Origin of the sequence: Cellulomonas gilvus ATCC 13127 (assembly GCF_000218545.1) — a bacterium.
In the GTDB taxonomy this organism is placed as follows: domain Bacteria; phylum Actinomycetota; class Actinomycetes; order Actinomycetales; family Cellulomonadaceae; genus Cellulomonas; species Cellulomonas gilvus.
Genome location: NC_015671.1, coordinates 2,108,333 through 2,166,003 on the forward strand (window position 1 = coordinate 2,108,333; position 57,671 = coordinate 2,166,003).

General features: G+C 72.7%; 49 protein-coding genes and 2 rRNA genes (2 of these 51 running past the window's edge). 11 read left to right on the forward strand and 40 right to left on the reverse strand.

Going from position 1 to position 57,671, the window contains the following annotated elements:
* From CELGI_RS09795 to argC, 13 genes are all read right to left on the reverse strand, one after another.
* Positions 1 to 1,643 (reverse strand): 23S ribosomal RNA (locus CELGI_RS09795); it reaches 1,466 nt to the left of the window's first position.
* Between the two features lie 423 nt (positions 1,644 to 2,066).
* Positions 2,067 to 3,584 (reverse strand): 16S ribosomal RNA (locus CELGI_RS09800).
* The 16S and 23S rRNA genes sit together here, the layout of an rRNA operon.
* 662 nt (positions 3,585 to 4,246) lie before the next feature.
* Positions 4,247 to 5,509 carry a tyrosine--tRNA ligase gene (tyrS, locus tag CELGI_RS09805; RefSeq protein ID WP_013883964.1) on the reverse strand — a complete coding sequence of 421 codons (1,263 nt, stop codon included), beginning with the start codon at positions 5,507 to 5,509 and terminating at the stop codon, positions 4,247 to 4,249.
* An 83-nt stretch (positions 5,510 to 5,592) separates the two neighbouring features.
* Positions 5,593 to 6,366, reverse strand: a complete 774-nt coding sequence (locus CELGI_RS09810; protein WP_013883965.1) for a DNA-3-methyladenine glycosylase — start codon at positions 6,364 to 6,366, stop codon at positions 5,593 to 5,595.
* Entirely contained in the window at positions 6,363 to 6,956 is a 594-nt protein-coding gene (locus CELGI_RS09815; protein ID WP_041574621.1) for a nucleoside/nucleotide kinase family protein, read from the reverse strand. The genes CELGI_RS09810 and CELGI_RS09815 overlap by 4 nt, the downstream gene beginning before the upstream one ends.
* A 10-nt stretch (positions 6,957 to 6,966) precedes the next feature.
* The gene (gene argH / locus CELGI_RS09820) at positions 6,967 to 8,412 is read right to left on the reverse strand and encodes an argininosuccinate lyase (RefSeq protein ID WP_013883967.1); all 1,446 of its coding nucleotides are present in this window, start codon (positions 8,410 to 8,412) and stop codon (positions 6,967 to 6,969) included.
* Entirely contained in the window at positions 8,405 to 9,643 is a 1,239-nt protein-coding gene (locus CELGI_RS09825) for an argininosuccinate synthase (RefSeq protein WP_013883968.1), read from the reverse strand. Before CELGI_RS09825 ends, argH begins: the two co-directional genes overlap by 8 nt.
* The gene (locus tag CELGI_RS09830; protein ID WP_013883969.1) at positions 9,636 to 10,238 is read right to left on the reverse strand and encodes an arginine repressor; all 603 of its coding nucleotides are present in this window, start codon (positions 10,236 to 10,238) and stop codon (positions 9,636 to 9,638) included. Before CELGI_RS09830 ends, CELGI_RS09825 begins: the two co-directional genes overlap by 8 nt.
* Before the next feature lies 1 nt (position 10,239).
* Entirely contained in the window at positions 10,240 to 11,178 is a 939-nt protein-coding gene (argF, locus tag CELGI_RS09835) for an ornithine carbamoyltransferase (RefSeq protein WP_013883970.1), read from the reverse strand.
* The gene (locus CELGI_RS09840) at positions 11,175 to 12,482 is read right to left on the reverse strand and encodes an acetylornithine transaminase (protein ID WP_013883971.1); all 1,308 of its coding nucleotides are present in this window, start codon (positions 12,480 to 12,482) and stop codon (positions 11,175 to 11,177) included. The genes argF and CELGI_RS09840 overlap by 4 nt, the downstream gene beginning before the upstream one ends.
* Entirely contained in the window at positions 12,479 to 13,462 is a 984-nt protein-coding gene (argB, locus tag CELGI_RS09845) for an acetylglutamate kinase (protein WP_013883972.1), read from the reverse strand. The genes CELGI_RS09840 and argB overlap by 4 nt, the downstream gene beginning before the upstream one ends.
* On the reverse strand, positions 13,459 to 14,676 hold the full coding sequence (gene argJ, locus CELGI_RS09850) for a bifunctional glutamate N-acetyltransferase/amino-acid acetyltransferase ArgJ (RefSeq protein WP_013883973.1): 1,218 nt from the start codon (positions 14,674 to 14,676) through the stop codon (positions 13,459 to 13,461). The genes argB and argJ overlap by 4 nt, the downstream gene beginning before the upstream one ends.
* A complete protein-coding gene (gene argC, locus CELGI_RS09855) occupies positions 14,673 to 15,737 on the reverse strand; it encodes an N-acetyl-gamma-glutamyl-phosphate reductase (protein WP_211206539.1) in 1,065 nt (354 codons plus the stop codon). The genes argJ and argC overlap by 4 nt, the downstream gene beginning before the upstream one ends.
* A gap of 107 nt (positions 15,738 to 15,844) precedes the next feature.
* On the opposite strand from argC, the gene CELGI_RS09860 reads away from it, so the two are divergent.
* The 4 genes from CELGI_RS09860 (at position 15,845) to CELGI_RS09875 (ending at position 19,915) form a co-directional block, all read left to right on the forward strand.
* Positions 15,845 to 16,828: a quinone oxidoreductase family protein gene (locus CELGI_RS09860; RefSeq protein WP_013883975.1), complete on the forward strand. Its 984-nt coding sequence runs from the start codon at positions 15,845 to 15,847 to the stop codon at positions 16,826 to 16,828.
* Positions 16,825 to 17,583: a DsbA family oxidoreductase gene (locus CELGI_RS09865; protein WP_013883976.1), complete on the forward strand. Its 759-nt coding sequence runs from the start codon at positions 16,825 to 16,827 to the stop codon at positions 17,581 to 17,583. The genes CELGI_RS09860 and CELGI_RS09865 overlap by 4 nt, the downstream gene beginning before the upstream one ends.
* Before the next feature lie 40 nt (positions 17,584 to 17,623).
* Positions 17,624 to 18,508 carry a glycosyltransferase family 2 protein gene (locus CELGI_RS09870; protein ID WP_013883977.1) on the forward strand — a complete coding sequence of 295 codons (885 nt, stop codon included), beginning with the start codon at positions 17,624 to 17,626 and terminating at the stop codon, positions 18,506 to 18,508.
* Positions 18,509 to 18,598: 90 nt separating this feature from the next.
* Positions 18,599 to 19,915, forward strand: coding sequence for a TrpB-like pyridoxal phosphate-dependent enzyme (locus CELGI_RS09875; protein ID WP_013883978.1), 1,317 nt, complete (start codon positions 18,599 to 18,601; stop codon positions 19,913 to 19,915).
* A 68-nt stretch (positions 19,916 to 19,983) separates the two neighbouring features.
* On the opposite strand, the gene CELGI_RS16755 is transcribed toward CELGI_RS09875, so the two are convergent.
* The 8 genes from CELGI_RS16755 to infC form a co-directional block, all read right to left on the reverse strand.
* Positions 19,984 to 27,081 (reverse strand): ExeM/NucH family extracellular endonuclease, encoded by a 7,098-nt coding sequence (locus CELGI_RS16755; RefSeq protein ID WP_245528084.1) that lies wholly within the window; start codon positions 27,079 to 27,081, stop codon positions 19,984 to 19,986.
* 289 nt (positions 27,082 to 27,370) lie between these two features.
* Positions 27,371 to 29,941 carry a phenylalanine--tRNA ligase subunit beta gene (gene pheT, locus CELGI_RS09885; protein ID WP_013883980.1) on the reverse strand — a complete coding sequence of 857 codons (2,571 nt, stop codon included), beginning with the start codon at positions 29,939 to 29,941 and terminating at the stop codon, positions 27,371 to 27,373.
* Positions 29,941 to 31,032 (reverse strand): phenylalanine--tRNA ligase subunit alpha, encoded by a 1,092-nt coding sequence (gene pheS / locus CELGI_RS09890; protein ID WP_013883981.1) that lies wholly within the window; start codon positions 31,030 to 31,032, stop codon positions 29,941 to 29,943. Before pheS ends, pheT begins: the two co-directional genes overlap by 1 nt.
* 295 nt (positions 31,033 to 31,327) lie before the next feature.
* Complete coding sequence (locus tag CELGI_RS09895) at positions 31,328 to 32,011, reverse strand: 2'-5' RNA ligase family protein (RefSeq protein ID WP_013883982.1); 684 nt, start codon at positions 32,009 to 32,011, stop codon at positions 31,328 to 31,330.
* Positions 32,012 to 32,048: 37 nt separating this feature from the next.
* Positions 32,049 to 32,888, reverse strand: coding sequence for a TrmH family RNA methyltransferase (locus CELGI_RS09900; RefSeq protein WP_013883983.1), 840 nt, complete (start codon positions 32,886 to 32,888; stop codon positions 32,049 to 32,051).
* 127 nt (positions 32,889 to 33,015) lie between these two features.
* A complete protein-coding gene (gene rplT / locus CELGI_RS09905; protein WP_013883984.1) occupies positions 33,016 to 33,399 on the reverse strand; it encodes a 50S ribosomal protein L20 in 384 nt (127 codons plus the stop codon).
* Between the two features lie 61 nt (positions 33,400 to 33,460).
* The gene (gene rpmI, locus CELGI_RS09910; RefSeq protein WP_013883985.1) at positions 33,461 to 33,655 is read right to left on the reverse strand and encodes a 50S ribosomal protein L35; all 195 of its coding nucleotides are present in this window, start codon (positions 33,653 to 33,655) and stop codon (positions 33,461 to 33,463) included.
* 90 nt (positions 33,656 to 33,745) lie between these two features.
* Positions 33,746 to 34,786, reverse strand: coding sequence for a translation initiation factor IF-3 (gene infC, locus CELGI_RS09915; RefSeq protein WP_081465427.1), 1,041 nt, complete (start codon positions 34,784 to 34,786; stop codon positions 33,746 to 33,748).
* 374 nt (positions 34,787 to 35,160) lie between these two features.
* Between infC and CELGI_RS09920 the strand changes: the two genes are divergently transcribed.
* The 3 genes from CELGI_RS09920 to CELGI_RS09930 all read left to right on the forward strand — a co-directional run bounded on the left by CELGI_RS09920 (position 35,161) and on the right by CELGI_RS09930 (position 37,643).
* Positions 35,161 to 35,583, forward strand: coding sequence for a Fur family transcriptional regulator (locus CELGI_RS09920; protein WP_013883986.1), 423 nt, complete (start codon positions 35,161 to 35,163; stop codon positions 35,581 to 35,583).
* An 80-nt stretch (positions 35,584 to 35,663) separates the two neighbouring features.
* Positions 35,664 to 37,172 (forward strand): catalase, encoded by a 1,509-nt coding sequence (locus tag CELGI_RS09925; RefSeq protein ID WP_013883987.1) that lies wholly within the window; start codon positions 35,664 to 35,666, stop codon positions 37,170 to 37,172.
* A gap of 99 nt (positions 37,173 to 37,271) precedes the next feature.
* Positions 37,272 to 37,643 carry a DUF1844 domain-containing protein gene (locus CELGI_RS09930; protein WP_013883988.1) on the forward strand — a complete coding sequence of 124 codons (372 nt, stop codon included), beginning with the start codon at positions 37,272 to 37,274 and terminating at the stop codon, positions 37,641 to 37,643.
* Between the two features lie 3 nt (positions 37,644 to 37,646).
* On the opposite strand, the gene CELGI_RS09935 is transcribed toward CELGI_RS09930, so the two are convergent.
* Positions 37,647 to 38,939, reverse strand: coding sequence for an MFS transporter (locus CELGI_RS09935; protein ID WP_150104713.1), 1,293 nt, complete (start codon positions 38,937 to 38,939; stop codon positions 37,647 to 37,649).
* Positions 38,940 to 38,996: 57 nt separating this feature from the next.
* Here CELGI_RS09935 and CELGI_RS09940 point away from each other — a divergent pair, with 57 nt between their 5' ends.
* From CELGI_RS09940 to CELGI_RS17365, 3 genes are all read left to right on the forward strand, one after another.
* Positions 38,997 to 39,764: a hypothetical protein gene (locus CELGI_RS09940; RefSeq protein ID WP_245528085.1), complete on the forward strand. Its 768-nt coding sequence runs from the start codon at positions 38,997 to 38,999 to the stop codon at positions 39,762 to 39,764.
* Entirely contained in the window at positions 39,761 to 40,525 is a 765-nt protein-coding gene (locus CELGI_RS09945; RefSeq protein ID WP_013883991.1) for a S1C family serine protease, read from the forward strand. The genes CELGI_RS09940 and CELGI_RS09945 overlap by 4 nt, the downstream gene beginning before the upstream one ends.
* 148 nt (positions 40,526 to 40,673) lie before the next feature.
* Positions 40,674 to 40,844, forward strand: coding sequence for a hypothetical protein (locus CELGI_RS17365; protein ID WP_169315147.1), 171 nt, complete (start codon positions 40,674 to 40,676; stop codon positions 40,842 to 40,844).
* Positions 40,845 to 40,850: 6 nt separating this feature from the next.
* Here CELGI_RS17365 and CELGI_RS09955 read toward each other — a convergent pair whose 3' ends face one another.
* From CELGI_RS09955 to hisD, 9 genes are all read right to left on the reverse strand, one after another.
* A complete protein-coding gene (locus tag CELGI_RS09955; RefSeq protein ID WP_013883993.1) occupies positions 40,851 to 41,582 on the reverse strand; it encodes an SseB family protein in 732 nt (243 codons plus the stop codon).
* Between the two features lie 2 nt (positions 41,583 to 41,584).
* Complete coding sequence (gene priA / locus CELGI_RS09960) at positions 41,585 to 42,343, reverse strand: bifunctional 1-(5-phosphoribosyl)-5-((5-phosphoribosylamino)methylideneamino)imidazole-4-carboxamide isomerase/phosphoribosylanthranilate isomerase PriA (protein ID WP_013883994.1); 759 nt, start codon at positions 42,341 to 42,343, stop codon at positions 41,585 to 41,587.
* A gap of 41 nt (positions 42,344 to 42,384) precedes the next feature.
* On the reverse strand, positions 42,385 to 43,026 hold the full coding sequence (hisH, locus tag CELGI_RS09965) for an imidazole glycerol phosphate synthase subunit HisH (RefSeq protein ID WP_013883995.1): 642 nt from the start codon (positions 43,024 to 43,026) through the stop codon (positions 42,385 to 42,387).
* 84 nt (positions 43,027 to 43,110) lie between these two features.
* A complete protein-coding gene (locus CELGI_RS17100; protein ID WP_013883996.1) occupies positions 43,111 to 43,620 on the reverse strand; it encodes an RNA polymerase sigma factor in 510 nt (169 codons plus the stop codon).
* Entirely contained in the window at positions 43,617 to 44,438 is an 822-nt protein-coding gene (locus CELGI_RS17105) for a hypothetical protein (protein ID WP_013883997.1), read from the reverse strand. The genes CELGI_RS17100 and CELGI_RS17105 overlap by 4 nt, the downstream gene beginning before the upstream one ends.
* 67 nt (positions 44,439 to 44,505) lie before the next feature.
* On the reverse strand, positions 44,506 to 45,006 hold the full coding sequence (locus tag CELGI_RS09980) for a hypothetical protein (protein ID WP_013883998.1): 501 nt from the start codon (positions 45,004 to 45,006) through the stop codon (positions 44,506 to 44,508).
* On the reverse strand, positions 45,003 to 45,623 hold the full coding sequence (gene hisB, locus CELGI_RS09985) for an imidazoleglycerol-phosphate dehydratase HisB (protein ID WP_013883999.1): 621 nt from the start codon (positions 45,621 to 45,623) through the stop codon (positions 45,003 to 45,005). Before hisB ends, CELGI_RS09980 begins: the two co-directional genes overlap by 4 nt.
* A complete protein-coding gene (locus CELGI_RS09990) occupies positions 45,620 to 46,747 on the reverse strand; it encodes a histidinol-phosphate transaminase (protein WP_049785552.1) in 1,128 nt (375 codons plus the stop codon). The genes hisB and CELGI_RS09990 overlap by 4 nt, the downstream gene beginning before the upstream one ends.
* Before the next feature lie 57 nt (positions 46,748 to 46,804).
* The gene (hisD, locus tag CELGI_RS09995; RefSeq protein WP_013884001.1) at positions 46,805 to 48,127 is read right to left on the reverse strand and encodes a histidinol dehydrogenase; all 1,323 of its coding nucleotides are present in this window, start codon (positions 48,125 to 48,127) and stop codon (positions 46,805 to 46,807) included.
* Positions 48,128 to 48,195: 68 nt separating this feature from the next.
* Here hisD and CELGI_RS10000 point away from each other — a divergent pair, with 68 nt between their 5' ends.
* Positions 48,196 to 48,429: an RNA-binding S4 domain-containing protein gene (locus CELGI_RS10000; protein WP_013884002.1), complete on the forward strand. Its 234-nt coding sequence runs from the start codon at positions 48,196 to 48,198 to the stop codon at positions 48,427 to 48,429.
* A 36-nt stretch (positions 48,430 to 48,465) separates the two neighbouring features.
* Here the strand turns inward: CELGI_RS10000 and dnaE are convergent, their stop codons facing one another.
* The 9 genes from dnaE to ftsZ form a co-directional block, all read right to left on the reverse strand.
* Positions 48,466 to 52,026, reverse strand: coding sequence for a DNA polymerase III subunit alpha (gene dnaE / locus CELGI_RS10005; protein ID WP_013884003.1), 3,561 nt, complete (start codon positions 52,024 to 52,026; stop codon positions 48,466 to 48,468).
* A 51-nt stretch (positions 52,027 to 52,077) separates the two neighbouring features.
* The gene (locus CELGI_RS10010; protein ID WP_013884004.1) at positions 52,078 to 53,013 is read right to left on the reverse strand and encodes an RluA family pseudouridine synthase; all 936 of its coding nucleotides are present in this window, start codon (positions 53,011 to 53,013) and stop codon (positions 52,078 to 52,080) included.
* A complete protein-coding gene (locus CELGI_RS10015) occupies positions 53,006 to 53,665 on the reverse strand; it encodes a signal peptidase II (RefSeq protein WP_013884005.1) in 660 nt (219 codons plus the stop codon). Before CELGI_RS10015 ends, CELGI_RS10010 begins: the two co-directional genes overlap by 8 nt.
* A 20-nt stretch (positions 53,666 to 53,685) precedes the next feature.
* A complete protein-coding gene (locus CELGI_RS10020; protein WP_013884006.1) occupies positions 53,686 to 54,150 on the reverse strand; it encodes a TraR/DksA family transcriptional regulator in 465 nt (154 codons plus the stop codon).
* Positions 54,151 to 54,298: 148 nt separating this feature from the next.
* Positions 54,299 to 54,976, reverse strand: a complete 678-nt coding sequence (locus CELGI_RS10025) for a DivIVA domain-containing protein (RefSeq protein WP_013884007.1) — start codon at positions 54,974 to 54,976, stop codon at positions 54,299 to 54,301.
* A 238-nt stretch (positions 54,977 to 55,214) separates the two neighbouring features.
* Positions 55,215 to 55,502 (reverse strand): YggT family protein, encoded by a 288-nt coding sequence (locus tag CELGI_RS10030; RefSeq protein WP_013884008.1) that lies wholly within the window; start codon positions 55,500 to 55,502, stop codon positions 55,215 to 55,217.
* Between the two features lie 3 nt (positions 55,503 to 55,505).
* A complete protein-coding gene (locus CELGI_RS10035; protein WP_013884009.1) occupies positions 55,506 to 55,979 on the reverse strand; it encodes a cell division protein SepF in 474 nt (157 codons plus the stop codon).
* Between the two features lie 98 nt (positions 55,980 to 56,077).
* Positions 56,078 to 56,884 (reverse strand): peptidoglycan editing factor PgeF, encoded by an 807-nt coding sequence (gene pgeF, locus CELGI_RS10040; protein WP_013884010.1) that lies wholly within the window; start codon positions 56,882 to 56,884, stop codon positions 56,078 to 56,080.
* Positions 56,885 to 56,912: 28 nt separating this feature from the next.
* On the reverse strand, positions 56,913 to 57,671 hold the 3' portion of the coding sequence (gene ftsZ / locus CELGI_RS10045) for a cell division protein FtsZ (protein ID WP_013884011.1). Its footprint extends 474 nt past the window's final position; only the last 759 of its 1,233 coding nucleotides appear in the window; the start codon falls outside the window, past its right edge; it ends in the stop codon at positions 56,913 to 56,915.

Sequence of the window (57,671 nt, forward strand, 5' to 3'; positions counted from 1 at the left end):
TCCTGCGTCACCCCTGTTAATACGCTTACCTACTACCGGTTCGGGTCCCGTGCTCCCCGGTGCGGTGTGACCCGAAGGTCACGGTGCACCGGCTCGGACGGTCAGCATCACCGGGCTCGGTATGGGCGGTTCTTCGCCGGTACGGGAATATCAACCCGTTGTCCATCGACTACGCCTGTCGGCCTCGCCTTAGGTCCCGACTTACCCAGGGCGGATTAGCCTGGCCCTGGAACCCTTGGTCATTCGGCGGACGGGTTTCTCACCCGTCATTCGCTACTCATGCCTGCATTCTCACTCGTGTAGCGTCCACAACTGGGTTACCCCGCTGCTTCACCCGCCACACGACGCTCCCCTACCCATCCACACGACTGAACCACGAAGGCTTGTCTCATGTGTGAATGCCACAGCTTCGGCGGTGTGCTTGAGCCCCGCTACATTGTCGGCGCGGAATCACTTGACCAGTGAGCTGTTACGCACTCTTTCAAGGGTGGCTGCTTCTAAGCCAACCTCCTGGTTGTCTGTGCAACTCCACATCCTTTCCCACTTAGCACACGCTTAGGGGCCTTAGCTGGTGGTCTGGGCTGTTTCCCTCTCGACTACGGAGCTTATCCCCCGCAGTCTCACTGCCACGCTCTGGCTTACCGGCATTCGGAGTTTGGCTAACGTCAGTAACCTGGTGGGGCCCATCGGCTATCCAGTAGCTCTACCTCCGGCAAGAAACGCGTGACGCTGCACCTAAATGCATTTCGGGGAGAACCAGCTATCACGAAGTTTGATTGGCCTTTCACCCCTAACCACAGGTCATCCCCCCGGTTTTCAACCCAGGTGGGTTCGGTCCTCCACGCGGTCTTACCCGCGCTTCAACCTGCCCATGGCTAGATCACTTCGCTTCGGGTCTAGAGCACGCGACTGAAACGCCCTGTTCGGACTCGCTTTCGCTACGGCTTCCCCACACGGGTTAACCTCGCCACGTACCACTAACTCGCAGGCTCATTCTTCAAAAGGCACGCCGTCACCCCTGCTAGGGAGGCTCCGACGGATTGTAGGCACACGGTTTCAGGTACTATTTCACTCCCCTCCCGGGGTACTTTTCACCTTTCCCTCACGGTACTTGTCCGCTATCGGTCACTAGGTAGTATTTAGGCTTACACAGTGGTCTGTGCAGATTCACTCCAGGTTTCTCGGGCCCGGAGCTACTTGGGATCCCTCTCGGGAGGCCACGCCATTTCGTCTACGGGGGTACCACCCTCTGTGCCGGGCCTTTCAATGCCCTTCGACTATGACGCGACTTTCTGACTCCCTGCTGGATCGGCAGACCCAGCTGAAAGGTCCCACAACCCCGAGTGCGCAACGCCTGCCGGCTATCACACGCACACGGTTTGGCCTGATCCGCTTTCGCTCGCCACTACTCACGGAATATCTCTTCCTGCCGGTACTGAGATGTTTCACTTCCCGGCGTTCCCTCCACACACCCTATATATTCAGGTGCGGGTCACCACACATGACTGTGGCGGGGTTTCCCCATTCGGAAATCCTCGGATCACGGTTCGTTTGCCAACTCCCCGAGGCTTATCGCAGGCTACAACGTCCTTCTTCGGCTCCTAGTGCCAAGGCATCCACCCTGTGCCCTTATAAACTTGACCACAAAGACTTTGATTCAAAGATGCTCGCGTCCACTGTGCAGTTCTCAAGCAACGACCGACCCGCCGCACCCAGCCACGCCAACCCGGAACACACCGAGCGGTACGAGGCCCACGACGACCCGAAGGCCACCACCAGCAGACCACCCCACACAAGGGCAACCCACCAGATCCGACCCCGAGACAACAACCAACCGGCTGTTCCCTCAGGACCCAACAGCGTGCCAGGCCCACCGCAACCAGCAGACCGACCCCGTTCCCACCCGACAGCAAGCTGCCGGCGTACTAGAAGCCAACCCACCACACGGTGAGCCGTAGTCGATGTTCCACCCGTGAGCACCACCCCACACACGTTCGGTGCAGGCATGGGCCTGGACCAGCCATCCGCCCCATGACAGGACGAACCACCAGCCAGATGCTCCTTAGAAAGGAGGTGATCCAGCCGCACCTTCCGGTACGGCTACCTTGTTACGACTTAGTCCCAATCGCCAGTCCCACCTTCGACGGCTCCCCCCAAAAGGTTGGGCCACCGGCTTCGGGTGTTACCGACTTTCGTGACTTGACGGGCGGTGTGTACAAGGCCCGGGAACGTATTCACCGCAGCGTTGCTGATCTGCGATTACTAGCGACTCCGACTTCATGGGGTCGAGTTGCAGACCCCAATCCGAACTGAGACCGGCTTTTTGGGATTCGCTCCACCTTACGGTATCGCAGCCCTTTGTACCGGCCATTGTAGCATGCGTGAAGCCCAAGACATAAGGGGCATGATGATTTGACGTCATCCCCACCTTCCTCCGAGTTGACCCCGGCAGTCTCCCATGAGTCCCCGGCATAACCCGCTGGCAACATGGGACGAGGGTTGCGCTCGTTGCGGGACTTAACCCAACATCTCACGACACGAGCTGACGACAACCATGCACCACCTGTACACCGACCTTACGGGGAGCACATCTCTGCACTTTTCCGGTGTATGTCAAGCCTTGGTAAGGTTCTTCGCGTTGCATCGAATTAATCCGCATGCTCCGCCGCTTGTGCGGGCCCCCGTCAATTTCTTTGAGTTTTAGCCTTGCGGCCGTACTCCCCAGGCGGGGCACTTAATGCGTTAGCTGCGGCACGGAATCCGTGGAATGGACCCCACACCTAGTGCCCAACGTTTACGGCATGGACTACCAGGGTATCTAATCCTGTTCGCTCCCCATGCTTTCGCTCCTCAGCGTCAGTTGCGGCCCAGTGACCTGCCTTCGCCATCGGTGTTCCTCCTGATATCTGCGCATTCCACCGCTACACCAGGAATTCCGGTCACCCCTACCGCACTCTAGTCAGCCCGTACCCACTGCAAGCCCGAGGTTGAGCCTCGAGTTTTCACAGCAGACGCGACTGACCGCCTACGAGCTCTTTACGCCCAATAATTCCGGACAACGCTTGCGCCCTACGTATCACCGCGGCTGCTGGCACGTAGTTAGCCGGCGCTTCTTCTGCAGGTACCGTCACTTTCGCTTCTTCCCTGCTGAAAGAGGTTTACAACCCGAAGGCCGTCATCCCTCACGCGGCGTCGCTGCATCAGGCTTGCGCCCATTGTGCAATATTCCCCACTGCTGCCTCCCGTAGGAGTCTGGGCCGTGTCTCAGTCCCAGTGTGGCCGGTCGCCCTCTCAGGCCGGCTACCCGTCGTCGCCTTGGTAGGCCATCACCCCACCAACAAGCTGATAGGCCGCGAGCCCATCCCCAACCGAAATTCTTTCCACACCACCACATGCGTGACAGTGTCATATCCGGTATTAGACCTCGTTTCCAAGGCTTATCCCAGAGTCAGGGGCAGGTTGCTCACGTGTTACTCACCCGTTCGCCACTGATCCAACCAGCAAGCTGGTCTTCACCGTTCGACTTGCATGTGTTAAGCACGCCGCCAGCGTTCGTCCTGAGCCAGAATCAAACTCTCCGTCAATGTTTCACGCCACCAACCCACCGAAGCAGGCCAGCAGACAACACAACGAACAGACCCGAAGGTCCAATCAGATTCGGCTTCAATTGAAGGACCCCACCACCCACGGGGTGGACGGCAAGGCCCCAATCTCAACCAAACAACCCGTCTTCGACAACATCGAGACGAGCCATATGGCATCGACTACTTGGCACACTGTTGAGTTCTCAAGGAACAGACGCGCATCTCCCCGGCACCGTGAGGCACCGAGCCAGAGGCTTGTGTGTTCGTCCCCCGCGCTTCCGCGCCTGGGGCTTCACTACCTTACCCGATCTTCCGGCCCTGCGGAACCACCCTTGCGAGCTGTTCTGCGACCCGGCTTCCCGGTCCCGATCTGCCTGTGGGCGCACGAGCGCCCTGCGGTCTGATCGGGGGTGGCCGCCTGCGGGACCGACCACCGTTCCAATCCTTGCGGATCTGGACTCGGTGTCCGTTCCTCCCTGCCGGGCGACCTGTGGAACATTACGCGGCTCCCGGCGCGATCGGCAAATCGCGGTCGAGTGACGCCGCTCACCCGTGGCCTGCACCGCGCTGACCTGCATCGGCGCCCGACCGACCGCCGCTTCCGCCGACGGGCGGGCGCCGGCGCGCACCGGGACCAGCCCGGCCGCGCGCCGGCGACCCGGTCAGGCGTGCGCGTCGACGACCGCGAGCGTGCGCTTGCCGCGACGCAGGACCGCCCACCGCCCGTGCAGGAGGTCGGCCTCGCCGAGGGTCGCGGCCTCGTCGGGCACGCGCGTGTTGTTCACCGACGCTCCCCCCTCGGCCACCGCACGGCGGGCCTCCGACCGGGACTTGACCACGCCGGTGGCCGCCAGGAGGTCCACGACGAGGTCACCCGGCCGCCCCGGGGCGGTCGGCAGCTCCGCGACGGCCGCGGCCAGGGTCTGCTCGTCCAGGTCCGCGAGCGAGCCGCGGCCGAACAGCGCCTGCGAGGCCGCCACGACCGCATCGGCCGCGGCCGCGCCGTGCACCAGTGCGGTCACGTCGTAAGCGAGCGCACGCTGCGCCTCCCGGGCCGACGGCCGCTCCGCGACCGCGCGCTCGAGCTCCTCGATCTGCTCGCGGGTCCGGAACGTGAAGACCTTGAGGTAGCCGACCACGTCCGCGTCGTCGGCGTTGAGCCAGAACTGGAAGAACGCGTACGGCGTGGTCATCTCCGGGTCCAGCCACACCGTGCCGGACTCGGTCTTGCCGAACTTGGTCCCGTCGGCCTTCGTGATGAGCGGCGTGGTCAGCGCGTGCACGCCGACGCCCTCGACCTTGCGGATCAGCTCGACGCCCGACAGCAGGTTGCCCCACTGGTCGGATCCACCGGTCTGCAGCGTCACGCCGTGCCGGCGGTGCAGCTCGAGGAAGTCCATGCCCTGGAGCACCTGGTAGCTGAACTCCGTGAACGAGATCCCCTGGTCGCTGTTCAGGCGACGCGCGACGGTGTCCTTGGCGAGCATCGTGCCCAGGCGGAAGTGCTTGCCCACGTCCCGCAGCAGGTCGATCGCCGACAGCGAGGACGTCCAGTCGAGGTTGTTCACCATGGTCGCGGGCTGGTCCCCGTCGAACCGCAGGAGCGGCGCGATCTGCGCCCGGATGCGCTCGACCCAGCCCGCGACGACGTCGCGGGAGTTCAGCGTGCGCTCCCCCGTCATCTTGGGGTCGCCGATCAGGCCGGTGGCGCCGCCGACGAGCGCGTACGGGCGGTGCCCCGCGTCCTGCAGGCGGCGCACCGTGAGGATCTGCACGAGGTTGCCGATGTGCAGGCTCGGCGCGGTCGGGTCGAAGCCGCAGTACAGGCTGACCGGCCCCGCGGACAGCGCCTCGCGCAGCGCGTCCAGGTCGGTGGTGTGGGCGATGAGCCCGCGCCAGGCGAGCTCGTCGAGGATGTGGTTCACGTCAGGGTCTCTCCGGTCCGGGGCGCGGCGCTCGGTGCGCCGCGAAGGTCAGGGGCGGCGTGCAGGCCGGCGTCGTCGTCCCGTCACGGGACGTCTTCCGACGCCGGCGAGCGATACGCGGCCGTGGTGGCGGCCGGCGACCGGTACGCCGGTCGGTAGGCGGAGACCGAGCTCTCACCGGTGATCCAGTAGCGCCACGGGTGGCGGGTCGCGTCACCGCCCACGCCCGAGACGCCCACGCGTGGGCCGCTCGCGTGCGTCGCGAGAGCGGGCCCGTCGTGCCGGTGCACCACCACGGCGCCGCCGGCCTCGGTCACGTCCGCGCCGTTGCTCGCCAGGTCGAGGCCTAGGCACACCGCGAGCCGCGCGGGTCCGCGGGCCAGCTGGCGGTGCGAGTCGACGACCCCGACGCGCTCGCGCCGGTGCCACGCGAGGTCCGCACCGTCGACCACCTCGGCCGCGCGCAGCAGGACCGCGGCGGGTGAGCCCGTGGGCTCGCACACCACGTTGACGCAGTGGTGCAGCCCGAGATGCCGGTAGACGTAGAGACGGCCCGGCTCGGCGAACATCACCGCGTTGCGGGCGGTGCGTCCGCGGTACGCGTGCGACCCCGGGTCGTCGGACCCGCCGTAGGCCTCGACCTCGGTCACCCGGACCGTCACGTCGCCGTCCGACGAGCGTGCCGTGACGTAGGACCCGAGCAGGTCGCGGGCGACCGCGTGCACGTCACGGGCGTACCAGACGCGCGCCGGCACCGAGACGAACCTCAGCGGGTCGGCCGCATCCGGCATGCGGGGTGCCGCGTGCGCGGACGACGCGCGCGCGTCGTCCTGCGGGGCCCGGTCCGGTGCGGTCACGGGTTCATCCTGCCAAACGCGTCCAGCCGGACGTCGGCACGTCCGCGCGTGCCCTCACGCGCGTAGTGCGCGGCCTCGTCGCGCATCCACGCGTCCCAGTGGGCGCGTGCTGCGGCGCCGTCGCGCGCCAGCCCGCGCGCCAGGCGCAGGTCGTCGGGCGCCTCGACCCAGACCCGCAGCGTCGCGACCGCGTCCGCGGCGCGGCGCGCGGCACCGCAGCCCTCGAGCACGAGCACGTCCGGCACCGGGACGTCGACCCAGTCGGCGAACGCGGCACGCCCCCAGTCGTAGCGCTGCAGGCGGCCGGCGCGACCGCGCCGCAACGGCTCGAGCACCTGGGCGGACAGCCGCGGCCAGCACGAGCCCTCGAGCCCCGTCCAGCCGTCGTACACGTCGTCCATGTGCACCGCACCGGCGGACACGCCGCGGTCGCCGAGCGCACCGACGAGCCGCGCCGCGAGCGTCGTCTTGCCCGATCCCGCGGGGCCGTCGACGCAGATCAGCCGCACCGGGCCCAGCAGCGGACGTGCCGCGAGGGTGCGCTCGACGATCGTCGCGAGCGCACCCTCGTCGGACGGGGCGGTGACCACGGTCGGGCCGTCAGGCCGTCCAGCCGCGCAGCTCGCCCGCGCGAGCCCGGGCACGGCCGAGCTGCTCCGCCACGCGGACCGGGGCCGTGCCGCCGTACGCCGACCGTGACGCGAGCGAGCCCTCGACCGAGAGCACCGCACGGACGTCGGGTGTCAGGTGCGGCGAGACCGCCGCGAGCTCGTCGTCCGTGAGCTCCCACAGCTCGATCGCCGGCTCGCGCTCCTCGCACGCGCGCACGCACTGGCCCGCGACCTCGTGCGCGACGCGGAACGGCACGCCCTGGCGCACCAACCACTCGGCGATGTCGGTGGCGAGCGAGAAGCCCTGCGGGGCGAGCGCCGCGAGGCGCGCGGTGTCGAACGTGAGCGTGGCGACCATGCCCGCGAACGCCGGCAGGAGCACGCGCAGCTGGTCCACCTGGTCGAACACCGGCTCCTTGTCCTCCTGCAGGTCGCGGTTGTACGCGAGCGGGAGCCCCTTGAGCGTCGTCAGCAGGCCGGTCAGGTCGCCGACCAGACGCCCGGCCTTGCCGCGCGCGAGCTCGGCCACGTCCGGGTTCTTCTTCTGCGGCATGATGCTCGACCCGGTCGAGTACGCGTCGTGCAGGCGCACGAAGCCGAACTCCTTCGTCGCCCAGAGGATGACCTCCTCGGCCAGGCGGGACAGGTCGACCGCGAGCATCGCGGACACGAACGCGAACTCGGCCACCACGTCGCGCGACGCGGTCCCGTCGATCGAGTTCTCCACCGGCGCGTCGAAGCCGAGCTCGGCGGCGACCGCGGCCGGGTCCAGCCCCAGCGACGAGCCCGCGAGCGCTCCCGAGCCGTACGGCGACACCGCCGCGCGGCGGTCCCAGTCGACGTAACGCTCGACGTCGCGCAGCAGCGGCCACGCGTGCGCCAGCAGGCTGTGCGCGAGCAGCACGGGCTGCGCGTGCTGCAGGTGCGTGCGCCCCGGCATGGGCGCGTCGCCCGCGGCGGCCGCCTGCGCGACGAGCGCGTCGACCACGTCGAGCGCGAGCCCCGCGATGGTGCGTGCCTCGCGACGCAGGTACATGCGCACGAGCGTCGCGATCTGGTCGTTGCGGGACCGCCCCGCGCGCAGCTTGCCCCCGAGCTCGGTGCCCGCGCGCTCGATCAGGCCGCGCTCGAGCGCGGTGTGCACGTCCTCGTCGTCGGGCGTCGGGCCGAAGTCGCCCGACGCGACGTCGGTGCGCAGCCGCTCGAGCGCGTCGACCATCCCGCGCACCTCGTCGTCCGAGAGCAGCCCCGCGGCGTGCAGCACGTGCGCGTGCGCGACCGATCCCGAGATGTCGACGTCCGCCAGGCGCCAGTCGAAGTGGGTCGAACGCGACAGGTCCGCGAGCGCCGCGGCGGGCCCGGACGCGAACCGGCCGCCCCACAGGGCGAGCGGTGCGTCCGGGCCGCCGGCCTGCGCAGAGGGCTCGTCAGGCATCGATGCCGCCCTGCGACCCGAGGTCCACGCCGTTGCCGAACCGCACGTCGCGCGCGGCGGCGAGCTTGCTCGACAGGCCGTAGATCTCGATGAACCCCCGGGCCGCGGCCTGGTCGAACGTGTCGCCCGTGTCGTACGTCGCGAGGTTGAAGTCGTACAGCGAGGTGTCCGAGCGGCGCCCCGTGACCGTCGCGCGGCCGCCGTGCAGCACCAGGCGGACGTCGCCCGAGACGTACCGCTGCGTGTCGGCGATGAACGTGTCGAGCGACCGCTTGAGCGGGCTGAACCACTGGCCGTCGTAGACGAGCTCGGTCCACCGCTGCTCGACACCGCGCTTGAAGCGCGCCTGCTCACGCTCGACCGTGACGTTCTCGAGCTCCTGGTGCGCGGTGATGAGCGCGATCGCGCCCGGCGCCTCGTACACCTCGCGCGACTTGATGCCGACCAGGCGGTCCTCGACGATGTCGATCCGGCCGACGCCCTGCGCACCCGCGCGGCGGTTCATCTCCTGGATCGCCTGCAGCGGGGTCACCGGGACGCCGTCGAGCGCGACCGGGACACCCTGCTCGAAGCTGATGACCACCTCGTCGGCCACGGGCGGGAACGTCGGGTCGTCGGTGTAGGTGTAGACGTCCTTGGTCGGACCGTTCCAGATGTCCTCGAGGAAGCCGGTCTCGACCGCGCGGCCCCACACGTTCTGGTCGATCGAGAACGGGTTGTGCTTGGTGGTCGCGATGGGCAGCTGGTGCTTCTCCGCGAACTCGATGGCCTTGTCGCGGGTCAGCGCGAGGTCCCGGACCGGGGCCAGGCACGTGAGGTCGGGCGCGATCGACGTGATGCCGACCTCGAACCGCACCTGGTCGTTGCCCTTGCCCGTGCAGCCGTGCGCGACCGTCGTCGCGCCGAACTGGCGCGCGGCGCGCACCAGGTGCTTGACGATCACGGGCCGGGACAGCGCCGAGACCAGCGGGTACCGGTCCAGGTACAGGCCGTTGGCCGCGAGCGCCGGCATGCAGTACTCCTGCGCGAACTCGTCGCGCGCGTCGGCCACGTACGCCTCGACCGCACCGCAGTCGAGCGCGCGCCGACGGATCACCTCGAGGTCCTCACCGCCCTGGCCGACGTCGACGGCCACGGCGATCACCTCGGCCCCGGTGGCCTCGGCGATCCAGCCGATGCCGACGGAGGTGTCCAGGCCGCCGGAGTACGCGAGGACGACGCGCTCAGTCATGGTGCTCTTCCTTCGAGGGTTCGTGGTGCTTGGTGGGGTCGGGGGTGCGCACGTCCGTGGCCAGGGCCAGGAAGCGAGCGGCGAGCGCGGCCCCGTCGGGGTCACGCGAGACGACGAGGATGGTGTCGTCACCGGCGATCGTGCCGAGCACGGCCGGCAGGACGGAGTGGTCGATCGCGGAGGCGAGGAACTGCGCGGCACCGGGCGGGGTCCGCAGCACGACGAGGTTGCCCGACGACTCTGCGGTGAGCAGCAGCTCGCCGCACAACCGGGCCAGGCGTGCGGCCAGGTGCTCGGCGACGTCGTCGACCGCGGTGGGCAGGCCGCGGACGGCGCCCTCCGGGGGCAGCGCGTACGCGAGCGCGCCCGACGACGTGCGGACCTTGACCGCGCGCAGCTCGACGAGGTCGCGCGAGAGCGTGGCCTGCGTGACCGTGACGCCCGCGTCCGCGAGCAGCTCGGCGAGCTGCTGCTGCGAGTGCACCGAGCCGCGCGCGAGCAGCGTCACGACCAGGGCCTGCCGGGCGGCCTTGGTCTGCGGGACCGTGCCCGGCGGTGCGCCCACGGCTGCCGCGCCCACGCTCGTCGCGCCCACGTCAGGGCCGCCGCGCGTCGAGGAGGAACGCGAGCAGGGCCTTCTGCGCGTGCAGGCGGAACTCCGCCTCGTCCCATGCGACCGACTGGGGGCCGTCGAGCACGCCCGCGGTGATCTCCTTGCCGCGGTAGGCGGGCAGGCAGTGCAGCACGAGCGCGTCCGGCGCGGCGAGCGCGAGCGCGGCCTCGTCGAGCCGGAACGGGACGAACGGCGTCTCACGTGCCGTCGCCTCGGCCTCCTGGCCCATCGAGACCCACGTGTCGGTCGCGACGACGTCGGCACCGGTCACGGCCTCCGCGAGCGTGGGCACGACCGTGACCGAGCCGCCCGTGCTCGCGGCGATGCGCCGGGCGTCGGCGACGACGCGCTCGTCGGGACGGAAGCCCTCGGGACAGCCGATCCGCACGTGCAGGCCCGCGGTCGCGCCGCCCAGCACGTAGGAGTGCGCCATGTTGTTGGCGCCGTCCCCCACGTACGCGAGCGTGAGGCCCGCGAGCGCGCCGACCCCGCCGCGGTGCAGCGCGACGGTCGCGAGGTCGGCCAGGATCTGGCACGGGTGGAACTCGTCGGTGAGCGCGTTGACCACCGGGACGCCCGCACCCGCGGCCATCTCCTCGATGCGCACCTGCGCACCCGTGCGCCACACGACCGCGGCGACCTGCCGGCCGAGCACACGCGCCGTGTCGGTGATCGACTCGCGCGTCCCGATCTGGGCGAGGTTGCCGTCGACGACGAGCGGGAAGCCGCCCATCTCGGCGATGCCCGCGCAGAACGAGACCTGCGTGCGCAGCGTCGGCTTGTCGAAGATGACCGCGACCGCACGCGGGCCGGCCAGCGGCGTCCGGATGTAGCGGTCGTCGCGGAACGCGAGAGCCAGCTCGAGGACCTCGCGCTGCTCGGCGGGCGACAGGTCGTCGTCCCGCAGGAAGTGGCGCGTCACGCCGCCACCTCCGCCGGGTCGAGCTCCGCGAGGAAGTCGACGAACGTGCCCGCCTGCTCGTCGGTCAGCACGAACGGCGGGGCCAGGCGGATCGTCGTCGGGTTGACCGGGTTGACGATGAACCCGGCGGCGAGCGCACGCGACGCGAGCGCGGGCGCGACCGGCGCGCTCAGCGCGACGCCGATGAGCAGCCCCTCGCCCCGCGCGCCCTCGATCAGCGGCGTGTCCAGCGCGGCGATCCGCTCCCGCAGACGCGCGCCCAGCGCGGCGACGTGCGCGAGCAGCCCGTCCCGCTCGATCACGCCGATGGTCGCGAGCGCCGCCGCCGACGCGACGGGGTTGCCGCCGAACGTGGTGCCGTGCTGGCCCCGGCCCAGGAGCGTGGCCGCCGTGTCGCCGTACGCGAGCAGCGCACCGACGGGGAACCCGCCGCCCAGGCCCTTCGCCACCGTGACCGCGTCCGGGACGATCCCGCCGCCCAGGTGCGGCAGCTGGTGCGCGAACCACGCACCCGTGCGGCCCATGCCGGTCTGGACCTCGTCGAGGATCAGCAGCGTGCCGTGGCGCGCCGTCAGGCGCCGCGCCTCGGCCAGGTAGCCCTCGGGCAGCGCCAGGACGCCCGCCTCACCCTGGACGGGCTCGACGAACAGCGCGGCGACGTCACCCGGCGCGAGCGCGGCCTCGAGCGCGGCCGAGTCGCCGAACGGCACCCACTCGACGCCTCCCGGCAGCGGCTCGAACGGCTCGCGGTACGCGGCCTTGTGGGTCAGCGCGAGCGCGCCCATGCTGCGGCCGTGGAACGCGCCCTCGAGCGCGAGGATCCGGGGGCGGCCCGTGCGCCGCGCGAGCTTGAACGCGGCCTCGTTGGCCTCGGTGCCGGAGTTCGTGAGGAACACGCGCGACCCGGCGGGTGCGCCGGCGAGCTCGATCAGCCGTTCCGCGAACGCGATCTGGGTGGGTGACCCGAAGAAGTTCGAGACGTGCCCGAGCGTGCCGAGCTGCGCGCTGATCGCCGCGGTCAGGGTCGGGTGGGCGTGGCCCAGGCTGTTCACCGCGATGCCACCGAGCAGGTCCAGGTAGCGCGTGCCGTCCGCGTCCCACACGTAGGGGCCCTCGCCCCGCACCAGCACGCGCTGCGGCGGGCCGAAGGTGTCCATGACGGCGTGCGTGTAGCGCTGGGTCCACTGCGCGACCGAGCCGTCGGCCACCTGCACCGGCAGGCCGTCCACGGTGCTGGCGGCGCGGCGCAGCGCGCGGCGCGTCGGCTGCTCGCCCGTCGAGAGGGCGGTCGTCGGCTCGCTCATGCGGGCACCTCCGGGTGGACCAGCGGGATGGGGGCGGTGAACGGCGCGTCGGCGGGCTCCTCGTCGGGCAGCACCATGGTCCCGATGCCGTCGGACGTGAAGACCTCGACCAGGATCGAGTGGGGCGCGCGGCCGTCGATGACGTGCGCGCGGCCGACCCCGCCCTCGACGGCTCGCCAGCAGGCCTCCATCTTGGGCCGCATGCCGGCGTCGAGCGTGGGCAGGACGCCGGCGAGCTCGGTGGCGCGCAGACGGCGCACGAGCGAGGACCGGTCCGGCCAGCGCAGGTACAGGCCCTCGACGTCCGTCAGGACGATGAGCTTGCGCGCACCGAGCGCGACCGCGAGCGCCGCCGCCGCTGTGTCGGCGTTGACGTTGAGCACCTGGGTGGGGTCGTCGATGTCGGGTGCCACCGTGCTCACCACGGGGATCCGCCCCGCGTCGAGCAGGTCCTGCACCGCGCCGGGGTTGACCTGGACGACGTCACCGACCAGGCCCACGTCCACGGGCTCGCCGTCGACGATCGCCGAGCGCCGCCGGGCCTGGAACAGCCCGCCGTCCTCGCCCGAGAGCCCGACCGCGTGCGGTCCGTGCGCGTTCAGCAGCCCGACCAGCTCGCGCGAGACCTGGCCCGTGAGCACCATGCGGACGACGTCCATCGCCTCGGGCGTGGTCACGCGCAGCCCGCCCCGGAACTCCGAGGCGATGCCGAGCCGGTCGAGCATCGCGTTGATCTGCGGACCACCGCCGTGCACGACGACCGGGCGCAGGCCCACCTGGTGCAGGAACACCATGTCCTGCGCGAACGCGCGCTTGAGGTCCTCGTCGATCATGGCGTTGCCGCCGTACTTCACCACGACGAGCGCGCCGTTGAACCGCTGCAGCCACGGCAGCGCCTGGATCAGCACCTCGGCCTTCTGGTCGGGGCGCAGGTCGGTCCGGGTGTCGAAGTGGAAGTCGTCCGGCGGGGTGGTGGTCACGTCGAGTACTCGCTGTTCTCGGAGACGTAGGCGTGCGTGAGGTCGTTGGTCCACAGCGTGACCACCTCGGTGCCGGCGTGCAGGTCGATCAGCACGTGGACCTCCCGCTGGCCGGCGAGGTCCACGTCGGTGCGCGGCGCGTGCGCGCCACCCGCGCGGCAGATCATCACGCCGTTGATCGACACGTCGAGCTCGTCGGGCTCGAACGCCGCGACCTCCTGCGGCACGGTGCCGACCGAGGCCAGGATGCGGCCCCAGTTCGGGTCGTTGCCGTAGATCGCGGCCTTGAAGAGGTTGGAGCGCGCGACCGCGCGGGCCACCGCGAGCGCGGCGTCCTGGGTCTGCGCGCCGGTCACCGTGATCGCGATGTCGTGCGTGGCGCCCTCGGCGTCCGCGACGAGCTGACGCGCGAGCTGTGCGGCCACGGCGGTGATCCCCGCGACGAAGCCGGCCGGGTCGGGTGCGACGCCCGAGGCACCCGACGCGAGCAGGACGACGGTGTCCGACGTCGACATGCAGCCGTCGGAGTCGACGCGGTCGAACGTCTGGCGTGTCGCGGTGCGCAGCGCCTCGTCCGCGAGCGCCGCGTCGACCACCGCGTCGGTCGTGATCACGCACAGCATCGTGGCCAGGCCGGGTGCCAGCATCCCGGCGCCCTTGGCCATGCCACCGACCCGCCACGTGCCCTGGTCGGCCTGGACCACCAGGTCCGCTGTCTTGGGCACCGTGTCGGTGGTCATGATCGCGCCCGCGGCGGCCGGCCCACCGGTCTCCGAGAGCGCGGCGCACGCCGGGCCGACGCCCGCGAGCAGCGTGTCGATGGGCAGCCGCTCGCCGATGAGCCCGGTCGAGGCCACGACGACGTCGCCCGGTGAGATGCCGAGCGCCGCCCCGACCGTCTCCGCGGTGCGGTGCACGTCCAGGAAGCCGTCCGGGCCCGTGCACACGTTGGCGCCGCCCGAGTTGAGCACGACCGCGTGCACGACGCCGTCGGCCACGGCCTGGCGCGACCACGTCACGGGGTGACCGACCACGCGGTTGGACGTGAACACGGCCGCACCCACGTGCGACGGTCCGTCGTTCACGACGAGCGCGAGGTCCGGGCGCCCGGACGCCTTGAGACCCGCGGTGACACCGCTCGCGCGGAACCCGAGCGGTGCGGTCACGCCCGGCGAGCTCTGGGCGGTGTCCTCGGCGGTGGTCGTCGTGGTCACGGTGCGACTCCGTTCAGCGGGAGGCCGAGCGTCTCGGGCAGCCCGAGCGCGAGGTTGAGGGACTGCACGCCGCCGCCCGCGGTCCCCTTGACGAGGTTGTCGATCGCGGTGACGGTGACGACCCGGCCCGCGCGTTCGTCGACGGCGACCTGGACCAGTGCGGTGTTCGCGCCGAGCGTCGCGGCCGTGGTGGGCCACTGCCCCTGCGGGAGCAGGTGGACGAACGGCTCGTCGGCGTAGGCCCGCTCCCACGCGTCCCGCACGGCCTGGGGCGTGGTGCCGGGGACCAGGCGTGCGGTCGCGGTCGCCAGGATGCCGCGCGACATGGGCACGAGCGTCGGTGTGAACGAGAGCGTCACGTCAGGGGCGCCCGCCGCGCGCAGGTTCTGCGCGATCTCCGGGATGTGGCGGTGGGTGCCGCCGACCGCGTACGGCTGCGCCATGCCGAGCCCCTCGGACGCGAGCAGGTGCGGCTTGAGGCTCTTGCCCGCACCCGAGTAGCCGTTGGCGAGCACGGCGACGAGGTCGATCGGCTCGACGACGCCGGCGGCGACGCCCGGCTGCAGGCCCAACGTCACCGCGGTGACGTTGCAGCCCGGGACCGCGATGCGCGTGGCCCCCGCGAGCGCCGCGCGCTGCGCGACCGCGGTGCGCTCGCCCGCGTGCAGCAGCTCGGGCAGGCCGTAGGGCCACGTGCCCGCATGCTCGCTGCCGTAGTACGTGCGCCAGTCGGACGCGTCGACGAGCCGGTGGTCGGCACCCAGGTCGACGACGACCGTGCGCGGGTCGCGTGCGGCGAGCTCGGCCGCCACCGCGCCGCTCGCGCCGTGCGGGAGCGCCAGGACCACCACGTCGTGCCCGGCGAGCGTGTCGACCGTGGTGGGCGCGAGGACGCGGTCCGCGAGACCACGCAGGTGTGGCTGGTGCTCACCGAGCGTGCTGCCGGCGTTGGAGTGCGCGCTGACGGTCTCGATGCGGGCCTCGGGGTGCTGCAGGAGGACGCGGAGCATCTCGCCGCCCGCGTACCCGCTCGCACCGGCGACCGCCACGGAGAAGGACATACGCATGAACATACACTCCTGCGCGAACTGATGCACGCACATCCGGTCGCGCCGGATCACATCCTGCGCCGGGATGACGCGCGGCGTCCGCGGCGTTGCAGCACGTCATGCGCGCCGTCATCGCCTCGTCACCCGGGGGGCCCGAGGCCCTCGCCGTCGTCGACCGCCCGGACCCCGTCCCCGCGCCGGACGAGGTGCTCGTGCGCGTCGCCGCGGCGGGCGTCAACTTCATCGACACCTACCGGCGGTCGGGTGCGTACGCGATGCCGTTCCCGCACGTCGTCGGGTCCGAGGGTGCGGGCGTGGTGCAGGCGGTGGGCTCCGACGTCGCGCGGTTCGCGCCGGGCGACCGCGTCGCGTGGGCGCAGGCACCGGGCTCGTACGCCGAGCTCGTCGTGGTGCGCGAGCGCGAGCTGCTCGCGGTGCCCGACGGCGTCGACGACCGCGCCGCGGCCGCGCTGCCGCTGCAGGGCCTGACCGCGCACTACCTCGCGACGTCCTCCTACCGCGTGGCCCCCGGATCCACCGTCCTCGTGCACGCCGCGGCCGGCGGGGTCGGGCTGCTGCTGACCCAGCTCGCCGTCGCGCGCGGCGGACGCGTGCTCGCGACCGTCGGCGCGGCGCACAAGGCGGACCTGGCCCGCGCCGCCGGTGCGAGCGACGTGATCCGGTACGACGAGCTGACCGACCTGCCCACCGAGCTGCCCGCCGCCGTGCGCGCGCTGACCGACGGCCGCGGCGTCGACGCGGTCTACGACGGCGTCGGTCGGACGACGTTCGACGCCTCGCTCGCCTCGCTCGCGCGCCGCGGCACGCTCGTCCTGTTCGGCGCCGCCTCGGGACCCGTCCCACCCGTCGACCCGCAGCGGCTCAACGCCGCGGGCTCGGTGTTCCTCACCCGCCCCACGCTCGGCGACCACGTCGCCACGCGCGACGAGCTCGAGTGGCGCGCGGACGAGCTGTTCACCGCCGTCGCCGACGGCTCGCTCGACGTGCGCGTCGGCGCCACCTATCCGTTGGCCGACGCGGCCGACGCCCACCGCGCGCTCGAGGCGCGTGCCACCACCGGAAAGGTCCTCCTGCTGCCGTGACCACGCTCCCCACCGCCCCGACCCGCACGCTGACCGTCGAGGTCTGGTCCGACATCGCCTGCCCGTGGTGCTACATCGGCAAGCGCCGGTTCGCCCAGGCGCTCGAGCAGTTCGACCACCGCGACCACGTGGACGTCGTCTGGCGCTCCTACCAGCTCTCGCCCGACACGCCGCGCGGGCCCGGACGTCCCGAGGCCGAGGCCCTGGCCGAGCTCAAGGGGATCGGTCGTGACCAGGTCGACCGCATGTTCGCGCACGTCACAGCGGTCGCGGCGGAGGTCGGGCTCGCGTACGACTTCGGAACCGTGCTCGCGTTCAACTCCTACGACGCGCACCGCCTGACGCACCTCGCACGCGAGGTCGGGGGCGCGGCGCTGGCCGAGCGCACGCTCGAGGCGCTGTTCTCCGCGCACTTCGAGCGGGGTGCGGACCTGGGTACCGACGCCGGGCTCGTCACGGTCGCGCGCGAGGCGGGCTTCGGCGCCGCGGGGCTCGACGACGCGGCCGTCGCCGCGTTCCTCGCCGGGTCCGCGCAGTCCGACGCGGTCGACGAGGACCTCGCGCAGGCGCGGGCTCTCGGCGTGACCGGCGTGCCGTTCTTCGTCGTCGACCGCAGGTACGCGGTCTCCGGTGCGCAGCCGTCCGACGTGTTCACGCAGCTGCTCGAGACCGGCTGGCGCGAGGCGAACCCGCTGCAGACGATCGCGGGCGACCCCGACGCGCACGCGTGCGCCGACGACTCGTGCGCGATCTGAGTCCGACCGCGAGCACCGGAGTCGGGACTAGCCTCCTGGCGTGAGCACCGGGATCGGCGTCGTCGTCACCAGCTTCCGCCAGGCGCCGTGGCTGCGGCAGGCCGTCGCGTCGGTGCGCGCCCAGACGCTCGTCCCCGACGAGCTGGTGGTGGTCGACGACGGCTCGGACGACGACGAGTCGCTCGCCGTGCTGGACGAGCTCGACCGTGCCGGCGTGCGCGTCCTGCGGCAGGAGAACCGGGGCGTGAGCGCGGCCCGCAACGCGGGCATCCGTGCGCTGCGCGCACCGCTCGTCGCGGTGCTCGACGGCGACGACCGGTGGGCGCCCACGTTCCTGGCCCGCGCGCACGCCGCGCTGGCCGAGCGGCCCGAGATCGTCGCCGCGTCGTCGTGGCTGCTGCTGCACGGGGTGACGGACGGCCTGGTGCGCCCACCGGGTGGCACGGCCGTGGACTTCCTGCACCGCAACGCCTGCCCGGCGAGTGCTCTCCTGCGCCGCGAGCGATGGGCCGCCGCGGGCGGCTACGACGAGCAGATGCGCTCGGGTTTCGAGGACTGGGACCTGTTCCTGGCGATGCTGAGCCAGGGTGGGCGCATCGAGGTCGTGGCCGACGCGCTGGTCGAGTACCGCACCGCGCCTGCGTCCGCCAACGTCCGCAGCATGGAGCAGCGGCTCGAGCTCGTCGGGCACCTCGTCGACAAGCACCGGGCGCTGTACGAACGGCACGTCCGCGAGGCGGTGCTCGGCCTGGAGGCGACGTCGATCGCGCGTCTGGACGCCTGGGAGCGCCTGCTCGTCGCCGACCCGCACCTGCCCGTGGGTGAGCCCAGCTACGGCGACGGCGGCATGGCGGCCGCCGTCCGCATCGCGAGCCGCCGCACACCTGCTGGTCACGCGCCCGACGGCGGACCGCACCTCCCCTAGGCTCTGCGCAGCGGTCCCACGACGTCGTGGACCTGGTGACGCGCGTCGGCGGCCGCACCGCACCGCGACGCGCCCAGGGAGGCACACCCGATGACATCCCCCGACGTCCAGCCAGCGCCCGCGAGGGGCGTGCGCACCGACCCCGTCGGCACGTTCGTGCCCTCGGCCGTCCCGACGCACTGGTACAACCTGGCGGCCGACCTGCCCGAGCCGGCACCGCCCGCGCTGCACCCCGGCACGCGGGAGCCGATCGGGCCGCAGGACCTCGCACCGCTGTTCCCGATGGCGCTCATCGCGCAGGAGGTCAGCACCGAGCGGTACGTCGAGATCCCGCAGACCGTGCGGGAGATGTACGCGCTGTGGCGGCCCTCACCGCTGGTCCGGGCGCTGCGTCTCGAGCGCGCGCTCGGCACGCCCGCCAAGATCTTCTACAAGTACGAGGGCGTCTCCCCCGCCGGCTCGCACAAGCCCAACACCGCGGTGGCGCAGGCGTACTACAACGCGATCGAGGGCATCACCAAGCTCACCACGGAGACCGGCGCAGGCCAGTGGGGCGCGTCGCTGTCCATGGCGTGCGCGCTCGTCGGGATCCAGTGCGAGGTGTGGCAGGTGCGCGCGTCGTTCGACGCCAAGCCGTACCGCCGCATGCAGATGGAGACGTACGGCGGCGTGTGCCACCCGTCGCCGTCGGACCTCACGGAGGCGGGCCGCGCCATGCTGGCCGCCGACCCGGACACCACCGGCTCGCTCGGCATGGCGATCTCGGAGGCCGTCGAGGTCGCGGCGCAGGACCCGCACGCGCACTACGCGCTGGGCTCGGTGCTCAACCACGTGCTGCTCCACCAGAGCGTCATCGGGGTGGAGGCGCTGGCCCAGCTCGACGAGATCGGCGAGCAGGCCGACGTCGTGTTCGGCTGCGCGGGCGGCGGCTCCAACCTCGCCGGGCTGAGCTTCCCGTTCATCGGGCGCAACCTGCGTGACGGGACGACGACGCAGGTCGTCGCGTGCGAGCCCGCGGCGTGCCCCTCGCTCACGCAGGGCGAGTACCGGTACGACCACGGCGACGTCGCCGGCCTGACCCCGCTGCTCAAGATGCACACGCTCGGCAAGGACTTCGTCCCGCCGCCCATCCACGCCGGTGGGCTGCGCTACCACGGGATGGCGCCGATGGTCTCGCACGCGCTCGAGCTGGGGCTGCTCTCGGCGATCGCGGTGGAGCAGCAGGAGGCCTTCGCGGCCGGCATCGAGTTCGCGCGCGCCGAGGGGATCATCCCCGCGCCCGAGTCGACGCACGCCGTGGCCGGCGCGCTCGCCCGGGCCCGCGCCGCGACCACGGACGAGACGATCGTCATCGGCCTGTCCGGCAACGGCGTGCTGGACCTGCCCGCCTACCACGACTACCTCTAGCAGCACCGGACGCACGAGAGGCTCCGCACCCACCCGGGTGCGGAGCCTCTCGTCATGCGGTCAGCCGGTCACCGCACGGTCAGGCGCTTGCTCGCCGACACCGACGTGTAGCCGCCGTTGCCGGCGTACGTCGCCTTGACCGTGACGCTCGTCGTCACCTTCGGCAGCGTGAACGTCACCTGGCCACCCGACAGCGTGCCCGTGAGCGTCTTGCTCCCGACCACGAGCGTGACCTTCCCGGTCGGCACCGGTGCGTTGGCCGCGCCCGTGACCGTGACCGTGACCTTGGGCTGGCTGCCCTTCTTGACGGTCCAGCTCGCGGCGCCCAGCGTGACGGACGGCTTGGCCGCCGTCACCTTGAGCGTCGCCGTGTCAGACGAGCCCGCGACCGACGACGACCCGGCATAGACCGCCGTCAGCGTGTGCGTGCCGGTGCCCAGCGTCCGCGGCAGCACCACGGTCGCCTTGCCGACCTTGCCGGTCGCGGCCAGCGTCGCGGTCGCGAGCACCGTGCCGCCCTTGCGGATCTGCACCGTCCCCGCGGGCGCGACCGTCGCGCCCGTGACCGTGACCCGCGCCGTCACCGCTCCGCCGAACTTGACGGTGCTCGGGCTGAGCACGAGCGCCGTCGTCGTGGCCGCCTTGGCGATCGACACCGTGAGCGAACCCGTGGAGGTGCCCCACCGGCCGTCGCTCGGGCGGAACACGGCCCGCAGGTCGTGCGTGCCCGCGCTGAGCTCGACGTCGAGCGTCGCCTTGCCGTAGCGCACCGCCACGGTGTCGAGCCAGGTGGCTCCGTCGAGGAACGTGACCGTGCCGGCCACGTCCGTCAGGTCGACCTGCGCGACGAGCGTCTGCGTGGCGCCCGCGGTGCGGTCGCCCAGCACCGTGAGCGTCGTGGCGGTCGCCGTCGGCGCCTTGACCGTGAGCGGGATCGTCACGGTGGTGCCGCTCGGTGCGGCCACGAGCGTCAGCTCGTGGTCCCCCGCCGTCGTCGCCGCCGGGATGACGACCGCGATCGTCGCCGCCCCGCCGCTGACCGTGGCACCCCCGATGGACTCGTCGTCCAGGCGGACGTCGACGCTCGTGTTGAGCGGCGAGCCCAGGCTCGTCAGGTCGAGCCGGCTGACCCCGAACGTCACGGCGTCACCCGCGAAGGCCTCGGTCGGCTGGTCCGTGACGGCCACGGCGTGGCGGGCGAAGTCGGGCGCCAGGTCCTCGTTCGCCTGCAGGTACGCGATCCACGCGTCACGGTCGACCAGACCCGAGTCACGCGTGTCCGTCGCATCCTCGAACACCCGGAAGTTGTCCCCACCCGTCGCCAGGAACGAGAACGTCCCGATCCGGTACTCCGCCGACGGGTCCAGCGGCTCACCATCGACCGTCACCGACGTGATGTGCTCACCACGCGGCGCCGCCGGGTCGTACGTGTACGACACGTTGTCCGACAACCCCAGCTGCAGGTACGGCCGCGACGGGATCGACCCGTCCCGGTTCGTCTGCCACTGCTGCTCCAGCAACGTCACGAACTGCTCACCCGTCAACGTCGTCGTCCAGAGGTTGTTCACGAACGGCAGCACACCGTTCGCCTCGGCGTACGTGACGATCCCGTCCTGCGCCTCGGCGCCCGAGCGCGCGTACAGCAGCTCCCCGCGCAGGCCACCCGGGTTGACGACGCCGATCTGCGCGCCACCCCTCAGGTCGGACGACAGGGTCTCGCGCAGCGAGCTCGCGACGAGGTTGCCGAGCGTGGACTCGCTCGCCCGGTCGTCACGGCCCGTGGTGGGCAGCGGGCCGGGGCCCTGGTAGCGGCCGTCGACGTACGAGCCGCCCGCGAAGGCGGTCGTGATGTCGGCCGTGACCGACCCGACCGGCTGGCTCCCGACGACCGCCGCGTGCGCGAGCGCCGCGTCGACGATCGTCTTGACCTCGGCCACGCGCGGGTAGGCCGTCACGAGCTCGGTGTCCGCCGTGGTCGTGCGCGCCACGTTCTGCTCGGTGTGAGTCAGCACCTCGTCGGTGGCCGTGTCGTACGTGAGCACGACCTTGCCGAGGAACTCACCGTACGAACCGGTCTGCAGCACCGGACGCGTCTTGCCCTCCACGCCCGGAACCGGAGCCGCCCACGCGTACTGCTTGTGCGTGTGACCCGTGAAGATCACATCCACCTTCGCCGACGTGTCCTGCACGATCTGCGCGAACGCACCCCCCGCAGCCAGCTCCTGCACCAGCGTCGCACCGTCCGGCGTACCCGCACCCGCACCCTCGTGGTACTCGGCCACCAGCACATCGGCCTCACCGTTGGCCGCATCCCCGTCCGACAGCTGCGCCGCCACACGGTTCACCGCCTCCACCGGGTCACCGAAGTCCAGATCCGCGATCCCCGCCGGAGTCACCAGGCTCGGCGTCTCCTGCGTCACCGCACCGATCACACCGACCGTCACACCACCCATGTCCACCAGCTCGAACTCCGGCAGCACCGGGTTCTTCGTCCCCTTGGCGTAGACGTTCGCCCCCAGGTACGACCAGTCCGCCTCGTCCATGACCCGGTCGGTGAGGTCCGTGAACCCCTTGTCCAGCTCGTGGTTGGCGATCGCGGCGGCCTTGAGGTCGAGTGCGTTCAGGACGTCGATGGTCGGCTGGTCGTCCTGGGTGGCCGACGCGAACAGCGACGCACCGATGTTGTCACCGGCCGACAGGAACGCGACCGGGCCGTCGGCCGCGGCGCGCTGCTGCTCGACCGTGCCGGCGAACTTGACCGTGTTGGCGTCGATGCGCCCGTGGAAGTCGTTGATGTTGAGGAACGTCAGATCGATCGTCGACGGCGTCGCCTCCTCGACCGTGAGCGGGATCGTCACCGTCGTGCCGCTGGGAGCGGCCACGAGGGTCAGGACGTGCTCACCCGCGGTGGTCCCCGCGGGCACGGTCGAGGTGATGGTCGCCGCACCGTCCGTGACGGTCGCCGTCCCGATGGACTCGCCGTCGAGGCGGACGTCGACGCTCGTGTTGAGCGGCGAGCCGAGGCTCGTCAGGTCGAGCTTGGCCACCGCGAGGTCGAGGGCCTCACCGGCGACGACGGTCGTCGGCAGGTCCGTGACGGCCACGGCGTGACGGGCGAAGTCGGGCGCCAGGTCCTCGTTCGCCTGCAGGTACGCGATCCACGCGTCACGGTCGACCAGACCCGAGTCACGCGTGTCCGTCGCATCCTCGAACACCCGGAAGTTGTCCCCACCCGTCGCCAGGAACGAGAACGTCCCGATCCGGTACTCCGCCGACAGGTCCAGCGGCTCACCATCGACCGTCACCGACGTGATGTGCTCACCACGCGGCGCCGCCGGGTCGTACGTGTACGACACGTTGTCCGACAACCCCAGCTGCAGGTACGGCCGCGACGGGATCGACCCGTCCCGGTTCGTCTGCCACTGCTGCTCCAGCAACGTCACGAACTGCTCACCCGTCAACGTCGTCGTCCAGAGGTTGTTCACGAACGGCAGCACACCGTTCGCCTCGGCCGTCGTGATGACGCCGTCGGGCGCGTACAGCAGCTCGGCCCGCAGCCCGCCGGGGTTGACCACGCCGATCTGCGCGCCGCCTCGGGTCTCGTCGGCGAGCGACTCGCGCAGCGAGTTCGCCACCAGGTTGCCCAGCGTCGACTCGTTGGCGCGGTCGTCGCGGCCCGTCGTCGTCCCCGGGGCCGAACCCTGGTACCGGCCGTCGACGTAGCTGCCACCCGTGAACGCCGTGGTGATGTCGGCCGTCACCGAGCCGACCGGCACCGAGCCGACCGTCTGCGCGTGCGCGAGCGCCGCGTCGACGATCGTCTTGACCTCCGCGACGCGCGGGTACGCACCGACGAGCGTCGCGTCGGCCACCGTGGACCGGGCGACGTTCGACTCCGCGTGCGCGAGCACCTCGTCGGTGGTCGTGTCGTACGTCAGCACGACCTTGCCGAGGAACTCACCGTACGAACCGGTCTGCAGCACCGGACGCGTCTTGCCCTCGACACCCGGAACCGGGGCCGACCACGCGTACTGCTTGTGCGTGTGACCCGTGAAAATCACATCCACCTTCGCCGAGGTCTCCTGGACGATCTCGGCGAACGCGCCACCCGCCGCCAGCTCCTCGACGAGCGTCGCACCGTCGGGCGTACCCGCACCCGCACCGTCGTGGTACTCCGCGACCAGCACGTCGGCCTCGCCGTTGGCAGCCTCACCGTCCGACAGCTGCGCCGCCACACGGTTCACCGCCTCCACCGGGTCACCGAAGTCCAGGTCCGCGATCCCGGCCGGCGTGACCAGCGTCGGGGTCTCCTGCGTCACCGCACCGATCACACCGACCGTCACACCACCCATGTCCACCAGCTCGAACTCCGGCAGCACCGGGTTCTTCGTCCCCTTGGCGTAGACGTTCGCCCCCAGGTACGACCACGCGGCGTTCTCGTCGCCGGACGCGCCGATCACCCGGTCCGTGAGATCGGTGAACCCCTTGTCGAACTCGTGGTTGCCGACCGCGGACGCCGCGAGGTCCAGCGCGTTCAGCACGTCGATCGTCGGCTGGTCGTCCTGGGTGGCCGACGCGAACAGCGACGCGCCGATGTTGTCACCGGCCGACAGGAACGCGACCGGACCGGTCGCGTTCGCCCGCTCGGCCTCGACCGTGCCCGCGAACTTCACCGTGTTGGCGTCGATGCGCCCGTGGAAGTCGTTGATGTTGAGGAACGTCAGGTCCACCGTCTCGGCCGCGGCCGCCGCGGACAGACCCACGATCACCGGGTCGTGGTCCGAGGACCGGTACGGGTCCGCCGCGTAGAACAGCGAGCCGTGGTAGTTGTACCGGCTGTACTCGAGCGCGATCGACTCCGGCGAGTTGATCTCCCACACGTCCGCACCGGTCGCGCGGTCCAGCGCCGCCTCGTTGAGCAGGACGTGGTCGAGCGAGCCGGCCAGGCCGCTGAACGAGTAGGAGTACTCGCCGGGCGAGAGCTCCTCGGTCGCGTCCACGTAGCCCGCGTCGTAGAGGACCTCGAGGGGGTCCTCCTTGGTGTACGAGTTGAAGTCGCCCACGAGCGCGACCGCCTCGACGTCGCCCTGGATCGTCGGGACCCAGTCGCGCAGCGCGGTCGCCTGCGCCACGCGCGACGCGTTCGCGGCGCCCTGGCCGTCGCCCAGGTCGGTGTCGGGCGTGCCGAGCGGCCCTGCCGAGCCCTTGGACTTGAAGTGGTTCACGACGACGAGCACGGGCTCGCCACCGCCCACGGGCGCGAACGCCTGCGCGATCGGCTCACGCGCGTTCCCGAACGGCTCCGTGCCGGTCGAGAGCGTGCCGAGCGCACGCGCCGGACCACGGCGCACCACGGCGGCGGGCTGGTAGATCAGCGCGTTCGTGATGACGTCCATCTCGCCGACGACCGGCAGCTCGCCCGACGACGGCACGTACGCCCACTTGGTGGAGCCCGCCGCGGCGTTGAGCGCGCCGACCAGCGTGGCCAGCGCCTCGTCCGGCACGCCGTCCACCTTGAGGGAGTTCTCGATCTCCAGGAGACCGACCACGTCCGCGTCGAGCGCGTTGATCGCCGCGACGATCTTGTCCTGCTGACGCTCCAGGTCGTCCGCGTCCCACGCACCGCGCTGGTTGCAGCCCTCGTCGACCGTCACGCCGTCACCGGTGCGGTCCTTGTACGCGACGCACGACGCGGTGCTCGCACCGAGCGTCGTGAAGTAGTTGAGCACGTTGAACGACGCGACCGTGACGTCACCGCCGACCGCCTCGGGCGCGGCCGTGCGCGTGTTCTCGAACGTCGCGGGGCCGTTGGTCGACCCGACGAGCGCCTGCGTGGGGTCGAGCTTCCACGTGTTGTTGACCCAGGTGACCACGACCGGGTCGACGAACGTCACGCCCGCGCCGACGCGCACCGGGTCGGTGAGCGACACGTACGGCGGCGTGAGTCCCTGGTTGGCCGCGGACAGGTAATTGGTGGTCGCGCCGTCGTCGAGCACCACGCCCCGGGCCGCGTTGTCGGCCTTGACGTCCTGGATCGCGGCCGTGTCCTGCGGGTCCGCGACCTCGGTCCACTGCAGCAGCGGCTTCGTGCCCGTCGCCAGGCCGACCTCGCCGTACTGGTTCGTGGAGTACGTGTTCGACACCGTGAGGTCACCCGAGGGCAGGAAGAGCATCGACTCCATCGCCTCGCGGGCCGCGGCCGTGCGCGGCCAGGCGCCCGTCAGCGGCGTGACCGTGCCGGTGCCGGTCAGCACCTCGAGCCCGGCGGCGTTCGCCACCGTGAGCTGCGTCTGGCCGTTGAACTCGCTCACGACGCCGGTGACCGTGACGTTGTCACCGATCTCCACCAGGTCGTCGGTGCTCGGCGAGTACACGAACAGGCCGTCCGACGCGGTGCGCTCCCCCAGCGCCCCGCCCGTCCCGGCCGTCTGGATCACGTACCCGTTCCGGCCACCCGTCGGGTAGGCCGCGGTGACGACGCCCGACGTCGTGACGGTCGTGCCCGCGAGCGGCGACGCGTCGCCGGTGCCCTGGATCTGCGCGATCGTGACGGGCTCGGTGGGCTCCTCCGGCTGCTCGGGTGCGATGAGCCCGCCGCCGAGCGGCGACGGGGTGCCGGCCGTGAAGTCCGCCGCGTTGTCCGCGGTGTTCACGTGGCCGGTGCGTGCGACCGACTGGGTGTTGCTCGCCCCGAGCGCAGGGCCCGAGCCGGCGTACGAGGAGGCATTCGATCCGAAGCCGACGAGGTCGACGACCGCGGCCACAGTGCCGCAGTCCACGGAGCAGGAGAGGGGTGTCGTCGAGCTGACGAGTGCGACCTTGCCGGCGCTCGCGCCGAACGCAATGGCACCGTCCACGTCGACCGTGATCTCCGCACCGGTGCTGCCGCCGGCGCCGCCGACCAGGACCGAGCCACCGGCGGCGATCGAGCCGCTCAGCGGCGTGGTGTTGGTCCAGCTCGGGCCGGTCGCGGAGGTGTACTGGATCGACCAACCGGCGAGCGAGACGGGCTCGCCGCCGGGGTTGTAGAGCTCCACGAAGTCCCGCTTGAACGGGGCGCCCGCGTTGCCACCGCCCCCGTAGACCTCGTCGATGATGACCGCCGCGGTAGGCGAGACAGCAGCCGAGGCCGCTCCCGCCGTCACCACCGATCCTGTGAGTGCCACGGCGAGGGCGGCTAGCCCTCCGGTGATCGATCTGGTGCCAGCGCGCACGGCCAGGTGCTCCTTCGTCGGGGGAACGCACGAACGGCCGCGTGTCGGCGGCCGCCCTTCACCCAACCCGGTCTGTCCGTTTCGCCGCAACTACTGGGGAGTAACAATGCGGTGAACTCATGGGACGTCCGGTGACGCGCGCATGTCGGGCGCGTCCGAGCTCCCCCGACCGGCCCACACCACCCACTGCGCCGACCCGGTACCTGTCGGCCAGGTCGGCGCAGTGGGTGGTGCGGCGCGGTCAGGCGCGCAGCGTCGCGGAGAACCGCGTCGCGGCCTCGGCCACGACCGACTCACGCACCGCGGCGGTCTCCGCGGCGGTCAGCGTGCGGTCCGCCGCACGCAGCCGCAGCGCGAACGCGAGCGAGCGGTGCCCGGCCGGGACCTGGTCGCCCTCGTAGACGTCGAACAGGCGCACGTCCTCCACGACGTCGCCCGCGGCACTGGCGGCAGCACCCGCGCGCACCGCGGCGAGCACGTCGGCGGCCGGCACGTCCGCGGGGACGACGAGCGCGACGTCCTCCTTGGCGACCGGGAACGTCGAGACGGCCCGTGCCTGGAACGCGTCCCGGGGTGCCGCGGCGAGCAGCGCGTCCAGGTCGAGCTCGAACGCCGCGGCCCGCGCGGGCAGGTCGTGCGCCGCCACCACGTTCGGGTGCAGCTCACCGGCCCAGCCGACCACCACGCCCTGCGCGGTCTCGACGCGCGCGCACCGCCCCGGGTGCCAGGGCGCCCGGCCCTGGTCGGCGACGAGCCGGACGTCGACCCCGACGACCTGCGCGACGCGACGCACCGCGTCGATCGCGTCGCCGTGGTCGGCGCGACGACCGTCGCCCCACACGCCCGCGGGCTCGAGCCGCCCCGCCAGCACGCCGGCGACGTGCCGCGGCTGGTGCGGGACGGCCGCACGGAGCGCGTCGAGGTCCTCCGGGGACGGACGGACCGCACCCGGCAGCGCCGGCGCCGCACCCGCACCGGGCGTCGGCAACGTGACGAGCCCGAGCTCGAACACGCACACGTCGACGTTGCCGCGCGCCACGTTGCGGCGCGCGGTGTCGAGCAGCGTGACCAGCAGGTCGGTCCGCATGAAGGGCTGCGCGTCCGAGAGCGGGTTGAGCAGCCGCACCGCCCGGCGGCGCTCGTCGTCGGGCGGGAGCGTCAGCGCGTCCAGCTGGTCCGTACCGACGAACGGGTAGCTCAGCACCTCGACCAGCCCGTGCTCCGCGAGCGCGTCCGCGACCGCACGCCGCGCGCGCTGCCCGAACGTCAGGCCCGGTCCGGCGGGTGCAGGCGGGACGATCGACGGGATCGCGTCGTACCCGCGCAGGCGTGCGACCTCCTCGACCAGGTCGACGGGGACCGCCAGGTCGGGACGCCAGGACGGCGGGGTGACCGCCACGACTCCCGGCCGCACATCCGCGAGCGTGCAGCCGATCTCCGCGAGCACGTCCCGGACCTCGTCGTGCGTGTACGCGACGCCCACGAGACGTGCCGGCAGGTCGAGGTCCAGCTCGAACGGCGTGCGCGGCTCGCTCAGGTCGACGTCCGTGAGCGCCTCGTCGGGCGTGCCCCCGCCGTGCTCGACCAGGAGCGCGACGATGCGTGCGACCGCCACGCGCGGCAGACGCGGGTCCACGCCCCGCTCGTACCGCTTGGCGGCCTCGCTCGGGATGCGGTGCCGTCGCGCGGTCCGGGCGACCGTGACCGGGTCCCAGTGCGCGGCCTCGACCAGGACGTCGGTCGTGGCCGGACCGACCTCGCTGTCACCACCGCCCATGACCCCCGCCAGCCCGATGATGCGCGAGCCGCGCGCCCCGTCGGGACTGTCGGTCACCAGCAGGTCCTGCGGGTCCAGCGTGCGCACCTGGTCGTCCAGCGTGCGCAGCGTCTCGCCCGCGGCGGCACGGCGCACGACGATCGGCGCGGCCACCCGGGCCAGGTCGTACGCGTGCAGCGGCTGACCGAGGTCGAGCATCACGTAGTTCGTGGCGTCGACCGCGAGCGAGATCGGGCGCATGCCCGCCTGCTGCAGCCGCCGCTGCATCCACGTGGGCGACGGCGCGTCGGCGGCGACCCCGCGGACCACCTGAGCGACGAACCGGTCGACGCCCGGGACGCCGCCGATGGGCGCCTGGTCGTCGAGCTCGACCGCGAAGCCGGTCGGCCGCACGTCGGTGGGCTCGGGCAGAGCCGGGTCGGTGAACGCCGCACCCGTCGCGTGCGCGTACTCGCGAGCGACGCCGCGCATCGAGAAGCAGTAGCCGCGGTCCGGCGTCACGTTGATCTCCAGGACCTCCTCACCGAGGCCGAGCAGCTCGCGCGCGTCCGTGCCGACCGGCGCGTCCACGCCGATCTCGGACAGCACGATGATCCCCGCGTGGTCCTCGCCGAGGCCGAGCTCACGTGCCGAGCAGATCATGCCGTCGGAGACGTGCCCGTAGGTCTTGCGGGAGGCGATCGCGAACGGACCCGGGAGCACGGCCCCGGGCAGCGCGACGACGACGTGGTCACCCACGTCGAAGTTGTGCGCACCGCACACGATGCCCCGGGGACCACGCGTGCCGTCCTCGAGCCGCTCGTTGTGCGCGTCGCCCACGTCGACCCGGCACCAGTTGATCGTCTTGCCGTTCTTCTGCGGCTCGGGCGTGCGCTCGACGACGCGGCCGACGACGAGCGGGCCCGTCACGGCCGCGGCGTGGACCGCCTCCTCCTCGAGACCGACGCGGACCAGGTCCGCGGCGAGCTGGTCGGCCGTCAGGCCGACGGGGAGCTCGACGTGCTCGCCGAGCCAGGACAAGGGGATGCGAGGCATCAGATCACCGCCTGGAACTGGGTGGAGAACCGCACGTCGCCCTCGACCATGTCGTGCATCAGGGCGATGCCGTGCCGGAGCATGAGGGTGCGCTCGATGCCCATGCCGAACGCGAACCCGGAGAACTCCTCGGGGTCCACGCCGCACGCGCGCAGCACGTTCGGGTTGACCATGCCGCAGCCCCCCCACTCGATCCAGCCCGGCCCGCCCTTCTTCTGCGGGAACCACAGGTCCATCTCCGCGGACGGCTCCGTGAACGGGAAGTAGGACGGCCGCAGCCGCATGCGCGCCTCGGGGCCGAACATGGCACGGGCGAAGTGGTCGAGCGTGCCCTTGAGGTGCGCCATGGTCAGACCGCGGTCGATCGCGAGCCCCTCCACCTGGTGGAACACGGGCGTGTGCGTCGCGTCGAGCTCGTCGGTGCGGAACACCTTGCCGGGGCACGCCACATACACGGGGACGCCGCGCTCGAGGAGCGACCGCGCCTGCACGGGGCTGGTGTGCGTGCGCAGCACCAGGTTGGACGGCTCGTCCGTGCCGTCCGGGTGCGCGACGTAGAACGTGTCCTGCATCTGGCGCGCGGGGTGGTCGACGCCGAAGTTGAGCGCGTCGAAGTTGAACCACTCGGCCTCGAGCTCGGGCCCCTCGGCGATCGCCCAGCCCATCGAGACGAACACGTCCGCGACGCTCTGCTGCAGCGTCTCGAGCGGGTGCCGCGCACCACGCGGGCGCCGGTCGACGGGCAGCGTGACGTCGACCGTCTCCTCGACGAGCACGCGCGCGTCACGCTCGGCCTCGAGCGTCGTCTGGCGCGCGGCGATCGCCGCCGTGAGCCGGCCGCGTGCCTGGCCGACGAGCCGGCCCGCCGCGCCCTTGTCGGCGGGGGCCAGCCCACCGATCGCGCGGTTCGCGAGCGCGAGCGGGCTGCGGTCGCCCGCGTGCGCGAGGCGCACGGACTTCAGCTCGTCAAGGTCACGTGCGGCCTCGACCGCGGCGAGCGCCGCCTCGAGCGCGGCGTGGACACCCGGCTCGTCGAGCGGCGAGAGGGTGGGGCCGCCGTCGGCGGCGGGGGTGACTGGGGTCTCGGACATCCGAACCTTCCGGGGATGGACGGTCGGCCGGGCGGCGCGTGGGGCGGCACCCGGCCGTGGTCCGCGCGCGTGCGCGCCGACCAGCGGGCAAGTCTAGGGCGCCCGGTCCGGGGCCGTCCGGGAGGTCCACCGCGGCTCACGACGAGCGTCGTGCGCGGGTGTGGCTCGCGTGCGCGTCAGCGCGGCCCGGGAACGGGCCGCGGAAATCGGCGGCCGACGGCCGCGGTTCGCAGGAGCACGCGCCCAGCATGCCATGGTCCCGGCGGCGTGGGCCGCATCCCGCGCGTCCGGGGCCTCATCCCCGCAGCGGCACGCGCGCCACCGGCGTGTACAGCGGTCCGCCGCCGCGTCCCTCTCCGGGCCGCGAGCTGACCAGCAGCACGTCCTCGACGGTCCACGTCGGGCCCTCGTAGACCGCCAGCGCACGTGCGAGAGCAGCGGCCGGGTCGTCCTGGAGCCGGTCGGTCGAGGATCCGGGGCGCCCGCCGCGGTGCGGCCGCGAGCCGCCGCGCCGCGGCGGCCCCTGGCCCGGGCGGACGCGCGCCACGGTGAGGTGCGCCCGCTCGCGGACCCGGGTGTCGGGCGGGGCCGCGACGTCGGCGCCGGCGTCCACGCACGCGCGGGTCAGCTCGCGGTGCCGCTCGACGTCCCCGCCCACCCCGATCCACACGGTGCGCCGCGCGAACACCCCGGCGCCGCGCAGCCGCAGGTCGTAGGGCGCGAGCCCCACGAGTGCGCGCGCGAGCGTGTCCACGAGCCCGCCCGGTGCGTCCGCCGGACGGCCTGACGGGCTTCCCGCGGCGTCCGCCAGGCCGTCCGGCACGGAACCGTAGAAGGCCGTGGTGAGGTGCCACGTCTCACGCGCGGACCAGCGCAGCTCACCGCCCGCGCTCGCGGGCCGCCCGCGCACCCCGGCGAGCGCGAGATCCAGGTGGTCGAGCACGTGGGGCGGCGGCCAGAGCGCGGTGAACACCCTCATGGGCCCAGCCTGGCAGGTGCCAGGGCCGCGGCGCGTCTCAGCGCTGGGCGCGGCTGCTCGCGTACAGGCAGACCGTCGCCGCCGTCGCCAGGTTGAGCGACTCGGCCCGACCCCGCAGCGGGACGCGCACCACCGCGTCCGCGAGGCCCCGGTCCGTCGCCGGCAGGCCCCACGCCTCGTTGCCGAACACCCACGCCGTGGGCCGAGCGAGATCCGGGACGCCCGCGGGCGGCGCACCGGCCACGTCGAGCAGGTCGTCGAGGTCGTGCTCGCCGGCACCGTCGGCCGCGAGCACCTGCAGCCCCGACGCGCGCAACGCGGTCACGACGTCGGTCAGCGGTGCGTCGTGCACCACCGGCAGGTGGAACAACGAGCCCGCCGTGGAGCGGACGACCTTGGGGTTGTGCACGTCGACGCTGTCACGCGTGAGCACCACCCCCGCGGCTCCCGCCGCATCCGCTGCCCGGATCACGGCCCCCGCGTTGCCGGGGTCGCGCACCTGGGCGAGCACGGCCACCAGCCGCGGCGGCGCGGCGCGGTCGAGGAGCTCGTCGAGCCCGCCGCCCAGCAGGTCTGCCACCGCGACCACGCCCTGACCGTCCGGGCTCATCGCGGACAGGACCTCGTCGTCGCCGTACGTGGTCCGGATGGCACGCGCGGCGGCCGCCGCCAGGATCTCCGGGTAGCGCGCGGCCGCACCGGGCGTCACGTAGAGGTCGCGGACGCGGACCCGGGGGCCGCCCACCGCCTCGCGCACCGACTGCGGCCCCTCCACCAGGAACCGACCCTGACGGCGGCGCACCGCACGCCCGGCCAGCGCGCGCACCGCTCTGACGCGGTCGCTGCGAGGGTTGGTCAGCACAGAGCTCTCGTCCACCGCCCCATCATCCCGGTCGCGCGGGTGCTCCCGTCCCGCCCGCCCCCGGACGCGCCGGAGCCCCGGCGGACCGTGGTCCACCGGGGCTCCGGACGAGCTCAGGCGCGAACGCCCGGGTGCTGGTGCCTCACGCAGCCTTGGGCGCGTTGATGTCCGCCGGGAGGGCGTCCTTCGCAGCCTTGACCAGCGTGTTGAACGCCGCGACGTCGTTGACGGCGAGGTCGGCCAGCACGCGGCGGTCCACCTCGATGCCCGCGAGCTTGAGGCCCTGGATGAGGCGGTTGTACGTCATGCCCTCCGCACGGGCCGCAGCGTTGATGCGCTGGATCCACAGCTTGCGGAAGTCGGACTTGCGCGCCTTGCGGTCGCGGTACGAGTAGACGAGGGAGTGGGTGACCTGCTCCTTCGCCTTGCGGTACAGGCGCGAGCGCTGGCCGCGGTAACCGCTGGCCCGCTCGAGGGTCGAACGACGCTTCTTCTGGGCGTTGACTGCCCGCTTCACGCGTGCCACGTGATGCTCCTTGCTGGTCTAGGGCCGGCGTGGACCCCGGGTGCCGAGGGCACCCGGTGGGTCACTTGCCGAGCAGCTTCTTGATCTTGGGGGTGTCAGCGGCGGAGACGACCACGTCGCCGGCGATGCGGCGGGTGCGGCGGCTCGACTTGTGCTCGAGCAGGTGACGGCCGTTGGCCTGCTCGCGCATGACCTTGCCGGTTCCCGTCACGCGGAAGCGCTTCTTGGCACCGGAGTGCGTCTTGTTCTTCGGCATGGCTGCCGTGTCTCCTTGTCGTTCGCATCACGCGGGTTCGCGCGACTCGTCGTGGGCCGGTCCGGGGGGCCGGACAGGCCGTCGTGCTGGTCAGTCGGTGCTGCGGGGTGCGCTCGGGCGCGGTGCCGGACGCGGCGCGGCGGGCTTGGCCGCCCCGGGCTTCGGCGCCGCCACCGGCTTGGGCGTCGCAGCCGGCTTCGGCGCTGCCGCAGCAGGCTTGGGCGCGGCAGCGGGCTTGGGCGCGGCAGCGGGCTGGGCCGCAGCCGGCCGGGCCGCGGGGGCCGGTCGGGATGCGGGGGCCGGTCGGGACGCGGCCGCGGGCCGGGACGTCGCGGCCGGCTTGGACGCCGCCGGCCGCGCGGCGGCGGGACGCGGCGCTGCCGGTGCCTTCTCGGCCGCGGGCGCCGGAGCAGCCTCGACCTTCTCGGCGACGGGCGCGGGTGCACCCTCGACCTTCTCGGCGACCGGCGCCGCAGCGGCCTCGACGACCGCCGGCTCGGCAGCAGCCTGCTCGGCAGCAGCCTGCTCGGCCTCGGCCGAGCGCTCGGCGGCAGCCTTGGCGTTCGCCTCACGGGACGCAGCGGCCTGCTCCTTGCGGCGCTGCTCCTGACGCTGCTCGGCCTTCTTCTTGTTGGGCCCGATCACCATGATCATGTTGCGCCCGTCCTGCTTCGGCGCGCTCTCGACGAAGCCGAGCTCGGCGACGTCGGCGGCGAGACGCTGCAGCAGACGGATGCCCATCTCCGGGCGCGACTGCTCGCGGCCGCGGAACATGATCATGACCTTGACCTTGTCGCCGGCCGTGAGGAACCGCTCGACGTGGCCCTTCTTGGTGCCGTAGTCGTGCGGGTCGATCTTGAGCCGGAAGCGGATCTCCTTGAGGACCGTGTTGGCCTGGTTCCGCCGTGCCTCGCGGGCCTTCATGTCGGCTTCGTACTTGTACTTGCCGTAATCCATGATCTTGCAGACCGGCGGACGGGCGTCGGGAGCGACCTCGACCAGGTCGAGGTCTGCGTCCTGGGCCAGGCGCAGTGCGTCTTCCACGCGGACGATGCCGACCTGCTCGCCGTTGGGGCCGACCAGGCGGACCTCGGCTACGCGGATCCGATCGTTGATGCGGGGCTCGCTGATGGGTGCTCCTCCAGGTTCGTGGTGACACCGTCGGGAACGAAGAAGGCCTCCGTCCCGAGCACAGGAGGAGGCCACCAGCACATGCCGCACGGCAGCACCTGACCGGGCACGGTTCTCACCGCGCCGACGACGTGCTGCCCTGCAGACTGTGGACCCGGCCCCTGTCTCCGGCGCGAGCCGGACGTCGGGACCCAGGTGGGAGGAACTCCGCTTGTGCACCCGCGCCGCCACCCCGGTGACGAGGAGGTGGCGCAGGTCAGTCGATCGACAAGGCTACCAGACGATCGCGCACGGTCTCGCGCGGCCCGACAGCACCATCACTGGAGCGGCTCCAATACTTGAATGATTCCAGATTGTGTGATGGGGTGGCGGACATGCCCGTCACCGACACCGACCTGCTCCGCTCACGCGGCCTGCGGGTCACCGCACCCCGCCTCGCGGTGCTCGACGCCCTGGCGGGCGACCCGCACGCCGACGCGGACACGGTGCTGCGCGGCGTCCGCTCACGCATGCCGTCGGTCTCCGTCCAGGCGATCTACGACGTGCTCGCGGCCCTCACGCAGGCGGGCCTGATCCGGCGGATCGAGCCCGCGGGTCACCCCGCGCGCTACGAGCGCCGTGTCGAGGACAACCACCACCACGTGGTCTGCCGCGGGTGCGGCGCGATCGACGACGTCGACTGCGTCGTCGGCCACGCGCCGTGCCTGGTGCCGAGCTCGACCTCGGGCTTTGCGGTCGAGATGGCCGAGGTGACGTTCTGGGGCCTGTGCCCCGCGTGCCGGACCGCCGGCGACTGACGGCGGACCCCACTTCCGACCCACGCCGACCGGCGTCCGCCGGCGCGCGCCACCCCAGATCACCCGACGAGAGGACACCCATGTCACACGTGCCCCCGCCCGCCCCCGCCACGACGACGAACGCGGGCGCCCCGGTCGCCTCCGACGCCCATGCGCTGTCGGTCGGCCCCGACGGCCCGATCGTCCTGCACGACCACTACCTCGTCGAGAAGCTCGCGCAGTTCAACCGCGAGCGGGTCCCCGAGCGCGTCGTGCACGCCAAGGGCGGCGGTGCGTTCGGCACGTTCCGCACCACGCACGACGTGTCCGCGTACACGCGCGCGGCGCTGTTCCAGCCGGGCGTCGAGACGTCGATGCTCGCGCGCTTCTCGTCGGTGGCCGGCGAGCTCGGGTCGCCCGACACGTGGCGCGACCCGCGCGGCTTCGCGCTGAAGTTCTACACGAGCGAGGGCAACTACGACCTCGTCGGGAACAACACCCCGGTGTTCTTCCTGCGGGACGGGATCAAGTTCCCCGACTTCATCCGCTCGCAGAAGCGCCTGCCGGGATCGCACCTGCGTGACAACGACATGCAGTGGGACTTCTGGACCCTCTCGCCCGAGTCCGCGCACCAGGTCACGTGGCTCATGGGCGACCGTGGGCTGCCGGCGTCGTGGCGGCACATGGACGGCTTCGGCTCGCACACGTACCAGTGGATCAACGCGTCGGGCGAGCGGTTCTGGGTCAAGTACCACTTCAGGACGCAGCAGGGCATCAAGAACCTCACGGCCGACGAGGCCTCGCAGCTGGCCGGCTCCGACGCGGACGTGCACATCCGCGACCTGTACGAGCACATCGAGGCGGGCGACTTCCCGCGCTGGACGCTGTCGGTCCAGGTCATGCCGTACGCGGACGCGCGGACCTATCGCTTCAACCCGTTCGACCTGACGAAGGTGTGGCCGCACGCCGACTACCCGCTCATCGAGGTGGGCGTCATGGAGCTCAACCGCAACCCCGAGAACTACTTCGCGCAGATCGAGCAGGCCACGTTCGCGCCGAGCAACTTCGTGCCCGGGATCGCGGCGAGCCCGGACAAGATGCTGCTCGCGCGGATCTTCTCCTACGCCGACGCGCACCGGTACCGCGTGGGCACCAACCACGCGCAGATCCCGGTCAACGCACCCGTGTCCCCCGTGCACTCCTACTCCAAGGACGGCGCCGCCCGGCACGCGTTCGCGCCGGCGGACGCCCCCGTCTACGCGCCCAACTCGCGCGGTGGTGCGGCGGCCGACCCGGCCCGCGCGACCGACGGGGGGTGGGAGCACGACGGCGAGATGACGCGCGCCGCCGCGACGCTGCACGCCGAGGACGACGACTGGGGCCAGGCGGGCACGCTGTACCGCGACGTGTTCGACGACGCCGCGCGCGCCCGGTTCCTCGAGACGATCACAGGCCACGTGGGCGGGGTCCGTGATGCCGACATCCGCGCCCGCGCCATCCAGTACTGGACGAACGTCGACGCGGGCCTGGGGGCCGCGCTGCGCGCTGCGCTCCCCGACGTCCCCGTCGAGACCGGAACGCCCGCGACCGCCGCGCTGCCCGTGGCCTGACCGCGCCTGCCCGACGGCCCTCGCTCCCCTCGGGACGGGGGCCGTCGGCGTGCCGCCCCCGGCGCCCGGGTGGCGCCGAGCGGTGCGAGGATGACCGCCATGAGCGAGCAGCCCACGGACCAGGCCGGCACCACACGGGATGCGACGCGTGACATCGCGGACGTCGCGGCGGTCGAGGTCATCGTCACCGCGGCCGTGCACCTGATGAGCGCGGCCGCGGTCAAGTGCGGGCTCGCCGAGGACGGCCCGCAGGGCGCGGGAGCGGACTACCTGGACCTCGACGAGGCGCGCAAGCTCATCACGGCACTCGCGGCGCTGGTCACGGCGTCCGCACCGGACATCGGCAACCAGCACGCGCGGTCGTTGCGCGACGGGCTGCGCTCGCTGCAGCTCGCGTTCCTCGAGGCCTCGCCCTTCCCCGACGCGCCGGGCGAGGGCCCCGGGGAGAAGTTCACCGGCCCCGTGCGCTGACCGTCACCGGCACGTCGCGGCGCGCGCGTCCTCGTCGGCGCCTGCCGCGCGGGGCGTCGGGAGCACGGGCGGGGCGGTCCCGTCGACGACGGCCGCCCGCACGTCACTGACAGGCGGACGCACGCGCGCGCGACGGCCGCGCACCCAGGCCTGCGCCCCCAGTCCCCCGAGCGCGATCGCGCCTCCCACGGCCGCGGCCGTGAGGAAGCCGGCGCCCGGGTGCGAGCGGTCGATGACCCAGCCGCACAGCGGCGCACCGAGCGCATTGCCGACCGTCGACATCGTGCCGCTCCACCCCATGACCTCACCGCGGCGCTCCTCGGGCACCAGCCGCACCAGGGTCGCGTTGATCGCCGAGAGCGCCGGCGCGCACGGCAGGCCGGCGACGAACACCGCGACCGCGAGCCACCACGGCGCGGGCGCGAACGCCGCCGGGACGGTCGCGAGCGCGAGCGCGAGGACCAGCAGCAGCGGCGACGGCGTCCCCGTGCGCGCGCCGTGGACCAGCCCGCCGACGACCGATCCGGCCGCCCACAGCGCGATCATCCAGCCGACGTCGCCCTCCCGGCCGCGCTCCGTGAGCGCCGCCACCAGGGCGACGTCCGTCCCGATCAGCACGAACGACGCGCCGACCGCGGCCAGGAGCACGACGAGCAGCCGGGGCTGCAGCACACGCCCGGTCCCCGCAGCCGCGGGCGGCGCCGCATGGCCGGCGGCGGACCTGGTCGGTGGGTTCGCGACCATCAGGAGCGCACCCGAGAGCACGGTGGCCGCACCGACCACGGTGAGCGCGACCGTCGTCGAGGCCTGCGTGGCCAGCAGCACGCCCACGACGGGTGCGAGCATGAACGTGAGCTCGACGAAGACCGAGTCGAGCGCGAACGCCGCACGCTGGTGCTGCAGCGGCACCAGGACCGCGAGCGACTGACGCGCCACCGAGAACACCGGCACCAGGAACAGGCCCCCGACGAACGCCGCGCCGAGGAGCGCGTGGTACCCGAGGTGCGGCGCCGCGAGCCACACCGCGGACTCGACGACGACCGAGGGCGCGATCGCGCGGCGCAGGCCCCACCGGTCCACGAGCCGTCCGCGCCAGGGCGCCCCGATCGCGATGCCGATCGTCGACGCCCCCGCGACGAGCCCGGCCTGCCCGTACCCGCGGTCGAGCGCCGTCACCACGTGCAGCGTCAGCACGACGCCCGTCATCGCGGCGGGGATGCGGGCCACGAACGCGACCGCGAACAGGCGGGCGACACCGGGCAGGCGCAGCAGGGCGCCGTAGGTCGAGCGGGGCATCCGTCCATTGTCACGCCCGCACCCGCGTGGTCCGACCGCCCCGCCTATCCTGGGCGGGTGCCGCTCGAGGACACCCGTGCCGACCCGTCGCCGCAGGACGCCGGCCGCCGCGGCACGCCCGTATGGGTTCCGCACGGCGCTCCCGAGGCCCCGCTGAACGCGCCCGGCGCGCACGAGGCCCTGACCCCCGCGACGCACCGGCCCGTCCCCCACGGCCCGGTCCCCTCCGCGCCCGTGCCGCCGCCCCCGCACCCCGGTGCGGCCGTGGCCGCGAGCGCGTCCCAAGCACCGCGCCCGGCTGCCGCACCTCGTCGCGGCCGGCGTGCCGTGCGCGTGCTGGCGGTCCTGCTCGTGCTCGTCGTGCTCGTCGCGGGTGGCCTGGTGACGTACCTGTGGCGCACCACCGACGCGTGGCGCAGCACCAGCGGCGACTGGGAGCACCTCGCGCGGCAGGCCGCGACGGATCTGGCGACGACGCGCGCGGACCTGGACACCGCACGCGACGACCTCGCCGAGACACGCGAGCAGCTGACGACCGCACAGGCCCGCATCACCGAGCTCGCCGACGAGAAGGCCCAGCTCGGCGACGACTCCGCGGCGCAGCAGCAGCTCGCCGACTACCAGGCGCGCGTCTCGCAGGCCGCGGGCCAGGTGGCGACCGCGCTCGCGACCTGCATCGACTCTCAGCAGCAGCTCATCGGGTACATGGAGGACGCCGAGCAGTACGAGCCCGCGGACCTCGAGCGGTTCCGGACCGACGTCGACGGCCTGTGCGCGCAGGCGACCGCGGCCAACGCCCAGCTCCAGGACGAGCTCGAGCCGTGAGCGCACCGCCGTACCGACGGACCCGGCACCGGGCGCCCGCGCTGCTCCTGGCCGGTGCTCTCGTGACGTCCTGCTCGGTGCTGCCGCCCCTGCCCGACCCCGCGCCGACCGCGCTGACGGCCGAGCCCGCACCCGGCGCACCCGCACCGGACGCGTCGTCCGGCCCGACGGCGACGCTGTCCCCCGACGGCTTCGACGCGGCCGAGCGCATGGCGGTCCGCATCCGCAACGTGGGGTGCGGCTCGCTGTCCACGGGATCGGGCTTCGCGATCGACGACCACACGCTCGTGACCAACCGCCACGTCGTCGCCGACTCGGCCACGCTCGAGATCAGCACGTACGACGGCCGTGACGTGCGGGCGCAGGCGGCGTCCACCGCGGACCTCGCGGACCTCGCGCTGGTGCGGACGGTCGACCCGCTGCCCGCATCCGCGGGCCTGGCCCCGATCGACCCGCAGCGCGGCTCGTCGGTCACCGTGGTCGGCTACCCGCTCGGCAGCCGGCTCACGCTCACGCACGGCAACGTCATCGGCGCGACCACCGACCCGCTCAACGCGAACCTGGGCGAGGTGCTGGTGACCGACGCGGAGGTCGAGCCCGGGTCGTCGGGCTCGGCCGTGCTCGACGCGCGCGGCCGGGTCGTCGGAGTCGTCTACGCCAAGGGTGAGGACGGCACGAGCTTCGTGGTGCCCGTCAGCACGTTGCGGGAGATGCTGGACGACGACGCACCGGTCACCGCGGCACCGACCTGCTCGCCCTGACAGCGGCGGCCTGACAGCGGGCCTCGCACGCGCACGCGGGTCGGCCGCGCCCGATGACGACGCGGCCCCGGACGGCGGCTATGGCGGTGGGCATGGCGGGGGCGGTGGGCATGGCGGCTGCGGCGGGTTCGGCGTGCGGGTCAAGGCCGTGGGCGTCTACGTGATCGATGAACGCGGCGTGCACTGGCGGCCCGCGATCGACCTCAACCGCATCGTGCTCGGCGGCCAGATCGTGGGTGCCACGGCCGTGACGGCCGTCGCGGCGGCGTTCGCCGTGAAGGCGGTCGCCACCGCGATCGCGGGCGCCGCGCGGCGCTGAACCGCGTCAACCTGCGCGGCGCAGCCGGAGCTCGAGCGAGTCGACGCGCGCGGCCACGACCTCGTCGGCCGCGAGCGCGGCGTTGACCCGCTCGACCGTCCGGTCCAGCAGCGTCCGGTCGAGCCCGTCGACGAGCGTCACCACCACGGCCACCTCGGCGCGGCTCCCGGGCAGCGCGTCGGCCTCGATCACCGCGCCCACGGGTGCCAGCGCACGGCGCACCGCCGCGACGACGTCCGGGTCGACCCCGTCGGGCCCGACCGCCGGGCGCCACGGCTCCTGCTGCGCGAGCGCCCACACCGCAGGCCGCGGCAGCAGCGCGGTGACCGGACCGCCGGGGTCGACGACCACGACCTCCCAGCCTTCCTGGACGGCGGACAGCGCAGCGCACGGGACGTCGGACGGCACCGGACGCGCGTCCAGCCGCCACGCCGTCATCGCGGCCATCGACGTGAACACCGGGAGCGCCGTGCGCCCGTCGGGCGCGCGCAGCGCCACGATGCCCGCCGAGGCCTCCTTGTCCACCGTGTGCGTGTGCCCGTCGTGCTCGACCTGGCCCGCGAGCTCGAGCTCGGCGAGCACCGGGACCAGCACGCGCGTGCCGGCGAGGGCGGCGACCACGTCGCCGAGCGTCGCGGCGCCCGCGGCGTACTCCCGCAGCACGGCCGCGAGGCCCGGATCGGCCGAGCCGTCGTCGTCCGCGAACGGCGAGGACGGCGGCAGCTCGCGACCGGCCACGATCAGAGGGTCGCGTCGCCGGGTCGCCCCGCGACGTCGAGGGCCTCGGGCAGCGTGAACGCCCCGGCGTACAGGGCCTTGCCGACGATCGCCCCCTCCACCCCTGTCTCGACGAGCGTGCGCAGCACCCGCAGGTCGTCCAGGCTCGAGATGCCGCCCGACGCCACCACAGGTGCGTCCGTGCGCGAGCACACGTCGCGCAGGAGCTCGACGTTGGGGCCGCGCAGCGTGCCGTCCTTCGTCACGTCCGTGACCACGTAGCGCGCGCAGCCGGCCTCGTCCAGGCGCGCGAGCACCTCCCACAGGTCGCCGCCCTCCTGGGTCCAGCCGCGCGCCGCGAGCGTCGTGCCCCGCACGTCGAGCCCGACCGCGATCTGGTCGCCGTGGCTCGCGATGACGCGCGCGGTCCACTCGGGGTCCTCGAGCGCGGCGGTCCCCAGGTTGACGCGCGTCGCACCCGTCGCCAGGGTGCGGCGCAGCGACTCGTCGTCGCGGATGCCGCCCGACAGCTCGACCTTCACGCCCTTGCCCGCGAGCTCCGCCGTGACCTCGGCGAGGAGGCCGGCGTTCGAGCCGCGCCCGAACGCCGCGTCGAGGTCCACCAGGTGGATCCACTCGGCACCGCCGGCGTGCCAGTCGAGCGCGGCGGACAGCGGGTCGCCGTAGGACGTCTCCGAGCCGGCCTCGCCCTGGACCAGGCGCACGGCCTGCCCGTCGGCGACGTCGACCGCGGGCAGCAGCTCGAGGCGGGGTGCGGACATGCGGATGGTCCTCCGGGGATCGGGTGCGTGAAGAGTGACGCTCAGGCGAGCGTGCCGAGCCAGTTGCGCAGCAGCTGCGCGCCGGCGTCGCCGGACTTCTCGGGGTGGAACTGCGCGGCGCTCAGCGGGCCGTTCTCGACCGCGGCGACGAACCGGTCGCCGTGCTCGGCCCACGTCACCACGGGCGGCGTGAGGCGCTCCGCGGGTGCGTCGTGCAGCGGGAACGAGCGCGCGGCGTAGGAGTGGACGAAGTAGAACCGCTCGTCGTGCAGGCCCTGGAACAGCACCGAGGCGGGGTCGGCCTCGATCGTCGCCCAGCCCATGTGCGGCACGACGTCGGCCTCGAGCCGGTCCACGACGCCGGGCCACTGGCCGAGCCCCTCGGCGCGTCGCCCGTGCTCGACGCCCTCGGCGAACATCACCTGCATCCCGACGCAGATGCCCAGCACGGGCCGCCCGCCCGCGAGCCGCCGGTCCACGACCTGGTCGCCCCCGACCGCACGCAAACCGGTCATCACCGCGGCGAACGCCCCGACACCGGGCACGACGAGGCCGTCGGCGGCCATCGCGGCTGACTTGTCTGCCGTGAGCTCGACCTGGGCGCCGACGCGCTCGAGCGCACGCACGGCCGAGCGCACGTTGCCGAAGCCGTAGTCGAGCACGACCACGCGGGGGGAGGACACCCGGCCAGGCTACCCAAGAAGGACCGACCGACCGGGTGTCCGGTCACCACGCGAGACCCCCGCACGCGCCGCGGCGGCGACGCGTCACGCCCCCTCGTCCTCGATCGCCACCCGGAGCCGACCCCGCGCGCGGGCGAGCCGTTGGCGCGCGGCCGCAGGGCTGATCTGCAGGACGTGGGCGACCTGCTCGCCCGTCAGGCCGTCCCACGCGTCGAGCCGCAGGATCTCCTGATCGGCCGGTGACAACCGGGCGAGCGCCGCCCGGACGCGCGCGCCCACCTCGCCTCCGGGGTGCTGCGCGCTACGCACGAGGATCTCGTCCCGGAGCCGGCGCACGAGGGCGTCGCGCCGGATCGAGGCACGCAGCCCGTTCGCCAGAGTGAGCCGGGCGACCCCGATCATCCACGCGAGCGCCTCGTCGTCGTCGTCCGGCAGGTCGGCACGCCGCCGCCACACCGTCGCGAGAGTCTGGGAGAACAGGTCCGCGGCCTCCTCCCGGTGCCGCACCCGCCGCGCGAGGTAGCCGAGCACGCGTGGCCCGAACCTGCGGACCAGCACAGTGACGCGCTCGGCGTCACGCGTCTGCACGGTCACGATCCCACGCTCGGCGCATCCGGTCCGGGCAGCTCGGACGTCGCGGGGTCGCCGTCGACGCCGATCCGGTCGAGGAAGTCGTCGGGCGCCCCGATCTCCAGGTCGCGCAGCATGGCCTCGGAGTCGCCGGCACGGACGTCCTGGACGAGCCCCTGCACCCGCTGCCACGACTCCGGCGCCCAGACCGGCTCGGTGGCGGCCAGCGCGCCGGCCCACTCGTCCAGCGCCCGGTCGGCCGCGGCCTGGTCCCCTGCCGCACGCGCCTCGAACCACGCGGTCTGCCAGGCCGCTGCAGCGATCCCCACCATGCCCGCCCGCACGCCGTCGGCCGAGGCCACACCCGCATCGGCACCGAGCCCGGACGTGGCGCGCGCCACCACGTCGTCCCACGTCAACCACGGGGGCAACGGCCGGTCGCGCGGCGCGAGCGAAGCCACCACCGCGGCGGCACCCGGGTGCTCGAGGTCGACGAGCTCGGACGTGTCCGTGCCCCACGCGTCCTCGACCGGGGCACCGTCGGCGGTGGTGAGGGGGCGGCCCGAGTCGTCCAGGGCCCGACCGTCGGACGTGCCGCCTGCGCGGTCCCCCGTCCAGGCGCCGGACGCGACGCCTGCGGCCGTCAACGCGAGCGCGGCCGCTGCACCCACACCCGCGACCACCCATGGGCGACGACGACCGCGCAGGGCGGTCACCCCGTGGTCGGCGGACGTGACGTGCCGCGCGACGAGCGGGGCGAGCACGTCGCCCAGGTCGGGCTCGGACCACGGGTCGGCCGCGGCCAGCCGCGCTCGCAGGTCGTCGTCTGTCAGGCTGTTCATCGGTGCTCCTGTCGTCGGGGTGGTCGACAAGGAGATGTCCGGCCCCAGCCCGGATGTGACAGGCGGGTCAGCGCCGCCGACCGCGGGCCAGCGCGCGCATGGCGCGCCACCGCGTCATGCCGACGCTGGTCACGACGCCCGGGACACCCGCGACGTCGGTCGAGCCCAGGAGGAGGGCCTCGAGCACCGCGGGCGCGTCCGAGAGCACGAGCCCCGCGGGCAGGTCCTCGTCGTGCGTGCCGCCCGTCCAGCGCGCGGCGGCGATCTGCCCCTCGCGGCGCGTCAGCACGACCACCGGGAGCTGGCGCAGGAGCTTCGAGATCGCCGCGGCGCCGTCCGCGACGGCCGCCGGGTCGCGCAGGACCGCGACCGCACCGACCTCGGTGGGCACCGCGTCGATCTCCACACCCGCGAGCGCGCACGCGGCCGCGAGCGGCTCGGGGGCGGCCACCTGCGTCACGACGATCGCGACGCTCGGCGTCTCGGCTGGCGCGTCGAGCAGCCCGGACAGGTCGTCGGGCACGACGACGCCGAGCTCGTCGTCCGGCTCGTCGGCGGGGCTCGTCACAGCGCACCCTTGGTGGACGGGACGCCCTCGACCCGGGGGTCGCGCGCGACCGCGAAGCGCAGCGCGCGGGCCAGCGCCTTGAACTGCGCCTCGACGATGTGGTGCGGGTCGCGGCCCTCGAGCACGCGCACGTGGATCGAGAACGCGGCGTGGTGCGCGATCGACTCGAGCACGTGCCGCGTCAGCGAACCCGTGAAGTGCCCGCCGATCAGGTGGTACTCCTGCCCGGGCGGCTCGCCGGTGTGCACCAGGTACGGCCGGCCGGACACGTCCACGACCGCCTGCGCGAGCGCCTCGTCGAGCGGGACCAGCGCGTCCCCGAACCGCGAGATCCCGCGCTTGTCCCCCAGCGCCTCGCGCAGCGCCTCGCCCAGGCAGATCGCGACGTCCTCGACCGTGTGGTGCGCGTCGATGTGCGTGTCCCCCGTGGCGCGCACCGTGAGGTCGATCAGCGAGTGCTTGCCCAGCGCGGTGAGCATGTGGTCGTAGAACGGGACGGTCGTCGAGATGTCGGTGCGACCCGTGCCGTCCAGGTCGATCTCCACCACCACGCTCGACTCGCTCGTCGTGCGCTCGATGCGCGCCGTGCGTCCCGCGGTCGTCGACGCTGCGTTCACAGTCCCGCCACCTCCACCAGGGCGTCCTGGAACGCCCGCGTCTCCTGCGGAGTGCCGACCGACACCCGCAACCATCCCGGCGGGCCCACCTCACGGATGAGCACCCCCCGGTCGAGCAGACCCTGCCACACCGCGTGGCGGTCCTCGAACAGGCCGAACAGCACGAAGTTCGCATCCGAGTCCGCGACCTGCAGACCCCGCTCCCGCAGCCACCGCACGAGCGCGTCACGCTCGTCCCGCAGCGACCCGACCTGCGCCATGAGCTCGGCGCTGTGCGCGAGCGCGGCCCGCGCGACGGCCTGCGTCACGGCCGACAGGTGGTACGGCAGGCGCACGACGCGCAGCGTGTCGACGAGCGCACGCGACGCGGCGAGGTAGCCGACGCGCGCACCCGCCAGGCCGAACGCCTTGGACATGGTCCGGCTCACCGCCAGGTGCGGGTGGTCGGCCAGCAGCTCGAGCGCGCTGGGCGTCCCGCGACGCCGGAACTCGCCGTACGCCTCGTCGACCACCACGACGCACCCGCCCGGCACGGCCGCCGCGGCGTCGAGCACGGCGCGCACGGTCGCCGCCGGGAGCGCGGTGCCGGTGGGGTTGTTGGGGCTCGCCAGCAGCACGACCGACGGCCGGTGCTCGGCGATCGCGGCACACGCGACGTCCACGTCCAGGCTGAAGTCGTCCTCGCGCCGACCGGCCACCCACGCCGTGCTCGTGTCCCGCGCGTACTCGGGGTACATCGAGTACGTGGGCGCGAACGACAGCGCGGTGCGGCCCGGTCCGCCGAACGCCTGGAGCAGGTGCAGCATGACCTCGTTCGAGCCGTTCGCCGCCCACAGCTGCTCGACGCCGAGCGCGACGCCCGACTCGGCGAGCAGGTAGGCCGCGAGGTCCGCGCGCAGCGCCTCGAAGTCGCGGTCGGGGTAGCGGTTGAGGCCCCGGGTCGCCTGCGCCACCGCGGCCGCGACGTCCGCGACCACGGCCTCCGACGGCGCGTACGGGTTCTCGTTGACGTTGAGCAGCACCGGCACGTCGAGCTGCGGCGCGCCGTAGGGCTCGAGGCCCGCGAGCTCGGGCCGCAGGGGCAGCGTCGGGCCGGCTGTCGCGGGGCTGGCGGGGACGGTCACGTGGGTGAGTGTAGGGAGCGCACCAGGCGCGGCGGCGTCCCGGTCCGTGGGCGCCATTCAGAACCGCGCGCGGACCGCGTCGCCGTGCGCGGGCAGTCCCTCGGCGTCCGCGAGCGCGACGATCCGGTCCGCGACCGTCGCCAGCGCGTCCGCGTCGTACTCGATCACCTGGACCGCGCGTACGAACGAGTGCACCCCGAGACCGCTCGTGAAGTGCGCGCAGCCGCCCGTCGGCAGCACGTGGTTCGAACCCGCCATGTAGTCACCGAGCGACACGGGCGAGTACGGCCCGACGAAGATCGCACCCGCGCTCGTCACGCGCTCCGCGAGCTCGGCCGCGCCCCGCGCCTGGATCTCCAGGTGCTCCGCGCCGTACGCGTCGACCACCGCGAGCCCGGCGTCGAGGTCGTCGACCAGCACGATCGCCGACTGCGTGCCGCCCAGCGCGGTCGCGACACGTGCACGGTGCAGCGTCGTCGCGGCCAGGTCGACGAGCTTGGCCTCGACCGCGCCGGCGAGCTCGACGCTCGGGGTGACCAGCACCGAGGCCGCGAGCGGGTCGTGCTCGGCCTGTGAGATGAGGTCGGCCGCGACGTGCACCGGGTCGGCGGTCTCGTCGGCCAGGACGGCGATCTCCGTCGGGCCCGCCTCGGAGTCGATCCCGACGACGCCGCGCACGAGCCGCTTGGCTGCCGCGACGTACACGTTTCCCGGGCCGGTGACCACGTCGACGGGCTCGCACAGCGTGGCGCCGTCCTCGTCGGTCTGCCCCGCGGCACCGTAGGCGAACATCGCGACCGCCTGCGCGCCGCCCACCGCGTACACCTCGTCCACGCCGAGCAGCGCGCACGTGGCCAGCACGGTCGCATCCGGGAGCCCGTCACGGTCCTTCTGGGGCGGGCTCGCCACCGCGAGCGAGCCGACGCCGGCCTCCTGCGCGGCGACCACGTTCATGATCACCGACGACGGGTAGACCGCGAGGCCGCCCGGGACGTACAGCCCGACACGACGCACGGGGACCCACCGCTGGCGGACCTGCGCACCCGGCGCCACGTCGACCGTGAAGTCGGTGGGCCGCTGCGCCGCGTGCACGCGCCGCACCCGCAGGATCGTCTCCTCGAGCGCCGCACGGACCGTCGGCTCGAGCTCGGCGACCGCGTCCTGGAGCGTCTGCGCGGGCACGCGCAGGAGCGCCGGGCGCACGCCGTCGAACCGCTCGGCCAGATCCCGCAGCGCGGCCGCGCCGCGCGTGCGCACGTCGTCCAGGATCGGGGCGACCGCCGCACCCGCGTGCTCCACGTCGACCTCCGCGCGGGGCAGCTCGGCGAGCAGCTCACGGCGGGACAGCGTGCGACCGCGCAGGTCGATGCGGGAGATCATGCGCCCGAGTCTAGGTCGCGCCCGACCGCGTGCCCGTGCGGTTTCCCGCCATGCGGGACACTGGGCGCATGCCCACGACGCACGCCCCCGAGGTCCCGATCCGTGACGACGTCATCCGCCTCGGCCAGTTCCTCAAGCTCGCCGGGCTCGCGGAGTCGGGCGCGGACGCCCGTGCGCTCGTCGAGGACGGCGCCGTGACGGTCAACGGCACGTCCGAGGACCGCCGGGGCCGTCAGCTGGTGCGCGGCGACGTCGTCGCGGTCTCGCTGCCGCAGGGCGTGCAGGCCGCCACCGTCGGCTGAGCGCCCTCGGCCGAGCACCGTCGGCGCGGCGCGCCCTCACCCGGCCAGGCAGCTCGGTCCCAGCAGCGCCTTGAGGTCACCGAACAGCGACGGGCTGCGGGACACGCGCAGGCCGTCGTCGAGCCGCATGACCGTGGCGCGGCCCGGCTGCGTCAGGCGCAGGTGGACCTCCGTGATCCCCGGATGCGTCGAGAGCACCTCCTTGAGTCGCTCGACCACGGGTGCGGTGCACCGCGCGACCGGCAGCGTGACGACCACGGGTGAGTCGGCGGTCACGCTCACATCCGGGAGCGTGACCTCCATCGCCTGCAGCTGCATCGTCTCGTCGCGCCGCCGCACGCGACCCTTGACGACGACCACGGCGTCCTCGGCCAGCACGGTCGAGTAGGCGACGTACGTCTCGCCGAAGAACAGGACCTCGACGCCGCCCTCCATGTCCTCGAGCGTGACCGACGCCCAGGCGTTGCCCTGCTTCGACATCTTGCGCTGCAGCCCCGTGACCAGGCCCGCGACCACGACGGTCGACCCGTCGGGGCGCTGCTCGTCGGCGTTGAGCGTGGCGATCGAGACGTCGGCGGCGGCCGCGAGCACGTGCTCGAGGCCGGACAGCGGGTGGTCGGAGACGTACAGGCCGAGCATCTCGCGCTCGAACGCGAGCCGCTGCTTCTTGTCCCAGTCCGGCAGGTCGGGGATGGTGACCGCGAACCCCGGGTCGTCGTCACCGCCGAAGACGTCGGCGAACAGGTCGAACTGCCCCTCGGCCTCCTTGCGCTTGACGCCGATCACCGCGTCGACGGCCTGCTCGTGCACCAGCAGCAGGGCCTTGCGGGCATGACCGAGCGAGTCGAACGCACCGGCCTTGATGAGCGACTCGATGGTGCGCTTGTTGCACACCACCGCGGGCACCTTGTCCAGGAAGTCGGTGAACGACGTGAAGTCGCCCTTCTCCTCACGCGTGCGCACGATCGCGTCCACCACGTTGGCGCCCACGTTACGGATCGCCGTGAGCCCGAACCGGATGTCCACGCCGACCGCGGTGAAGTTGGCCGACGACGAGTTCACGTCGGGCGGCAGCACCGTGATGCCCATGCGGCGGCACTCACCCAGGTACAGCGCCGACTTGTCCTTGTCGTCGCGCACGCTCGTGAGCAGCGCGGCCATGTACTCGCCCGGGTAGTGGGCCTTGAGGTACGCGGTCCAGTAGGAGACGAGCCCGTACGCCGCGGTGTGCGCCTTGTTGAACGCGTAGTCGGCGAACGACTCGAGCACGTTCCACAGCGCGAGCTGCGCCTCCTTCGAGAAGCCGCGCTCGGTCATGCCGCCGAAGAAGTCGGCCTGCTGCTTGTCGAGCTCCGACTTCTTCTTCTTGCCCATCGCGCGGCGCAGCACGTCGGCCTGGCCGAGCGTGAACCCGGCGACCTTCTGCGCGGTGGCCATGACCTGCTCCTGGTACACGATCAGGCCGTACGTGGTGCCCAGGATCTCCGCGAGCGGCTCGGCCAGCTCGGGGTGGATGGGCGTGATCTCCTGCTGCCCGTTCTTGCGCAGCGCGTAGTTGGTGTGCGAGTTCACGCCCATGGGGCCCGGGCGGTACAGCGCCAGGACCGCGGAGATGTCCTCGAAGTTGTCCGGCTTCATCAGGCGCAGGAGCGAGCGCATGGGTCCGCCGTCGAGCTGGAACACCCCGAGCGTGTCGCCGCGTGCGAGCAGCTGGTAGCTCGCGGGGTCGGTCAGCTCGAGGTCCTCCAGGACCAGCGGGTCCTTGCCGTTCATCACGATGTTCTCGAGCGCGTCGTCGAGGATCGTCAGGTTCCGGAGCCCGAGGAAGTCCATCTTGATCAGGCCGAGGCCCTCACACGTGGGGTAGTCGAACTGCGTGATGACCGCGCCGTCCTGCGGCCGGCGCATGATCGGGATGATCTCGATCAGCGGGTGGCTCGACATGATGACGCCCGCGGCGTGCACGCCCCACTGCCGCTTCAGCCCCTCGATGCCCTTGGCGAGCTCGACCACGCGCTGCGCGTCCGGGTCGGCCGCATGGACCTGGCGGAACTCCTCCGCCTCGGGGTAGCGCGGGTCCTTCGGGTCGAAGATCCCGGTCAGGCCGATGTCCTTGCCCATGATCGCGGGCGGCATCGCCTTGGTGAGCTTCTCCCCCATCGCGAACGGGAAGCCCAGCAGCCGAGACGAGTCCTTGAGCGCCTGCTTGGCCTTGATGGTGCCGTACGTGACGATCTGCGCGACGCGGTCCTCGCCGTACTTGTCGGTCACGTACCGGATGACCTCACCGCGCCTGCGCTCGTCGAAGTCGACGTCGAAGTCGGGCATCGAGACGCGGTCCGGGTTGAGGAAGCGCTCGAAGATCAGGCCGTGCTGCAGCGGGTCGAGGTCCGTGATCCGCATCGCGTACGCCGCCATCGAGCCCGCACCCGAGCCACGGCCCGGCCCCACGCGGATCCCGTTGTCCTTGGCCCAGTTGATGAAGTCGGCGACCACCAGGAAGTACCCGGGGAAGCCCATCTGCGTGATGACGCCGGTCTCGTACTCCGCCTGCCGGCGCACGTCGTCCGGGATGCCGCCCGGGTAGCGGTGCCGCAGCCCGGTCTCGACCTCCTTGATGAACCAGCTGGTCTCGTCCTCCCCCTCCGGCACGGGGAAGTTGGGCATGTAGTTGGCCTTGGTGTTGAACGAGACCTCGCACTGCTCCGCGATCCGCAGCGTGTTGTCGCACGCCTCGGGCAGCTCCGCCCAGGTCCGGCGCATCTCGGCCGCGGACTTCACGTAGTAGCCGCTGCCCTCGAACGCGAAGCGGTTGCCACCCTGCTCGTACGTCGGCTCCGTCAGCGCCGAGCCGGAGTTGATCGCCAGCAGCGCCTCCTGCGACCCGGCGTCCTCCGCGGTGACGTAGTGCAGGTCGTTCGTCGCGACGAGCGGGGCGCCGATCGTCTCGGCGAGCCGCAGCAGGTCCTTGAAGACGCGGGTCTCGATGTCGAGCCCGTGGTCCATCAGCTCGACGTAGAAGTAGTCCTTGCCGTAGATGTCCTGCAGCTCGCCCGCGGCACGCACGGCCTCGTCCCACTGGCCGAGGCGCAGACGCGTCTGCACCTCACCCGACGGGCACCCCGTCGTCGCGATCATGCCGCCCGAGTACGTCTCGAGGAGCTCGCGGTCCATGCGCGGCCACTTGCCCATCTGCCCCTCGAGCGAGGCCAGCGAGCTCGCCCGGAACAGGTTGTGCAGGCCCTCGTTGTTGCGCGCGAGCAGCGTCATGTGGGTGTACGAGCCGCGCGCGGACACGTCGTCGCGCTCCTGGCCCTGCTCGCCGAACCGCACGCGCGTCTGGTCGAACCGGCTGGTGCCCGGCGTGACGTACGCCTCGACGCCGATGATCGGCTTGATGCCCGCGGCGGTGGCCTTGGACCAGAAGTCGAAGGCCCCGAACAGGTAGCCGTGGTCGGTCGTGGCGATCGCCGTCTGGCCCAGGCGCTGCACCTCGGCGAACAGCTGCGTCAGGCGCGCCGCGCCGTCGAGCATCGAGTACTCGGTGTGCGCGTGGAGATGGACGAACGACGAGTCCTGAGCTGCCGGTGATGCCACGCGCCGAGTCTAGGTGGCCCCAGGGACACCTCCGTGTGCCCGCGGCGTCGGTCAGCGGTAGCCGGCGGAGATCACGTCGAGCGCGTGCTGCAGGTCCTGCGGGTAGGCGCTCGAGACCTCGAGCCACTGCCCCGTGCCGGGGTGCTCGAAGCCCAGCCGCATCGCGTGCAGCCACTGCCGCGACAGCCCGACGCGCTGCGCGAGCGCGGGGTCGGCACCGTAGGTGAGGTCGCCCACGCACGGGTGCCGCAGCGCCGAGAAGTGCACGCGGATCTGGTGCGTGCGCCCGGTCTCGAGGTGGACCTCGACGAGCGAGGCCGCGGGGAACGCCTCGAGCAGCTCGTAGTGCGTGACCGACGGCTTGCCGTTCGCCGTGACGGCGAACTTCCAGTCGTGGTGCGGGTGCCGCCCGATCGGGGCGTCGATCGTGCCCGTCGTGGGCTCCGGGTGCCCCTGCACGAGCGCGTGGTAGACCTTCTCGACCGTGCGCTCCTTGAACGCGCGCTTGAGCGCGGTGTAGGCGTGCTCGCTCTTGGCGACGACCATGAGCCCGCTGGTGCCGACGTCCAGCCGGTGCACGACGCCCTGCCGCTCGGCGGCGCCCGACGTCGAGATGCGGTACCCGCTGGCGGCGAGCGCGCCGACGACCGTGGGGCCGGTCCAGCCCGGTGACGGGTGCGCCGCGACCCCCACGGGCTTGTCGACGACGACCACGTCGTCGTCGTCGTGCACGATCACCATGCCGGGCACCGGCTCCGCGACGACCTCGACCGCGGCGGGGGCCGCATCCGGGATCTCCACCTCGAGCCACGCGCCCGCGACCAGCCGCTCCGACTTGCCCACGGGCCGACCGTCCAGGTGGACCCCGCCGTCCTCGGCGATCTGACCCGCACGCGTGCGCGACAGGCCCAGCAGGCGCGCGATGCCGGCGTCGACCCGGTCGCCCGCGAGCCCGTCCGGGACGGGCAGGCTCCGCGTCTCAGGCATCGGACGCACCGCCCCTCGGGGCCGCCGCCGGGGTCGCGGCGGCGTCGCCGGAGTCCTCCGTCTCGCGCGTGCCGTCGATCCGGACGCCGCGCAGCACCGTCAGCACGATCAGGCCCGCGGCGACGACGATCGCGATGTCGGCCACGTTGCCCACGAACCAGTCCGCGTACGCGATGAAGTCGATGACGTGGCCCCGGGCCACACCGGGCGACCGGAACAGGCGGTCCACCAGGTTGCCGAGCGCTCCGCCCAGCAGCAGGCCGAGCGCGACCGCCCACATCGTCGAGCCGATGCGACGCGCGGCGCGGGCGACGACCACGACCACGCCGATCGCGACGAGCGTGAGGACCCAGGTCATCCCGGTCGCGATGGACAGCGCGGCCCCGGGGTTGAACACCAGCTGCAGGCCCAACCAGTCGCCCAGCACCTCGCGGCGCGCGCCGTCCAGGGACGTCAGCGCCCACGCCTTGGTCGCCTGGTCGAGCACGAGCACCACGGCGGTCAGCCCGACGAGGATCGTCAGCAGCCGCCGACGGCGTGTCGCGGGGACGTCGCTCCCGGCGGCCGCGTCTCGGTGCTTGACGGCCGCATCCTCGGGCGACTCGGGCGAGCCCGTCGTGGCGGGCAGGGGCGACTCGTCGGGCGTGGGCACCGGTGGAGTCTACGGGCGCGTCAGCGCCGCTCCTCGCGCTGCTTGCACTCGACGCACAGCGTCGCGCGCGGGAAGGCCTGCAGCCGCGCCTTGCCGATCGCCTTGCCGCACGACTCGCACGTCGCGAACGTCCCCGCGCTGATGCGCGCGAGCGCGTGCTGCGTCTGGGCCAGCATGTCGCGCGTGTTGTTGACCAGCGTGAGCTCCTGCTCGCGCTCGAGCGCCGAGGAGCCCGAGTCCGCCTGGTCGTCACCGGCGCCGTCGCCCGAGTTGCGCAGCAGGTCGGAGAGCTCGGCATCGGCCGACGCGAGCTCCGCGGTGAGCCGGTCGATGTCGGCGACCAGCTCGTCCGCGACGTCGCGGACGTCGCGCGCCGTCCAGGCCTTCTCGCCGTCACGGACCGGGAACTGCTTGGCCAGCCGCGCGAGCTCCTTGGCGTCCTGCGTCGGCGCGACGGTCGTGGTGCTGATCGAGTCGTTGGTCACCGCGGTGCCCCCTGTCTGTGAGGTGACGAGACTGTAGACGTGTGTACGGCACCGCACAACACGACACGCCAGGGTTCACCCGGCGTGTCGCGTTGCTGACCTGGGACGACGGACCGCCGGTACCCCTGCCGGCGGTCCGTCGGTCCGCTCAGAGGTTGTGGCCGTCGCCGACCGCCTGGGGCTGCGCCCGCGGCGGCAGCGCGCTCCCGCGGTTGTCGAGGTCGCCCAGGAGGTTCTCGAGGTAGCTCTTGAGGCGCGTCCGGTAGTCGCGCTCGAAGACCCGCAGCTCGTCGATCTTGCGCTCGAGGAGCGAACGCTCCTGCTCGAGCTGGCCGAGCGTGCGCTGCGACGTCTCCTCGGCCTCGCGCACGATGCGGGTCGCCTGCGTCTTCGCCTCGGAGACGAGCCGCTCGGACTCCTCCTGGCCGCTGCGCACGTAGTCGTCGTGCAGCTTCTGCGCGAGCTGCAGCATGCCGGTCGCGGACTCGGGCTCGTTCGACTGGGCCGGCGCGACGGGCGCGGACACCTGGACCGGTGCGGGCGTCGGGGCGGGCAGCACGGGCGCGGGCGCGGGCTCCGGCGTCGGCTCGGGCTTGGGCAGCGCGACCGGTGCGGCCTGCTGCGCACCCGCGCGGCTCAGCTCGGCGATGCGGCGCTCGGCCGCCGCGAGCTTGGTCTTGAGGTCCTCGTTCTCGCCCTGCAGGTCCCGCAGGGTGTTGACCACCTCGTCCAGGAAGTCGTCGACCTCGTCCTGGTCATAGCCCTCGCGGAACTTCGTGGCCTGGAACTTCTTGTTCAGGACGTCGTCTGCGGTCAGCAGTGCCATCGTCGTCACCTCTTCGGTCGAACGGGGTAGGTCGAGCTGGTCGAGCCGTGCTGGGGCCGTGCCGGCCGCCCGGTCCCGGACACGCAGAGCGTGTCGCCTGGGGCCGCCGGCGGCCACTTCACCTCACCGTAGCGGACATTGCCCGGGCGCCGTCGCCGCCGGTGGGACACGCGTCCCGTATGTCCCACATGCCCGTTTTCGTGCCGCACAGCCGGCTGGGCGCGCGACACGGGGCGGGTCACGCCAGTGCAGGCAGGAGCGACAGGAGCAGGCTGCACAGCAGCATGAGCACCAGGAACGCGAGGTCGAGCCGGAAGCTCCCGATGGTCAGCGGCGGCAGCACCTTGCGCAGCGCGCGCAGCGGCGGGTCGGTCACGGTGTACGTGATCTCCGCGAGCACCAGCGCGACGCCGCGCGGCCGCCACTCCCGCGCGAAGAACATCACCCAGTCGATCACCAGCCGGGCGATCAGGAGCAGCATGAAGACGAAGACGACCACGGAGGCCAGGTCGACGACCAGACGCATGCGTCAGCTCTGGTTGTAGAACGCCGCGCGCGGGGCCGAGCCGGACGGCGTCTCACCCGAGACCTCGACGTGCGCGGGCGACAGCAGGAACACCTTGTTGGTGACGCGCTCGATCGCGCCGTGCAGGCCGAAGATCAGGCCCGCCGAGAAGTCGACCAGCCGCTTGGCGTCGGCGTCGTCCATGTCGGTGAGGTTCATGATCACCGGCGTGCCCTCGCGGAACGCCTCGCCGATCTTGCGCGCGTCGTTGTACGAGCGCGGGTGGATCGTCGTGATGCGCCGCAGGTCGTGCGCCGGTGCCGGCTGCTCGACCGCGCTCACCCGCGTCGGGCGGAACGGCGTCACCTGCGCCTCGTGCTGCTCCTCGAGCTCCATGGGCTCGTCCGTCCCCTCGTAGTCGTCGAGGTACTCGCCGTGCTCGCCCCGGTCATCGGCCAGGCCCAGGTACAGCATCGTCTTGCGCAGCGCTCCGGCCATGGCCCCGCTCCTCCCCCGGACAGCGTCCGGACCTGCTCGTTCGGACCGATCTCACCGGGCCGCCGTGCGGCCGACCGCGGGTCGGTCCCGTCCGCTCGTCACGCTAGCAACGGGTTCTGCGGGTTGCCCGGCGCGACACGCCGCGCCGACGCGCGCACCACGCCGGCGAACCGGCCCGTGCGGCCGGCCCGACGGAAGGAGAACAGCCGGGGGTCCGACCACGTGTCGCGCGGGGAGACCTCGACGTGCGCGACACCCGCCGCGAGCAGCACCGCGCGCGCCCCTGCGCGCAGGTCGAGCGCCGGGGTGCCCCAGGCGGTGGTCGCGGCGACCTCCGGTACCGTCGCGGCCACCTCGTCGCGCAGGTCCGCGGGGACCTCGTACGACGGACCCGCGATGGCCGGGCCGAGGGCCGCGCGCATGCGGTCCGGCCGCGCCCCCAGCTCCCGCATCGCCGCCACGGTCGCCTGCAGGACGCCGTCCGCCAGACCCCGCCGGCCCGCGTGCGCGGCGCCGACCACGCCGGCCTCCGGGTCGGCCAGCAGCACGGGCACGCAGTCGGCGACGAGCACCGCGAGAGCGACGCCGGGATGCGCTGTCACCAGCGCGTCACCCGTGCCGACGGGCTGCAGCGGGTCGACCGGCACGTCCTGCGGACCCGCGACCACCAGCACGTCCGTGCCGTGCACCTGGTCGACGAACGCCACGGGGCAGCCCGCCCACGCCGACAGCCGCGCGCGGTTCTGCGCCACGGCCGACGGATCGTCTCCGACGTGCGCGCCGAGGTCGAGCGCGTCGTACGGCGGGCGGCTCACACCGCCGCGCCGGTCGGTGAAGCCGGCACGCACACCCGGCCCCAGGTCGACCTCGTCGACCGGGACCGGGGGCGCGGGCGCGGCGGTCATCCGGCCCGACCGACCGCGGACGCGGCCCTCACTTGAGGAAGTCGGGGACGTCGAGCTCGTGCTCGCGCTCCCGACGGTGCTCCTCCTCGGAGAAGATGCGCGGCACCTCGAGCGCGGCCGTGGTGGGCGCGGGCTCGCTCTCGGCGGACAGGAACGCGGGGACCTCGTGCGCGGGAGCGGCGGGGGCCGGCACTGCCGCGAACGCCGGAACCGCCTCGGGCGCGTCCTGACGCGGCGCGGGCACGTGCGGCACCTGACGCGGTGCCTGGCCGCTCACCTGGCCGAGCGCGCGCGCGTCACGCCGGACCACCGGCGAACCACCGTCGAACCCGGCCGCGATGACGGTGACCCGCACCTCGTCGCCGAGCGCGTCGTCGATCACCGCACCGAAGATGATGTTCGCCTCGGGGTGCGCCGCCTCCTGCACCAGACGGGCGGCCTCGTTGATCTCGAAGAGGCCGAGGTCGGAACCACCCTGGATGGACAGGAGCACGCCGTGGGCCCCGTCGATGCTGGCCTCGAGCAGCGGCGAGCTGATCGCCATCTCGGCAGCCTGCACCGCGCGGTCGTCGCCGCGCGCGAAGCCGATCCCCATGAGCGCGGACCCCGCACCCTGCATGACTGACTTGACGTCGGCGAAGTCGAGGTTGATGAGGCCGGGCGTCGTGATCAGGTCGGTGATGCCCTGGACACCCGAGAGCAGCACCTGGTCCGCCGAGTGGAACGCGTCGAGCACCGAGACGCCGCGGTCGGAGATCTGCAGCAGGCGGTCGTTCGGGATGACGAT

What these genes read in the sequence shown, in the direction of transcription:
- argH (WP_013883967.1), bottom strand. Translation starts at nt 8,412, where the DNA reads ATGCCTGACGAGCCCTCTGCGCAGGCCGGCGGCCCGGACGCACCGCTC.
- CELGI_RS09825 (WP_013883968.1), bottom strand. Translation starts at nt 9,643, where the DNA reads ATGACTGAGCGCGTCGTCCTCGCGTACTCCGGCGGCCTGGACACCTCC.
- CELGI_RS09840 (WP_013883971.1), bottom strand. Translation starts at nt 12,482, where the DNA reads ATGAGCGAGCCGACGACCGCCCTCTCGACGGGCGAGCAGCCGACGCGC.
- argC (WP_211206539.1), bottom strand. Translation starts at nt 15,737, where the DNA reads ATGTCCTTCTCCGTGGCGGTCGCCGGTGCGAGCGGGTACGCGGGCGGC.
- CELGI_RS09860 (WP_013883975.1), top strand. Translation starts at nt 15,845, where the DNA reads ATGCGCGCCGTCATCGCCTCGTCACCCGGGGGGCCCGAGGCCCTCGCC.
- CELGI_RS09875 (WP_013883978.1), top strand. Translation starts at nt 18,599, where the DNA reads ATGACATCCCCCGACGTCCAGCCAGCGCCCGCGAGGGGCGTGCGCACC.
- pheT (WP_013883980.1), bottom strand. Translation starts at nt 29,941, where the DNA reads ATGCCTCGCATCCCCTTGTCCTGGCTCGGCGAGCACGTCGAGCTCCCC.
- pheS (WP_013883981.1), bottom strand. Translation starts at nt 31,032, where the DNA reads ATGTCCGAGACCCCAGTCACCCCCGCCGCCGACGGCGGCCCCACCCTC.
- CELGI_RS09895 (WP_013883982.1), bottom strand. Translation starts at nt 32,011, where the DNA reads ATGAGGGTGTTCACCGCGCTCTGGCCGCCGCCCCACGTGCTCGACCAC.
- rpmI (WP_013883985.1), bottom strand. Translation starts at nt 33,655, where the DNA reads ATGCCGAAGAACAAGACGCACTCCGGTGCCAAGAAGCGCTTCCGCGTG.
- CELGI_RS09920 (WP_013883986.1), top strand. Translation starts at nt 35,161, where the DNA reads ATGCCCGTCACCGACACCGACCTGCTCCGCTCACGCGGCCTGCGGGTC.
- CELGI_RS09925 (WP_013883987.1), top strand. Translation starts at nt 35,664, where the DNA reads ATGTCACACGTGCCCCCGCCCGCCCCCGCCACGACGACGAACGCGGGC.
- CELGI_RS09930 (WP_013883988.1), top strand. Translation starts at nt 37,272, where the DNA reads ATGAGCGAGCAGCCCACGGACCAGGCCGGCACCACACGGGATGCGACG.
- CELGI_RS09935 (WP_150104713.1), bottom strand. Translation starts at nt 38,939, where the DNA reads ATGCCCCGCTCGACCTACGGCGCCCTGCTGCGCCTGCCCGGTGTCGCC.
- priA (WP_013883994.1), bottom strand. Translation starts at nt 42,343, where the DNA reads ATGTCCGCACCCCGCCTCGAGCTGCTGCCCGCGGTCGACGTCGCCGAC.
- CELGI_RS17105 (WP_013883997.1), bottom strand. Translation starts at nt 44,438, where the DNA reads ATGAACAGCCTGACAGACGACGACCTGCGAGCGCGGCTGGCCGCGGCC.
- hisD (WP_013884001.1), bottom strand. Translation starts at nt 48,127, where the DNA reads ATGATCTCCCGCATCGACCTGCGCGGTCGCACGCTGTCCCGCCGTGAG.
- CELGI_RS10000 (WP_013884002.1), top strand. Translation starts at nt 48,196, where the DNA reads ATGCCCACGACGCACGCCCCCGAGGTCCCGATCCGTGACGACGTCATC.
- CELGI_RS10010 (WP_013884004.1), bottom strand. Translation starts at nt 53,013, where the DNA reads ATGCCTGAGACGCGGAGCCTGCCCGTCCCGGACGGGCTCGCGGGCGAC.
- CELGI_RS10025 (WP_013884007.1), bottom strand. Translation starts at nt 54,976, where the DNA reads ATGGCACTGCTGACCGCAGACGACGTCCTGAACAAGAAGTTCCAGGCC.
- CELGI_RS10030 (WP_013884008.1), bottom strand. Translation starts at nt 55,502, where the DNA reads ATGCGTCTGGTCGTCGACCTGGCCTCCGTGGTCGTCTTCGTCTTCATG.
- CELGI_RS10035 (WP_013884009.1), bottom strand. Translation starts at nt 55,979, where the DNA reads ATGGCCGGAGCGCTGCGCAAGACGATGCTGTACCTGGGCCTGGCCGAT.
- pgeF (WP_013884010.1), bottom strand. Translation starts at nt 56,884, where the DNA reads ATGACCGCCGCGCCCGCGCCCCCGGTCCCGGTCGACGAGGTCGACCTG.